This window comes from Mesorhizobium sp. WSM4845, from assembly GCF_055811455.1.
Map to the genome: position 1 here is coordinate 203028 of NZ_JBVVQA010000001.1, position 57671 is coordinate 260698.

The window sequence follows — 57671 nt, forward strand, 5'->3', positions numbered from 1 at the left end:
CGCCTGTTCGGGCTCGGCCTGCTCCTGCTCGGCGGCGGGCTGCTCCTTGGCCTTCGGCTTCTCAGGCTTGGCCGCCTTTTCCGGTTCGGCCTGCTCCTGCTCGGCGGCCGGTTGCTCCTCGGTCGTCGGCTTCTCAGGCTTGCCCGTCTCTTCCGGCTCGGCCTGCTCCTGCTCGGCGGCCGGTTGTTCCTCGGTCGGCTTCTCAGGCTTGGCGGTCTCTTCCGGCTTGACCTCGTCATCCGGCGCCTGTTCGGTCGTTGCTGCGCCTTCGGTCGGCTTCGATTTCCGGCCTGCCTGAACCTGCTTCACCTCCTCGATGTCTTTGAGCTCAGCTGGTTTGGCCTCGGGATCGGCTTTCACTTCACCTTCAAAGACCGTGACCGTATTGTTTTCCACTTTGCCGGCCTGCTCGGGCGTCTCGGTCTCGCTGACCTCGACGACTGTCACCTGCTCGTCCGTCTCCTTCTCGATCACATCAACATCAATGACTTTGTTGATCACCACGTTATTCTGGATGGTCACGTCGCCGGCCGGCTCGGCCGCCTCGACAATGCGCACAAACTCCGGCTCATCACGGATAACGACGACAGAAATGTCGTCAGCAAGGAATTCGCGGGTGGGGACCACGACCCAGTAAAAATCCGGCGTGGTGTCGATGGTCACCTCGATTGAAATCAAATCGGGATCACGGCGCGGCGGCAGCGGAGCCCAGATGACGTGCTCCCTTTCGCGCCGCCAGCTCACCCATGCCGGCGCCCAACGAGTGCCGGGAACCCAGTACCAGCCGATGTCATCGGCATAGCCCCAACGGCCGTAATGGTAGGTCGCCCAGCCGAACGGCTCGTCGGACACCCAGAGCCAGCCATGCTGCTCGGTATAGACCCAATGCCCAATGGTATACGGGCGCCAGTCGTCAGCTACATCAACCGGGACGAAAACGGTCGCTCCCCGGTACGAAACCCAATCACCATGGGAAGACAGTTTATCGTAGAATGTGCTGATCGAAACGGAAACGTCGGTGGCAGCCCTCGCCTCGGACACAAGCGACAATGGCGCCACCGGATTGGGAATCTCGACGATCGGGAGCAGGCCGGCGGCTACGCCGCCCAGCATCAGCCGTACAGCGTTTTGGGCAAGGACGCGTTTCATCGCAGTTTCCTCCGAAACAGATCGCCCTTCATCCTGGAAACTCACCGGCCGTCGAATTGTTCCCGCTTGGCATCACCGCGCCTTGCTACAGGGTCGTCTTGACTTCCCCGATCTCGGCACCAACTACGGTTATATGAACGCAACAAAAAAGATCCGTCGCGATTTTCTTTTCCGGGTTTGCCCCATCGCGGGATCGTAACCCCCGGCTCGGCTGCCATGTGCCCCGGGCCGCGGGGCAAGCACATAAAATCGACATCGAACGTACGCAGGCCAGCACCGGCTCTGGGGCATCGGCTTTGAGCAAGATCTGCCTCGAATTGGCCCGTTAAACCATGCTTGAGGCAGCCCGCTCAACTGAGAATACGAGTATTCGAAAATGCAAGATAACATCAAGGCGCGGCGCAAGCCGACCATCCGCATCTCGAAATCGGACCATGCGCGTTTATCGGCGCTTGCGAGCACCGTGGCCGCACGAAATCCGCAGGCTTCCGATGAACTGCTCGCCGAACTCGAGCGAGCGCGCATCGTTTCCGATGGTTTGATCTCGGCGGGCGCCGTCCAGATGGGTTCGACGGTGACGTTCAAGCCCGATACCGGTGATGCGAAAACGGTGACGCTGGTTTTTCCTGGCGATGCGGACATCTCCGAAGGCAAGGTTTCAATCCTTACGCCGATCGGCACGGCACTGATCGGCCTCTCGGCCGGACAGTCGATCATGTGGACTGCGCGAGATGGGCGCCGGCATGAATTGTCGGTGCTTGCCGTGACCCGGCCTGCTCGGGAAAGCGATGCAGCCGATCAGCGTGCGCCAGCACCTTCGACGACGGCGGGCGACTAAAGCGCGTCGCGTTTGACCGGCCTCATGCGGCGCGCCTTAGGTTGTTGTTTGTTTCCGCGAAAACTGCGGGCATCAACGAGGACCTCAAGCGCCTTCTCCACGAACGCCTCGTGATATGGACAACCGGTGCTGAAGCAAACGGCCCGGCCCTACGCCGACCCGCTCTTACCAGCCGGCGGTTGGATGGATCGACTCGGGTTAGGTGGTCTTGCCGCGTGGCAAAAAAATAACAGGTTGGCTGTCGGGAGGCGCACCACTTGTTCGTCCTTTGGACACGAAGCAACGAAACCAGGTGAAAGACCCGTGAGCGAGTTTAGATCATCGAACACATCTGCGGTCGATGTAATCCAGGCCGACCTTATGATGGCGTTCATCGGTCCCGTTCAGGCCGGCGAGCCGCCCAAGGGCTGGTTCGACTGAGGTCTGACAGTCGCGGCACGAACAAATACCACCCAAGAACCGAGGAGATTAAAAATGACGAAACTCGTGACCTGCCTGTGGTTCGACCACGGCGAAGCACGCAAGGCGGCAGAGTTCTATGCCGCCACCTTTCCCGACAGCCATGTGGATCGGCTGAATGCGGCCGCGTCGGACTATCCCGGCGGCAAGGAAGGCAATGAACTGACGGTCGAGTTCACAGTGCTCGGCCAGTCTTTTCTAGGCCTGAACGGCGGCCCGAATTTCAAGGCGAACGAATCCGTCAGCCTGATGGTGCTGACCGAAGATCAGGAAGAGACCGACCGCTACTGGAAGGCGATCGTTGGAAACGGCGGCAGCGAGAGCGCCTGCGGATGGTGCAAGGACCGGTGGGGCTTCTCCTGGCAGATCACGCCGAAGCGGCTGATGGAACTGACGACCAGTCCCGACCGCGCAAAGGCCAGGCGCGCGATGGAGGCGATGATGACGATGAAGAAAATCGATATCGCGGCGCTGGAAGCCGCAGCAGCAGGCTAACCAGATCCACGGCAACGACGCCCTGGTGAACTCAACGAATGGAGATGATCATGCCCAATACCGTTAAACTGCACCGGGTCCTCGCCACCAAGCCCGAAAAGGTCTACCGCGCATTTCTGGAACCTGACGCGGTCGCGAGTTGGCTCCCGCCCTTCGGTTTTACCTGTACTGTGCATGAGCTTGAGGCGAAGGAAGGCGGCAAGCACAGAATGTCGTTTCGAAACTTCACGACCGGGCAAAGCCATTCCTTCGGCGGCACCTATCTGAAACTCGTCCCCGGCGAGACGCTCGTCTACAGCGACGTGTTCGATGATCCGAACCTTCCGGGCGAGATGAAAGTGACCGTCACGCTGACGGCCGTTTCAGTCGGAACGGAGATGACGGTGGTTCAGGAGAACGTGCCCGATCTGATCCCGGTCGAGGCATGTTATCTCGGTTGGCAAGAGTCGCTGCGCAAGCTTGCTCACCTCGTCGAGCCCGAAATCACGCAGTAACCGTCTGCGTGATCTCATTCGACTGCGACGACAAGGGAACCAGAAATGACCAACCAGAAGATCACCATTGCCACCACGATCGCCGCGCCGATCGAACGCGTCTGGGAGGCCTACACGACGCCCGGCGATATCACACAGTGGAACTTCGCTTCCGACGACTGGTGCTGCCCAAGCGCGGAAGCCGACCTAAAGGTGGGCGGCGGCTACAAGGCGCGCATGGAAGCCAAGGACGGCAGCTTCGGCTTCGATTTCGAGGGGGTGTACGAAGAGGTCGAGCCGTACAAGGCGATCGCATTCGCCGTGAGCGACGGGCGCAAGGCGCGTACGACCTTCGAAGCTGTAGGCAACGGTACGAAGGTGACGACCATATTCGATGCCGAGACGCAGAACTCCATCGACATGCAGCGTGACGGCTGGCAGGCGATCCTGGACAACTTCGGGCGTTATGTTGAATCCAGCGCAGGACATGAGCAAGTTCAAGGAGGTCGCTGAACTCTGCCGGAAGCAGTTTTTTCAAGCCCTGTCGGCGGAGACGATCGTCGAGATGATAGCGCTCTAAACGCCCGAGGCGATGATCGAGATCGAAGCCATAGCAGCCCTGGCTGCAGACGACGGTCTATTCGCCTCGGGACCTTTCAATCACTATCCGCTGCAGTCCTGACCGGCCGCGCTATGCGCTCAAGCGAAACCGTGTGACGTCGATGGCCGCGGCCATCAGTGTCTGCGTGTAGGATGCCTGCGGATTGCTGAAGATCGCCTCGGTCGGCCCTTCCTCGACGATCTTGCCCTGCTTCATGACGATGATGTAGTCGGCCATGGCACGCACGACGGCGAGATCGTGGCTGATGAACAGGTAGGACAGTTCATGGTCGGCCTGCAGCTTGCGCAGCAATTCGACGATCTGCTTCTGGACGGACCGATCGAGCGCCGACGTCGGCTCGTCGAGGACGACCACCTTGGGCTTGAGGATCATCGCCCGCGCGATGGCGATGCGTTGGCGCTGGCCGCCGGAAAATTCGTGCGGGTAGCGATTGCGCGCATTCGGGTCGAGCCCGACCTCACGCAAGGCCTCGATGGCGCGGAGGTCGCGTTGCCTACCCGACAGAGTCGGCTCATGCACCAGAAGCCCTTCGGTGATGACCTGGCCGACGGTCATGCGCGGCGACAGCGAACCGAACGGGTCCTGAAAGACCAGCTGCAATTCGCGCCGCAGCGGCCGCATGGCCTGGCGGTCGGCGGCAGAAATATCGCGATCGCCAAAGCGGATGAGCCCATCGCTTGGCAGGAGCCGCAGCAGGGCTCGGCCGAGCGTCGATTTTCCTGAACCGGATTCGCCGACGATGCCGATGGTCTGGTTGCGTTTGAGCCGGATCGAAATGTGATCGACTGCGCGCAGGATCAGCGGCTCTCCGGCAAGAAACCCGCCGCCGATCTTGAAGGTCACCTCGACATTCCTGCCTTCGAGCAGGACGGGCGCATTTGGCGGTGGCGGCGCCTTGGTTCCGGTCGGCTCGGCGGCCAACAGCATCTTGGTATAGGCATGCTGCGGATTGACGAAGATCGCTTCCGCCTCGCCCTCCTCGACGACTTCGCCGGAGCGCATGACATAAACGCGGTCGGCAAGGCGCCGGACAATGCCGAGATCGTGGGTGATGAAGACAATCGCCATGCCGAGCTTGCGCTGCAGCTCGGCAAGCAGCATGAGAATCTGCGCCTGGATGGTCACGTCGAGCGCGGTCGTCGGTTCGTCTGCAATCAGTATGTCGGGGTCGTTGGCCAGCGCCATGGCGATCATGACCCGCTGTCGCTGGCCACCCGACAATTCGTGCGGATAGGATTTCATCCGCCGCTCGGGATCGGGAATATGGACCAGCCGCAAGAGCTTGAGCGCCTCTTCGCGTGCCTGCGCCGCGCCAAGGCCACGATGCCGGCGGATCGGTTCGATCAGCTGGTTGCCGATCGAATAGAGCGGATCGAGCGAGGTCATCGGCTCCTGGAAGATCATGCTGATCTTGCGTCCGCGGACTTGGTTGAGCTCGGACTTGCTCAGGGTCAAAAGGTTGCGGCCGCGATAGTCGACGACGCCTGTCGCCTCGCCGTTCGAGGCCAGCAGGCTCATCGCCGCCATCATCGTCTGGCTTTTGCCGGAACCGGATTCGCCGACAACGGCAACGGTTTCGCCTGCATTGACGTGGATGTTGATGCCCTTGACCGCCTCGACCACACCGTCAAGCGTGCGGAAGCGGACGCGAAGGTCCTTGACGCTGAGGATCGTTTCGGAGGTGTCCATCTCAACGATCCCTGGGGTCGAGCGCGTCGCGCAGGCCGTCGCCGACGAAATTCAGCGCGAACAGCGTCGAGACAAGGAAAAATGCTGGGAACAAAAGCAGCCAGTTGGCGGTGCCGATGTTCTTGGCGCCGGTCGAGATCAGCACGCCCCAGCTGGTCATCGGTTCCTGCACGCCGAGCCCGAGGAACGACAGGAAACTCTCCAGGATGATGACCTGCGGCACCAGCAGCGTCATATAGATGACCACTGGGCCAAGCAGGTTGGGAATGACGTGGCGGATCAGAATGCCGCGCTGGCCTATGCCCATCGCCTCCGCCGCCTGGACATATTCCTGCCGCCGGATCGAGAGCGCCTGTCCGCGCACGATGCGCGCCATGTCGAGCCACAGCACGGCGCCAACCGCCAGGAACATCAGCACGAAGTTCCGGCCGAAGAACACCACCAGCATAATGACGAAGAAAATGAACGGCAGCGAATAGAGCACATCGACAATGCGCATCATCACCTCGTCTATCCTGCCGCCGGCAAGGCCGGCCGCAGCGCCGTAGAGCACGCCAATGACGCCCGCAACGACCCCGGCGAGTAGGCCGATGGCCAGCGAGATGCGCCCGGCCATCAGCGTCCGCGACAGGAGATCGCGGCCAGTATTGTCGGTGCCGAACAGGAAATACTGCTGCCTGATTGAAGCGCTCATCACCGCTTCAAGGCCGTCAGCCGATTTGCTCTCTATCTTGGTGTTGTCGAAGGCATCGGAACGATCGAGGTAGCGGACATTGCGGTCGTCGATCGGCTTGCGCGATGTGACGGTGACGAAGATGCGATTGTCTTCCTGCCGCCACTGCTTGATGTCGACACGCATGCGCTTGATCGCCTCGTTGAGCGCGGTTTCTATCTTGTCGGGCTTCGGATAGGCCGACAAGCTCGGCGGCATGCGCACATAGTCGGCGTAGATGGTGGTGTATCGATGCGGCACCAAAGAGGGTCCGAACACGCTGAGGATCGCGATGAAGGCAAGATAATACAGGCTGAACATGGCGGCGCGGTTGGCCTTGAGGCGCGCCCAGGCATCGCCCCACAGGGAACGGCCGACGATGGCCGGAGCGGTGGCTGCGATGTCAGTCATAGCGCACCCTCGGATCGACGAAGGCATACATGACGTCGACGATCAGGTTGAAGACGATGGTGAACAGCGCGATGACCACCACGGTGCCCATGACCAGCGTGTAGTCACGGTTGAGCGCGGCCTCGACGAAATAGCGGCCGATGCCGGGAATGGAAAAGATCGTCTCGACGATGATCGAGCCGGTGAGCAGTGCCGCCGCCGCCGGGCCGGTGAAGGAGACAATCGGCAATATGGCACCGCGCAGCGCATGCTTGACGACCACCGACCAGTCCGACAGGCCGAGCGCACGTGCGGTGCGAATGTGGTGCGAGCGCAAAGATTCGATCATCGAGCCGCGCATCAGGCGGGCGACGATGGCGATCTGCGGCAAGGCGAGGGTCAGCACAGGGCCGATCTTGTTGAGCAGGGCGCCATCGCCCCAGCCGCCGATCGGCAGGAGTTTCCAGGTCAGACCGAACAGAAGCTGGATAACCGGCGCGATGACGAAGGTCGGAATGGTGCTGCCGGCGGTCGCCAGAGCGATCACCGAATAGTCGGCAAGCTTGTTCTGGTTGAGCGCGGCAATGGTGCCGAGGAGGCCGCCGAGCAGCAGCGCCAGGATCAGGGCCGAGGCGCCGATCTGGATCGAAACGGGCAGGCCCCTGGCAAACAATTCGCCGACAGTGAAATCCGGCATGTTGTAGCTCGGACCGAAATTGCCGCGCAGCAGATTGCCGAGATAGTGGACATATTGCAGCCAGAGCGGGTCGTTGAGACCGAACTGCGCTTCGAGATTGGCCTTGATCTCGGGGCTCAGGCCCCGCTCCTGATTGAACGGGCCGCCAGGCGCGACGCGTATCAGGAAGAACGCCATGGTCACGATGACCAACAGCGTCGGAATGGCGGTCAGAAGCCGCCGGAATACGTAACGCAGCATCGGTTCCCCGCTTTGCTAGCAAACCGGGACCGCCGCCCCTAACGCATGACCCGAGCCGAAGGTCCGGAGAGGATCACGTGCAAATTCAAGGCGTTACAGCGCCCTGTGCGCGCCCCAAAGGACGCGCGACGCTGTAAAGGAGCGGCAGTCCGGCCAAGGAGATCAGTCCTTGAAGATGAAGCGGGACGGATGCACATCCATGACGTTGTCCTCGAAGCCATGAAGCTTCGGAGAAACGATATCCTTGTAGCTATAGTAGAGAAGCGGGATGTTGCCGACGTCATCGACGAGGATGCGCTCAGCCTCGGCGAGTTCTTTCATGCGCTCTTCGGGCTTGCCGCCGGCGGCGGCCGCCTCGTCCATGGCCTTCTCGAATTCCGGGCTGTTGTAGCCCGAATAGTTGTTGCCGCTTGCCTTGCGGGAGATGCCGAGGAAGGTTTCCGGATCCTTGTAATCCGCAATCCAGCCGGCACGCGCCACGTCGTAGTCGCCCTTCTGCTCAAGGAAGGAGTAGTGGGTCTTGGTGTCGGTGTTGAGCAGCGTGATTTCGACGCCGAGCGGCTTCAACTGCTCCTGGATGGCGACTGCAGTGTTCTTGTGGTTTTCCGACGTGTTGTAACGGATTTCCATCTTCAGCGGTTTCTCGGGCGTATAGCCAAGCTTCTCGAGTACCTTCTTGGCCTCATCCTCGCGGTCGATCTGCGACATGTTCGCGTATTTGGCCATTGCCGGCGTATAGCCCTCAATGCCCGGAGGCACCATCGAATAGCCGGGCAGCATTGAGTTCTGCCAGACCTTTTCGGCAAGGAAATCGCGGTCGACTGCCATGGAGATGGCATTGCGCAGTTCGACGTTGTCCCACGGAGCCTTGTCGGTCTTGATCGAAAAATAGTAGGTGCCGAGGTAAGGTCCAACGCGAATCTGATCGCCAAACTTGGCCTTGAGATCGGCGAGCTGCTCGGTCGGGAGGTCGTCGTAGCTGTCGAGTTCGCCGGCCTCGAAGCGCTTTATCGCCGACGAACGATCTTCGGTCGGGATGTAGTTGACGACGTCGAGCTTGACGCTCGCAGCATCCCAGAATTTCGGATTCTTGACCAGTTTGATGTGGTCGTTGGGAACCCACTCCGCCAGGGTAAAGGGGCCGTTGGAGACCAGATTGCCCGGCTTGATCCAATCGGCGCCGAGCTTGTCAATGGACGCCTTGCTGACCGGATAAGTCGCCTGGTGGGTCAGCATTTCAAGGAAATAGGGCGTGGGCGCCTTCAGCGTCACTTCCAGAGTATTTGCGTCGATTGCCTTGACGCCCATCTCCTCCGGCTTCGCCTTCTTGGTGTTCACCTCCTCGGCGTTCTTCACGGGATAGAGCATCGAAGCATATTCGGCGCCGGTGGCCGGATCTTCCAGCCGATGAAACGCGTAGACGAAGTCATCTGCCGTGACCGGGCTACCATCCGACCAGACACCGTCCTTGCGCAGCTTGAAGGTGTAGACAGTGCCGTCGTCCGATACAGTCCAGCTTTCGGCGGCGCCCGGAATGACGTTCGCCTTCTGGTCTTGCATGACCAGCCCCTGGAACAGGTCACGCAATACAGCGGCTTCGTATATTGTCGAGGTCTTGTGCGGGTCGAGCGACTCCGATTCGGCGGCGGTGCCGCGGTTGTAGACGACCTCGGCGAAGGCTGGCGTGTAGAACGTGCCGGCGGCCAAAGCCATGGTTGTGGCGAACACCGTCGCCTTCAGCATGTTTTTCAGCATGAAGTTCTCCCTGTCGAGGCGGCCGTTCAGCTGCGCCTCTTGAGTGTTGACGCCCCGAAGCCGATTAGCTGGCCCCTTTGAGCGCGCCGCCGGTTCCCTTTCCGGCGGCTGGTGGGCAAACAGTAACGTGGTGATTTTTTATTTCAACAGACTCGTGAGGTCACCCTAAGTAAGGCGCAGCAACAGCCACTGCGCGGCCGGCAGAACAGCGGTCAAAACCATGGACCGAGCCTTCCAGCTACGCAAAAGCAGCTCGGCCACGCCTCGGCCGAGCGATGACTCGCAGATACCAGCGCCGACGTCCGGTGAATCTCACCAAGGCCTCTTGAGAAAGCCCCTCCCCGTTACGCGCCAAACAGCCGCCGGTCCCAGTAGACCGGCTGGTGCAGGCCTGTGTGGATCTTTGAAAACTCCGGATGCGCAGGATTGATCAGCACATTGCAATCGAGACGCGCCACGACACTCGGCACCAGCAGGATGGCGCTCCGCCGTTCTAAACACCAGGTTTCGCCGAATCCCTGGCTCACCATCGCCGGCATCGTGTCCCAGCCGGGCAGTGACGGCTGGGAAAAGACCTCGTAGCTCAGTCCGCGCGGGATTGTGACTTCGATGTAGTGCTGGTTGGGCGGCAGTCGGCCGCTGCCATGCACCAGCTTTTCCAACAGGGTCGTCGAATAGTGCTCGCTGGTGTAGATGATAGGACTTCCGGGCGTGTTCCACCGCCCAGGCGCGATTGTCGAGCCGGTCGCATCGAAGATCGGGTAGGTGCCGGCCGGATCGCCGATACGAAAGGACAATAGTGTGCGATCGAGTATCTGCGCCGTCACGCAGCACTGCCGTACTTCAGACCTGCGAGAATATCGACCACCATTTCGGCACCGAACTCGCTCATGATAACGACGTCGATCGGTCGCTTGTCCTCAATCATCGGGTGCGGCCGAAACAAGAAATCACGCGCTTCCTCTTCGTTCTGCCAGACATCGACAGCAAGGCCCCAGACGCGCGCGACGCGGGCCAATCGTGTGCCCTCGTCCGACGAGAGACGATGTACCGCCTTGCGCCGCTCATAGGTCGCCTTGGGGATCAGCCGATATTTGAACTGAGCATCGCCAGGCGCTAGAAGATGCGCAACGCGCTCGAGCGCCCCGATGGGAAGTCCATGCTCGATCCGGGAGATCAGCCCGAAAGGCGACCGCGCCGCCACCTCTTTAACGGGCAGCCCCAACACGTCGGCGACATTTCCGAGCGCTAGCATATCACTCTCCATTCCATGTGAGGCAATAGTTAGCCTCACATGATGCGTCATGCAAGCCACGCGTTCAATCTGCGGCCTGCCGCGAATACGAGAGCGTAACCGCAGGCGCAGAGAACGTCGATGTGTTCATCCTCTCTCTAATTCCGATCCGGGTTTGGATAGGTGGAGCAATCGTGCCAGTCACGATCATGCGAATACCGGTCCGAACCCGGTGGTTGCGACGATGCAGTCGCGCCCCCTGTTCTTTGCGACATAAAGATTCTGATCAGCGCAGGAAGATGTCATCCAAGGTTTGGCCGCGGCAGCAATTTGACACGACCCGCACGTCAGATCCTACTCATTGCGCGAGAACCCTTGCACCTCGTGGGAAGTTTGGACTGGGGACTGGGCAGACAGCCTTCAGCGGATCGCATGATATTGATGCAAGTCAATGGGGTCCCTTACTAACTAAATCCTAGGTTGTGGTCGATGGGATCGACGGCGCTTTCTCTGCAACGAGCAGGTTGCGCCGCTTTTGTTGAAGAAGTCGGGCGTCGAAGCGGGGGCGCCGCGTCGGCTGATGAATTCCACGACTTGGCGGAAGAACCGCTTCAAGCATTCGCCTCCGGCAGGAAATCTGTCGTCGATGCCACTTTGCCACAATGTCTTAAGCAACCACGGGTTACATCTTTTGCGGGCTTCGGTATGTCTTGATGGGCGACGGATATGAACAGCACGGAAACTGGGACAATAGCTAAAAAGCGGCGCAATACGCGTCAGCTAAAACGCAAATTACACCAGTTTCGAGAACCGTCCGGAACGTCCGCGATCGAATTCGCACTGCTTGCGCCCATTTTCATCTTGCTTCTGCTCGGCATGGTTGCATATGGCATCTATTTTGGCGCCAGTCACTCCGTGCAGCAGATCGCAGCGGACGCCGCACGCACGGCGATTGCCGGGCTGAACGAAGATGAGCGCCAAGCGCTGGTGACCAGTTTCGTCACCACCAATGCCGCGGGATATCCATTCGTCGATTCCGACAAGCTGACTTACCAGGCCAAGGACAGCACGGCCGACGGAGACCAGTTCGTCGTGTCAATCCAATATGATGCCCGCAACCTGCCGGTCTGGAATCTGTTCCCGGCACTGCCAATGCCTGGCACCACGATCTCACGCCAGTCGACAATCCGGGTTGGAGGCATTTGAATGTCGCAAACTTTGGCGGGCAGGATCGGCCGGGTCGCCCGCTCGATGCTTGGCGACCTGACGGCGAACTTCGCCGTCATGACGGCGCTGTGCGCACCGTTCGCGCTGGCGCTGGCCGCCTTCGCCATCGATGAAGGCTCGATCTATGTGGAGCGCCGGGAGGCTCAGTCGCTGGTCGATCTGGCGGCAATCACCGCCGCCTCCAACATCAACAACATTGACGCCGCGGTGGTGACCACGCTCGGCGACAACGGAATGCCGGGTATCGTTGTTCAGAAGGCAGAGCAGACGATCACCCCTGCCCTCGGAAAGACTGTCGTGTCGGTCACCCCCGGCCGATATTCAGCAGAGTCGTCGCTCGGCGTCGACAAGCGCTTCGAGGCCGGCAAAACGCCCTACAACGCCGTCCATGTCACGCTAAAAAAGGTTCCTGCGCGCTATTTCGCGAGTTCGCTTATCCCTACGCCGGTGATCGGCACCCAAGCCGTGGCCAGCATAGCGCCGCAGGCGATGTTCTCGGTCGGGTCAAGGCTTCTCAGCGTCAATGGCGGCATCCTCAACGCTCTTCTCAGCAAGTTCCTGGGCGGCAACATCGCGCTCAGCGTCATGGACTACAACGCTCTGATCGCTGCCGACGTGAACATGCTTTCGTTCATCGATGCCCTTGCCGTTGAGATGCAGCTGACAGGTGTCAGCTATTCGGAGGTGCTGGCTTCGAAAGCGACGGTGGGCCAGATTGCGACCGCCATGGCCAATGTTTCACCCGTTGGCAGCACCAGCAAGCTTGCTTTGCAGACAATCGCGTCAAGGACCACCAGCACGGTCAAGATACCGCTCAATCATCTTGTCGATCTTGGATCAATGGGCCAGTTGGGCCTCGGGCAAAAATCGCCCGGTTTTTCGGTCGACGCCAGCGCCATGGGCATGCTGACCACCGCTGCTGCACTGGCCAACGGCTCGAAGCAGGTCGAGCTCAATCTCGGAGCCACCATTCCGGGGCTTGCCTCCACCACGCTTGCCATTGCGATCGGCGAACCTGCACAATTCTCGCCATGGCTGACAATCGGCGAGAAGGGTGCTGTGGTGCGTACGGCGCAGACGCGGATCAAGCTGGTGGCGTCCGTCGGCGGCAGCAATGCGACTCTCGGTGGCGGCATCAGCCTGCTTGCCGTCAAACTGCCGCTGCATGTCGAGGTGGCCTCTGCCGAAGCCAAGCTGACCGACATCAGCTGCCCGACGGGGCACGTCCGGGCCTTGCCTCGCACCTTGGCGCCAGCGATGCCGATAACAGCCCCTCCGCCTTCGCCGATTTCAGCAACCCACAGTCGTTTCAAAATGCCGAAATCGCGCAGGTCAGCGTGAAGCTTCTGTTTCTCACCCTCAATCTGATCGGCGTGAATGGTTCTGCAGCCGTTGAGATCGCCAACAACCATCCGACGATCTTGACCTTCAACAGCACCGACATCGCAAGCAAGACGATAAAGAACGCCTCGACGAAGAACCTGACGCAATCTCTCACCACGTCGCTGGTCAACAATTTGTCGCTTTCGGTCAGTGCGCTGGGCCTCGGGCTTGATGTAACCGCCTTGCTCGGAACCGTGAATCCGGCAGTGGTGGCGCTGCTGAACGGCGTGACGGCGCCGGTCGACGAATTGGTTTACAACGTGCTTGGGGCGCTGGGCGTGCGCGTCGGCGAGGCCGATGTCCGGGTCATGGGCGCGACTTGCGGGCGCTCTGTGCTTGTTCAGTGAGTTGGAGAGATCAGCCGGCTCGTCCGAGAAAGCAGCCCAACGGCGGCAGCGACAGAATCTTTTCCTGCAAGGCGGCACCAGCGCCAAGGTCGATCGTCTCTGCGACATCGATACCCTGCGGCAACGGCCAGTTGGCCGGCTCCTCGGCGAAGTTGAAAACGCACAGCAGCTTCTCGCCGCCGCCTTCGCGAATGAAGGCAAGCACTTCGCCCTCGGCATCGAGAAAACGGATCGAACCTTGTACCAGCGCCGCATGCCGCTTGCGCAACGCCAGCATCGCCCGATAGCTGGCCAGAACTGACTTTTCCTCGCCGTTCTGGATATCGACCGCGCGGGCGCGATGGCTTTCCGGGATTGGAAGCCACGGCCTGCCGATTGAAAAGCCGGCATTGTTGGCGCCCTTCTCCCACACCATCGGCGTGCGGCAGCCATCCCTGCCCTTGAACCCCGGCCAGAAGCGGATGCCGTAAGGATCGCGCAGATCCTCGAACGCCAATTCCGCCTCCTCCAGCCCGAGTTCCTCACCCTGATAGAGGCAGATCGATCCTCGCAGGCATGACAGCAACGCGATGGAGAACTTCACCGTCCTTTCCGGATCGCCGCCGGGCCTTGTCCATCGCGTCACATGGCGAACGACATCGTGGTTGGAAAACGCCCAGCAGACCCAGCCGTCGGAGACAGCACTCTCGAACGCTTCGACGCAGCCACGCACATGCGCCGCCGAGAATTGCGGACCGAGCAGGTCGAATGTGTAGCACATGTCGAGCTTGTCGCCGCCGCTGGTGTAGGCGGCGAGCGTCTGCAACGAACGGGCTTCGTCCCCGACCTCGCCGACAGCGACGCGGCCCTCATATTCGTCGAGCAGCGCCCGAAACCGCTTGAGGAAAGCCAGGTTTTCGGGCTGCGTCTTGTCAAACAAATGCTCCTGATAGAAGTACGGATTGGTTTCGGTGTTGGTGCCTGCGACGCTTGACGCCAGGGGCGGGTTGCTGCGCAGCCAGCGGTCATGGACATAGTAGTTGACGGTATCGAGGCGAAACCCGTCGACGCCGCGCTCCAGCCAAAACCGCACCGTTTCCAGCAAGGCGTCCTGAACCTCCGGATTGTGGAAATTGAGGTCCGGCTGCGAGGCGAGGAAATTGTGCATGTAATATTGCCTGCGGGTCGCGTCCCACTCCCATGCTGGGCCGCCGAAGACCGACAGCCAGTTGTTGGGCGCGGTGCCGTCGGGCTTCGGATCGGCCCAGACATACCAGTCCGCCCTGGGATTATCGCGGCTCGTACGGCTTTCGATGAACCATTCGTGCCGGTCGGACGAATGCGACAGGACCTGGTCGATAATGACTTTCAGGCCGAGACGGTGCGCCTCGGCGACCACCGCATCGAAATCCGCTGATGTGCCGAACATCGGATCGACGGCTGTATAGTCGGATACGTCGTAGCCCATATCGGCCATCGGCGACTTGAAGAACGGTGACAGCCAGACGGCGTCGACGCCAAGCGATGCGACATGAGCCAGCCTTGAGGCAACGCCGCGCAGATCACCGCTGCCGTCCCCCGTCGTGTCCTGGAAGGAGCGCGGGTAGATCTGGTAGATGACGCAGCCGCGCCACCACTCGGCGTGGTCACTTGCCACTCGGGTCCTCCTTTATCTGAGCCTGCGCGGCTTCGTGTTCGATCATGAAGATCACCGTTCGCCCCGGCACCGGCCGTGAAATTACGGCTGCGCCGTCCGGTGTTTCGATGGCTGGCTGCCAGCGAAATCCGTCGCGCTCCGGCAGCGTGAACATACACGCCCGGCGATCGCCGTTGATGACAACGGCAAGGCGGAGATCATCGCTGCCGAGCATCATGACCAGGCGGTGCCGCCGCGGATCGTGCCAGCCTGCCTCGTCGAGCGGCGTGCCGGTTTCGGTGAGCCAGACGACGTCCGTTATTTCTGACCCGTCGGGCGGTTCTCCAGTCAGGATGCGCGTGTCGGAAAGCGCCGGCACGCAACGACGCGTCGCGGCGAGCAAAACGGCGTATTGTCCCAGCGCCCGATCGCGCCCGGACCAGTCGAGCCAGGTGATCTCGTTGTCCTGCGCATAGGCGTTGTTGTTGCCCTTCTGGGTGCGGCCGAATTCGTCTCCGGCGGTCAGCATGATCGTGCCGCGTGAGGCAAACAGCGTGGCCAGCAACGCACATCGGTCATCGAAACGTGCCGTAACGATCGCCCTGTCGCCGGTCTCACCCTCTACGCCATTGTTCCAGGACAGATTGTCATCGTGGCCATCGCGGTTCTGCTCGCCATTGGCCTCATTGTGCTTGTGCTCGTAGGCAACAATGTCGGCCAGCGTCATGCCGTCATGCGCGGCGATGAAATTGACGCTGCGGCTCGTCTGCTGGCCTGGCTTGGCAAACACGTCGGACGAGCCAGCAAGCCGGGTCGCGAGCGCGCCGACCATGCCGCTGTCGCCGCGCCAGAACCGGCGGATGTCGTCGCGATATCTGTCGTTCCATTCGAGGAAGGGCGGCGGAAAATTGCCAAGCTGATAGCCGTCCGTGCTGATGTCCCATGGCTCGGCGATGAGCACCCGGTCGCCAAGGAGCGGATCATCCCGAATAGCCATGAGCAGTGGCGCAGCGGCGTCGAACGCGCCATCGACCCGCCCCAGAATGGGCGCCAGATCGAAGCGGAAACCATCGACGCCGGCATGGCGGACAAAGTGACGAAGCGTGTCGAGGACCATTTCCCTGACAACCGGATGACCGCAAGCGACGGTGTTGCCGGTGCCGGTGTCGTTGATCAAGCTGCCGTCCGGCCGATGCCGGTAGTAGGCGCGGCTGTCGAGACCGCGCAGCGACAGCGTCGGCCCAAGCCTGTCGCTTTCGCCGGTGTGGTTGAAGACAAGATCGAGGATGACGCCGATACCGGCCTCACGCAGCGTGGCGATCGTCTGCCGCAATTCGGCGAGACCGCCGGGCGCCAGGCGCGGATCGAGCGCCATGAAGGTCACGGGGTTGTAGCCCCAGGCATTACGCAGCCCGAGCGCCGGCAGATGCCGCTCATCGATCGATGCCGTCACGGGCATCAGTTCGATCGCCCCGACCCCGAGCTTTTTCAGGTGCTCGACGATAGCCGGATGGGCAAGGGCTGCAATCGTCCCGCGCTGGTGCTTCGGGATGGCCGGATGCAGCATGGTGAAGGCACGCACCGGCACTTCATAGATCAGGCCGCCGGGCTGGAACAGCGGCGGCAAGGCAGGCACCGGCTGTGGCAGGGTGGCGGCAATCGCCTTCGGCAGCAGCGGCGCGGTATCGGTGCCCTCGCCCCGGCGCGCGGCGAGCCTGATGTCATAGACATAAGGCCTGTCGATTTCGACGGCATAGGGGTCGACCAGCAGCTTGTCGGGATCGAACCAAAGCCCATTCTCGGGCGTATAATCGCCATCGGCGCGAAATCCGTATCGAGTGCCGGCGGCGAGGCCGGCAACGAAAAGCGCGTGAACGCCCTCGCCTTCCGGCTGGAGTTCGAGCCGGTCGATCTCCCTCTCTCCCTGCTCATCGAAGATCGAGACCCAGAGCCGGCTGGCCGCGGACGACCATGCGGCAATGCGGATGCCGCCGCGGGTGACGGTGGCACCGAGTGAGTTCATACGGCGACCCCTTCTCCCCTTGTGGGAGAAGGTGGATTGGCGCGCAGCGCCGAGACGGATGAGGGGTGTTGGAAGAAACGAGGCATGGGCGATTTTGAGCAAAGGTGTGCGCCAAGCTGGAACACCCCTCATCCGACCGAGCTTCGCTCGGCCACCTTCTCCCACAAGGGGAGAAGGGGGAGCCTCGCAACGCAGGCCGAACTCAGACGGCCGGCTGTCAACCAAACTCACGTAATCACGCTCGGCTTGGCGCGGCCGGTATGGCTGCGAATCCCGGCGATATCTTCGGCTGCCGCAATCAGGTCGGCAAGTGCCTCCTGCGTGTCGAGATCGTGCCTGGACTTGTCCGGCTCGTAGCGCTCGATATAGACGCGCAACGTCGCCCCCGAGGTACCGGTGCCGGACAGACGGAAGACGACGCGCGATCCGCCTTCGAACAGCACCCTGATGCCCTGGTTCCTGGCTATCGAGCCGTCGACCGGGTCGTGATAGGCGAAATCGTCGGCGCCGGCGATCTTCAAGCCGCGCACGCTGGTGCCGGGCAAGGAAGCGAGCTTGGCCCGCAATTCGTCGACCAGCGCATTGGCGCGGTCGGTCTCGACCTCCTCGTAGTCATGGCGTGAGTAGTAATTGCGGCCGTAGGCGGCCCAGTGCTCGGTGACGATCTGCTTGGCGCTTTCGCCCCGGGCAGCGAGGATATTGAGCCACAAAAGCACGGCCCACAGCCCGTCCTTTTCGCGCACATGATTGGAGCCGGTTCCCGCACTTTCCTCGCCGCAGATCGTCGCCATGTCGGCATCGAGCAGATTGCCAAAGAATTTCCAGCCGGTCGGCGTTTCATAGATGCCGATGCCGAGCTTTTCGGCGACGCGGTCGGCTGCACCGCTGGTCGGCATCGAGCGGGCGATGCCTTTCAGCCCGGCCTTGTAGCCCGGCGCCAGATGAGCATTGGCGGCGAGCATAGCCACCGAATCCGACGGGGTGACGAAAATGCCCTTGCCGATGATCAGGTTGCGGTCGCCGTCGCCGTCGGAAGCGGCGCCGAAATCCGGCGCATCCGGTCCCATCATCTCGTCATAGAGGTGCTTTGCGTGGACCAGGTTCGGGTCTGGGTGGTGGCCGCCGAAATCCGGCAGGGGAACGAAGTTGCGGGCGGTGCCTTTCGGCGCGCCGAGCCGGTTCTCCAGGATCTCCTTGGCATAGGGACCGGTCACGGCATGCATGGCGTCGAAGCGCATGCGGAAGCCTGACTTGAACAGCCCACGCAACGCATCGAAATCGAACAGATTTTCCATCAGCTCGGCATAGTCGGCGACCGGGTCGATCACCTCGACGGTCATGCCGCCCGCCTCGACGGTACCGATCGTGTCGAGGTCGACCGTGCCTATATCGGCGGTCTTGAAGCTCGAAATCATCTTGGTCTTGGCGAAGATCGCGTCGGTTAGCTTTTCCGGTGCCGGGCCGCCATTGCCGGCATTGTATTTGATGCCGAAATCCTCGTGCGGGCCGCCCGGATTGTGGCTGGCCGACAGGATGATGCCGCCGAAGGTGTTGTATTTGCGAATGATGTTGGAAGCGGCCGGCGTCGACAGGATGCCGCCCTGCCCGACCATCACCTTGCCGAAACCGTTTGCCGCGGCCATGGCGATGGCCTTCTGGATGACCTCGCGGTTGTAAAAGCGGCCGTCGCCGCCGATCACCAGCGTCTTGCCCTCGAACCCGTCCAGCGCATCGAAAATCGACTGGATGAAGTTCTCGGCATAGTGCTCCTGCTGGAACACCGGCACTTTCTTGCGCAGCCCGGACGTGCCGGGCTTCTGGTCGAGATAAGGTTTGGTGGCGACGGTGCGTATCATGCGTCAAGCCCTTTTCGAAAGCAGCAAGCGATAGAGTTCGAGGTATTTTTCTGCGCTTTTATCCCACGACACATCCGCCTTCATGCCTTGCCGCTGCATCGACGTCCAGATTGCAGGGTTGGCGTGCGCCGCGACCAGCCGACGGATGGCGTGCAGCAAGGCGCCGGCATCGGCGGGTGCGAACTGGAAGCCGGTCGCCACACCTGCCGAAATCGCCGCTTCATTGGCGTCGATGACGGTGTCGGCAAGACCGCCGGTGCGGGCGACGACCGGCACGCAGCCATAGCGCAGGCCGTAAAGCTGCGTCAGTCCGCAAGGCTCGAAGCGCGACGGGATGATGATTGCGTCACAGCCGCCCTGCATGGTGTGGGAAAGCGCCTCGTCATAACCGACGACGACGCCGATGCGACCGCGATGGCGGGCGGCGGCGGCCAGCAGCGCGCCTTCGAGGCCGGCGTCGCCCGACCCCAGGATCGCCAGGCGGGCACCCCTCGCAACAATCCCGTCGACGACCGTTGCCAGTATGTCAATTCCCTTCTGCCAGGTGAGCCGGCTGATCACGCAGACGATCGGACTGTCGTCGCGGTCAAGGTTGAAACGATCCTCGACGGCGGTCCGGTTGGGGTGCCGCGCCTTCAACGTCTTGGCCGTGTAGTTGGAGACCAGATGCTTGTCGGTTTCAGGGTTCCATATCGCGGTGTCGATGCCGTTGACGATGCCATAGAGATCAACGGACCGCATGTTGATGAGGCCATCGAGCCCCATGCCGAATTCCGGCGAGCGGATCTCCTGCGCATAGGTCGGGCTGACTGTGGTGATGGCCCAGGCGGCCTGCAGGCCAGCCTTGAGGAAACCGACGCCGCCATAATATTCGACGCCGTCGAGTGCCATGGCCGCCGCCGGCAAGCCGAGTTCGCCAAAGATGCCGGCGCCGAACTGGCCCTGGAAAGCCAGATTGTGGACGGTGATCATCGACGGCGTGCCAACCGCCTTGCCGTAGCGCATATAGGCCAGCGTCATCGCCGATTGCCAGTCATGGGCATGGACGATGTCCGGCTGGTAGCCCGAGACGGCGCCGCCGGCGATGTCGCCGCCAACCTGGCTCAGGGCCGCGAAACGCCGCCAATTGTCCGGCCAGTCGGCGCCGGTGGCATTGCCATAGGGGCCGCCGGGGCGATCGAACAGATGCGGCGCGTCGAGCACGAACAGGTCGAGCCCGGCGATCTGGACGGCATGGACCGAAGACTTGCCGCCTTGCAGCAGCGGATAGTGGTGAACGGGTTTTTTCTTCTTGAAGGCATCCATGATCTGGGGATAGCCGGGAACAAGCGTGCGCATTGCCACGCCCTTGCCGGCGAGCGCGATGGGCAACGCGCCGGTCACGTCGGCAAGCCCGCCAGTCTTGATCAGAGGGAATATTTCGGGCGTGACCGACAGGACCTGCATTCACGACAGTCCCAGTTTGTCGATCATGGCCTGCGTGACGAGGCAGATGCCCTTTTCGGAAACGCGGAAGCGCTTGGCGTCGAGGACGGGATCCTCGCCGACCACGAGCCCTTCGGGAATCCTGACGCCATGATCGATCACCACGCGCTTCAATCTCGCGCTGCGGCCGACCTGGCAGTCGGGCAGCATGACGACGTCCTCGAGCGTCGAATAGGAGTTAATGCGCGCGCCGGTGAAGATCAGGCTTCGCTTCAGCGACGCGCCTGAGACGATGCAATCGCCCGAGACCAGCGAGGATACCGCCGAGCCACGGCGGCCATCCTCGTCATGCACGAACTTCGCCGGAGGCTTCAGCTCGGCATAGGTCCAGATCGGCCAGTCGCGGTCATAGAGGTCGAGCTCGGGCGTGATGTCGGTGAGGTCGATATTGGCTTCCCAATAGGCGTCGACGGTCCCGACATCGCGCCAGTAGGCTTCGTTCTCGGCGGTCGAGCGCACGCAGGATTTGGCGAAGCGATGGGCGATCGCCTTGCCGTGCTCGACGACATAGGGGATGATGTCCTTGCCGAAGTCACGGCTTGAGCCCGGTTCGGCCGCGTCGCGGCGCAGCTGCTCCATCAGGAACTTGGTCTTGAACACGTAGATGCCCATCGAGGCCAGGGCAAAATCCGGCTTGTCGGGAATGCCGGGCGGATCGGCGGGCTTCTCGATGAAGGAGATGATGGTGTCCTTCTTGTCGACATGCATGACGCCGAAGCCTGTTGCCTCCATGCGCGGCACTTCGAGGCAGCCGACGGTGACGTCGGCGCCGGCGTCGACATGCTGGCGAAGCATCAGCTCATAGTCCATCTTGTAGATGTGATCGCCGGCCAGGATGACCATGTATTCGGGCCCGTAGGCCTCGATGATGTCGATGTTCTGGTAGACGGCATCGGCCGTGCCCTCATACCATTGCGTTTCCGATACGCGCTGACTGGCCGGCAGGATATCGAAGCTCTCGTTGCGCTCGGGCCGCAGGAAGTTCCAGCCGCGCTGCAGGTGGCGGATCAGCGAGTGCGCCTTGTACTGGGTGGCCACGCCGAGGCGGCGAATACCGGAATTGAGCGCATTGGAGAGCGCAAAATCGATGATGCGCGTCTTGCCGCCGAAATAGACCGCCGGCTTGGCGCGCCGGTCGGTCAATTCCTTGAGGCGGCTGCCACGGCCGCCGGCCAGAACATAGGCCATGGCATCGCGCGCCAGCGGCTGGGTCCGTTTTATCTCTGCCATTCTTATCCTCCCAAGTTACGCGCTGCGAGACATGGCCTAGTCCGGAGCAAATTCGAGCATGATCGTCGACAGCGGCGGCAACAGCACCGTCGCCGAGATGCCTCCTGCTTCCTTCCGAGCCTCGACGGCACCGTCATTGCCCTTGCCGGAACCGCCATAGTCGGAGGCGTCCGTGTTGATGATCTCGCGCCATCTTCCAGCCATTGGCAACGGCACGCGGTAATTGTCGCGCGGCACCGGCGTAAAATTGGAGATGACGGCGACCGGGGCTCCGCCCGGTGCGCTGCGCAGCCACGCAAAGACCGAGTTGGCGCTGTCGTCGACGATCAGCCAGGAAAAGCCCTCCGGCTCGCAATCGCGCGCATGCAACGCCGGGCGTGAGCGGTAGAGATAGTTGAGATCGCGTACCGTCTGCCAGACGCCGCGGTGGGCCTGGAAATCGAGCAGGTTCCAGTCGAGTGCGCGCGCCTCGCTCCACTCGCGGCGCTGGGCGAATTCCTGCCCCATGAACAACAGCTTCTTGCCGGGGTAGCCCCACATAAAGGCGTAGTAGGCGCGCAGCGTCGCGAATTTCTGCCAGTCGTCGCCGGCCATCTTGCCAAGCAGCGTCCCCTTGCCGTGCACGACCTCGTCATGGGAGAGCGGCAGCACGAAATTCTCTGAGAAGGCGTAGACCAGACCGAAGGTGATGTCGCCGTGGTGATGCTTGCGAAAAATCGGCTCCTTGGAGAAATACTCCAGCGTGTCGTGCATGAACCCCATGTTCCACTTGAAGCCGAAACCCAGCCCGCCCTCATGCACCGGCTGCGAGACTTTTGGCCATGAGGTCGATTCCTCGGCGATCGTCATCACACCCGGATGCTGGCCGTAGACTTCCTTGTTCATCCTCTGGAGGAAACTGACCGCCTCGAGGTTTTCGCGCCCGCCTTTTTCGTTGGGAATCCATTCGCCGGCCTTGCGCGAATAGTCGAGGTAGAGCATCGAGGCGACGGCATCGACGCGCAAACCGTCGACATGGTATTTCTCGGCCCAAAACAGTGCGTTGTTGACCAGGAACGAGACCACCTCGCGCCGGCCGAAATTGTAGATCGCGGTGTTCCAGTCGGGATGGAAGCCCTTGCGCGGGTCGGCATGCTCATAGAGAGCGGTGCCGTCGAAATTGGCCAGGCCATGCGCGTCCACCGGAAAATGCGCCGGCACCCAGTCCAGGATGACGCCGATGCCGGCGCGGTGGGCGCCGTCGACGAACCGGGCAAAACCCTCCGGATCGCCGAAGCGGGCCGACGGCGCGTAGAGGCCCGTCGTCTGGTAGCCCCAGGACGGGTCATAGGGATGTTCGGAGATCGGCATGAATTCGATATGGGTGAAACCCGTGTCGACGACATACGGGATCAGCCGGTTGGCAAGCTCGTCCCATGACAGGAAGCTGCCGTCGTCGTGAAGCTGCCACGAGCCGGCGTGGACCTCGTAGATCGACACCGCCTCGCGCCTGGGATCGGCGTTGCGCCAGAAATTGCGGTGCGCTTCGTCACCCCATTGATGCGCCGGCGGAAGCGCCGTCACCGAAGCGGTGGCCGGGCGCAGTTCGGACTTGAAAGCGAACGGATCGGCCTTCAGCGGCAGCCTCACGCCATCGGGCCCGATGATCTCGTATTTGTATGGCCGTCCGGCGCCGATGTCGGGGATGAACAACTCCCAGATACCGGTGTCGCGGCGGACGCGCATCGTATGCCTGCGGCCGTCCCATTCGTTGAAGTCGCCGACCACCGAAACGCGCCTTGCATTGGGCGCCCAGACGGCGAAATGCACGCCGGATGCACCCTCGTGATCGATGAGATGCGCCCCGAGCTTGTCGAACAGCCTGAGGTGCGAACCTTCGGCGATGTAATAGTCGTCCAGCGGACCCAGTACCGGACCGAACGAATAGGGATCGGTCAGCCACCAGTCACCGCCGGCATTGCGCGCGTGATAGCGCAGCGGCTGACGCTTTCTGAGCGACAGGTTGCCCTCGAAGAAGCCGCCTTCGTCGCGCCTGGAGAGTTCGCCGGCGTTCTTGCCGGTCAGCGTATAGGCAGTGACGAACTCGGCATGAGGGACGAAGCAGCGGGCGACAAAGCCCTTGTCGACCTCATGCACACCGAGGACAGCGAAAGGATCACCATGCGTGCCGGCGACAATTGCCGCGACATCGCCGGCTGACGCCAGTCCATCCGGCCCGCTTGTCGCAGCGGTCGCGCGCGGCTTCCTCATCAGGCAGTGACCCTCCCCGGACCACGTTGTTCGTGGCCTCATGCAATCATATCAGACGGGCACGTTCCAGATTTCTTTCGCATATTGGCGGATCGTGCGATCGGACGAGAACCAGCCGACGCGGGCGACATTGCGGATTGCCTTGGCGTACCAATCCGGGCTGTCGCGCCAGACGGCGTCGACATCGCGCTGGGTTGACGCGTAGGCATCGAAATCCGCAGCGACCATGAACCAGTCGCTCTGATAGAGGCCGTTCATCAGGTCGCGATAGCGTTCCGGATCGTCAGGCGAAAAGACGCCCGTCGAAACGGCGGCCACGGCCTGCGCCAGTTCGGGAGAGGCTTCGATCACCGTTCGCGGATCGTAGCCGTTGCTGCGCCGCTCGGCGACCTCTTCGGTGGTCAGGCCGAAAATGAAGATGTTGTCGTCGCCGACGCATTCCTTGATCTCGACATTGGCGCCGTCGAGCGTGCCGATGGTCAGCGCACCGTTCAGCGCGAACTTCATGTTGCCGGTGCCGGAGGCTTCCATCCCGGCGGTCGATATCTGCTCCGAAAGATCGGCGGCCGGCATCATGATCTCGGCCAGGCTGACATTGTAGTTCGGCACGAACACCACTTTGAGCAAGCCGCGAACGGCCGGGTCGCGGTTGATGACTTTGGCGACGTCGTTGGCGAGCTTGATGATCAGCTTGGCATTGTGATAGCTGGGCGCCGCCTTGCCGCCGAAGAACTTGACGCGCGGCATCCAGTTGCGCTCGGGATGGGAGCGGATCTGGTCGTAGAGCGCGACTGTTTCGAGGATGTTCAGGAGCTGGCGCTTGTATTCGTGGATGCGCTTGATCTGGATGTCGAACAACGCCGAGGGATCAATCCTGATGCCGAGGCGGTCGGCGACGAGATTGGCAAGCTTGGCCTTGTTCGCCCGCTTGACTGCGGCGAACTTGTCGCGGAAGGCGGCGTCGTCAGCAAAGGCATCGAGCTCCTTGATCGCGTCTATATCGTCGAGGAAGCGGTCGCCGATCGCTTCGCGGGTAAGCGCGGTGAGACCGGGATTGCACTGGATCAGCCAGCGCCGCGGCGTGATGCCGTTGGTCTTGTTGTTGATGCGGTCGGGGTAGAGCCGGTGGAGCTCGGCAAACACCGTTTCCTTCATCAGCTCGGTGTGAAGGGCAGAGACGCCGTTGATCGAGTGCGAGCCGACAAAGGCCAGATTGCCCATGCGCACCCGGCGCTCGCCGTTTTCCTGTATCAGCGAGATCTGGCTGATCTGCTCGTCAGAAAACTGCTCGGAGGCGCGCGCCTCCAGCAGCACTTCGGCGTTGATGGCGTAGACGATCTGCATGTGGCGCGGCAACAGCCGCTCGAACAGCGGCACCGGCCAGCTTTCGAGCGCTTCGGGGAGCAGCGTATGATTGGTATAGCCGAAGGTCCGCTTGGTGATGCTCCAGGCCTGGTCGAAATCCATGCCGTGGACATCCATCAACAGGCGCAGCAGCTCGGCCACCGCAATGGCCGGATGGGTATCGTTCAGATGGATCGCCGCTTTGTCGGGCAGCGACTGCAGGTCGCCATACTGGCTGAGATGACGCTGAATGATGTCCTGCAACGATGCGGTAGAAAAGAAATACTCTTGCCTGAGCCGCAGCTCCTGACCGGCCTTGTGGGAATCAGCAGGGTAAAGGACGCGCGACAAGGCATCGGCCTTGTTGCTTTCGGCGAGCGCACCGATGTGATCGCCGGCGTTGAACTTGTCGAGCAGTATCGGATCGATCGGCATGCCGGACCAGAGCCGCAGCGTGTTGACGCGGTTGGCCCGCCAGCCAACCACCGGCGTATCGTAGGCAACCGCCAGAACGTGTTCGATCGGTTTCCAGACGTGGCGCTCAAGCCTGCCGTCCTTCGAGGTGATCGAATCCACCGAGCCGCCGAAGCCGACCTCGAAGGCGCGTTCGCGCCGCTCGAACTCCCAGGGGTTGCCGTGATCGAGCCAGGTCTCGGGCAGCTCAACCTGCCAGCCGTCATGGATTTCCTGACGAAACATGCCGTTGGCGTAGCGAATGCCATAGCCATGCGCGGGGATGCCGACGGTTGCCATGCTTTCCATGAAGCAGGCGGCGAGCCGGCCGAGACCACCATTGCCAAGCGCTGCATCTGGTTCAAGGGCGGCGATGAGGTCAAGGTCGACGCCGAGAGACCGCAGCGCTTCGCGCATATTGTCCATCAGCCCGAGATTGGAGAAGGCGTCGCGCATCAGGCGACCGATGAGGAATTCCAGGGAGAGGTAATAGACGCGCTTTTCCTGATGGGCGTAGGCCTCTTGCGTCGCCTGCATCCAATGATCGACGATATGGTCGCGCACGACCTTGATCGAGGCGGTGAGCCAGTCATATTGCGTCGCGACGCTGGTCCCCTTGCCGAGCCTGTATTTGAGGGCCTTCAAGACTTCCTCGGCAAGCGCCTTGGGATCGGAGTTTTCGAGAATGGGAGCTTCGGTCGTTATCGCGTGCGTCATGCTGCCTCTTGTGCGGTTGCCAAGATCATACCGGCTTTCACCATTCCTCCCAGCCCATGCTAGCTCATATTGTTAAGCGTTCAATCGAGTTAGATTGCCGCGGGGAAGCTTACCCTGCGGCAGTTTAGCAGCTTGAAGTGCGTCGCGTTTGGGCCTCGCGAGGCACCTTGCTTTGGGCGACATGCATCAGGCCGCCAGTGCCGCCTCCGGCGGAAGCTTCGCTCCGGTCATGAAGGCGACGGCGTCAGACATCGTATATTGCTTGGGATCGATGACACAGAGGCGACGGCCCAGCCGATGGATGTGAATGCGGTCGGCCACCTCGAAGACATGCGGCATGTTGTGGGAGATCAGCACGATCGGCAGGCCGCGCTTCTTCACGTCGAGGATCAGTTCGAGCACGCGGCGGCTCTCCTTGACGCCTAACGCCGCCGTCGGCTCATCCATGATGACCATCTTCGAGCCGAAGGCGGCGGCGCGCGCCACCGCCACGCCCTGGCGTTGGCCGCCCGAGAGCGTTTCCACGGCCTGGCTGATGTTCTGGATGGTCATCAGGCCAAGTTCGGTGAGCTTGTCGCGGGCGCGCTTTTCCATTGCCGGGCGGTCGAGCATGCGCAGCCAGTCGCCCAGAAAACCCGGTTTGCGGATCTCGCGACCGAGGAACATGTTGTCGGCGATCGACAGCGCCGGCGACAGCGCCAGGTTCTGGTAGACGGTTTCGATGCCGGCTTCGCGGGCTTCGATGGGCGACTTGAAGAGCACCTGCTTGCCGTCCAACTCGATGATCCCCTCGTCCGGGACAACGGCGCCCGAGATCGCCTTGATCAGCGTCGACTTGCCGGCTCCATTGTCGCCGATCACGGCCAGGATCTCTCCCGGATAGAGATCGAAGTCGCAGCTGTTCAGTGCGGTGACGCGGCCGTAGCGCTTGACGAGGCCGCGCGCGGTGAGGATGGGCTCCTGGGTCATGGTTACACCGAAACCTTTCTGATCCACTGGTCGATCGCCACGGCGCCGATGATCAGCACACCGGTGAGCAGCACTTTCCATTGCGGATCGGCGCCCAGCATGTTGAGGCCCATCGAAACGACGCCGACGATCATCGCGCCGAACAGCGTGCCCAGAATAGAGCCGCGCCCGCCGAAGAGGGAAATGCCGCCGATCACCGTCGCGGTGATCGCCTGCAAATTGTAGTCGGTGACGGCAGCGGACGGCGAGATCGAGCCGTTGCGGCCGATGGAGACCCAGGCAGCGAAAGCGGCGATCAGCCCGGCAAGCGTGTAGACCGAGATCAGCACCTTCTTGGTCTGGATGCCCGACAGCTTCGCCGCCTCCGGATCGTCGCCGACGGCGTAGACATGACGGCCCCATGCCGTGTGATTGAGCACGTACCACAAGAACAGCACCAGCACGACCATGGCAATGACGCCGAACGTCAGCACCGCCGTGCCGACCTTGAAGTTCAGGCCAAACAGATGCAACAGCGGCGCTTGGACGTCGACGTCGGCGTCACGGATCGTCTCATTGGCCGAATAGATGAAGTTCGTGGCCATGACGATGTTCCAGGTGCCGAGCGTGACGATGAAGGGCGGCAGCTTCATGTAGGCGACCAGCACCCCGTTGAGCAGCCCGCAGGCCGCGCCGGCGGCAAGCCCGATCACCACGGCAAGCAAGGTCGGCAGGCCGTAGGTGACCGCGCAATTGCCCATGATCACGGCCGAAATCACCATGATCACGCCGATTGACAGGTCGATGCCGGCTGTCAGGATGACCAGCGTCTGCGCGGCTCCGAGAATACCGACGATGGCGATCTGCTGCAGGATCAGCGTCAGCGTATAGGACGAAAAGAACCGCCCTCCGATCGTGGCGCCGAAGACAGCGATCGACAAGACCAGCACGATCAGCGGCACCGCAGCCGGAGTGGAATGCAGGAAATGCTGGATGCGCTTGACGAGCGACGTGCCGTGCTCGTCAAAAGCAGCAACGCTTGTCTCGCTGTTCGCGAGAGCCTTTTCGAATTCCTGAACCTGAGACATGTTTCCTCCCATGAGGTTTCAGCCACGCGCCGAAGCCCTTCCAACCGTTCCCGATCTGCCGCCGGAATTGTTCGCGCTTGCGATTTCCGCATCGTCCACCCGAAGCGGCCGGGGATCAAGCCCCTGGCCGCTTCGGTCTGTCGCCTGTCAGACCGGCATCAGCCCCAGCACTTGGCGAGGCCTTCCTTGGTGTCGATGGACTTCACGCCCTCCGCGGGCTTGTCGGTCACGAGGTTGACGCCGGTGTCGAAGAAATCCTTGCCTTCCGTCGGCTTGGGCTTGGTCCCGTCCTTGGCGTAAGCGGCGATCGCTTCGATGCCGAGTGCCGCCATCTGCAGCGGATATTGCTGTGAGGTCGCACCGATCACGCCCTCGGCGACCGACTTCACGCCGGGGCAGCCGCCATCGACCGACACGATCAGCACATTGCCTTCGAGGCCCACGGCCTTGAGCGCCTGGTAGGCGCCGACGGCTGCCGGCTCGTTGATGGTGTGGATGACGTTGATGCCGGGGTCCTTCTGGAGGAGGTTCTCCATCGCCTTGCGGCCGCCTTCCTCGTTGCCGTTGGTGACGTCGTGGCCGACGATACGCGGATCATCCTCATCGCCGATCTTGTTGGGGTCCTTCACGTCGATACCGTAGCCCATCATGAAGCCCTGATCGCGCAAAACGTCGACCGTCGGCTGCGAGGGCGTCAGGTCGAGGAAGCCGATCCTGGCATCCTTCGCCTTGTCGCCGAGCGTCGCTGCGGCCCAGGCACCGATCAGCTTGCCGGCCTCCAGATTGTCGGTCGCAAAGGTCGCGTCGGCGGCGTCGAGCGGATCAAGCGGCGTGTCGAGCGCGATCACGAGCAGACCGGCGTCACGTGCCTTCTTCACCGCCGGGACGATGCCCTTGGTGTCCGACGCGGTGATCAGGATGCCCTTGGCGCCGTCGGCGATGCAGCTTTCGATCGCCGCCACCTGGCTTTCGCTGTCGCCGTCGATCTTGCCGGCATAGGCTTTGAGTTCGACGCCGAGTTCCTTGGCCTTGGCGCTCGCGCCTTCCTTCATCTTGACGAAGAACGGGTTGGTGTCGGTCTTGGTGATCAGGCAGGCGCCGACATCGGCGGCGGACGCAGCCGAGGTGAACGCCATCAGGCCCAGTCCGGCCGCGGCAAAAACGGTGGATCTTAGCAGTGCTGTCTTGGTCACGATATTCCTCCCAGTGGAACCAGTTCGGATGCCGGCCAACCGGCATCGCATGAGCATCCAGCAACTTCTCCCGGCGTGGACGCTTGCCCCAAGAGAATACCAGACTAAGGTTCCTGTCAATAATTAAATCACTCTTATTTATTATTGACAGCGTGGCGTCGGTCACTCATTCTGGCCAAAAGCATTAGGGAAACGACGGGAGGAGAAGGGGTGGAGACCGGCATACCAAGGCACGGTTCGCCCGAGGCAGCCAAAAGCCGCATTCACCGCGGCACCAACCAGAGCGGCATGCGGGACCACAATGAGCGGCTGGTGCTGTCGCTGGTGCGTCAGCACGGCAGCCTGGCGAAGTCCGACATTGCGCGCATGACCGGACTTTCGGCCCAAACCGTTTCGGTCATCATGCGCGAGCTCGAGGAGGACAACCTTCTTGTCCGCCAGGCGCCGCTGCGCGGCAAGATCGGCCAACCTTCCATTCCGATGGCGCTCAATCCCGATGGCGCCTATTTCATCGGCCTGAAGATCGGCCGCCGCAGCGCCGAACTCGTGCTGATCGATTTTCTCGGCAATGTGCGCTCGATGCTGCAGCATTCCTACCGCTATCCGGCACCGCGCGAGACGGTCGGGTTCGTCACCTCCGGCATGAAGACGATGCGCGGCGAACTCACCCCGGCGCAGGACAAGCGCATTGCCGGACTTGGCATCGCCATGCCGTTCGAATTGTGGAGCTGGGCCGATACGGCAGGTGCGCCGCGCGACGTCATGGACGAATGGCGCCACCGAGACATCCGCGCCGACATCCAGGCACAGTGCGAATTCCCGGTCTACCTGCAAAATGACGCCACCTCTGCCTGCGGCGCCGAACTGGTGTTCGGCAAAGCGGGCACGGCACGCGACTTCGTCTATTTCTATATCGGTGCCTTCGCCGGCGGCGGCATCGTGCTGAACGGTCACCTTTTCGGCGGACCGACCGGCAATGCCGGCGCGCTGGGTTCGATGCCGGTGCCTGGACCGGATGGCAAGCCGACCCAATTGATCGGCGTGGCGTCGATCGCCATGCTGGAAAAGGCACTCAACGCGCGCGGCGTCGAAGCCTCACATCTGTGGACGTCACCGGAGGATTGGGGCGAAATCGGTGTCGAGCTCGACGATTGGATCGCCTGCGCCTCGCAGGCGCTCGCCTATGCCATCGTGGCGGCGTCATCGGTTATCGATTTCGAGGCGGCGGTGATCGACGGATGGATGCCGAAGGCCGTGCGGCGCCGGCTCGTCGATGCCGTTATCGATGCTATCGGCAAGATCGACGGTGAAGGGCTGAAGCTTCCGGCCGTGCGCGAGGGGACTGTCGGCATTCATGCACGTGCCCTGGGCGGTGCCAGCCTGCCGCTTTCCGAGCGCTTCCTCATCGGTTCGACCACGATTTCCAGGAGCACCTGAATGCTGATCGGAATCCCGGCCCTGCTCGGCCCGGAGCTTCTGGCGATGATGCGTGCCATGGGCCATGGCGACGAGATCGCCCTTGTCGACGGAAACTACCCGGCGAAGGAACAGGCACACCGGCTCATCCGCGCCGACGGTCATCATCTTGCTCCGATGCTCGACGCCATCCTCAGCGTATTGCCTGTCGATGACGCAGTGCCAGAGGCGCTGTTTCGCGCCTCGGTCAAAGGTGATCCCCTGCTTGCCGATCCCGTTCATCACGAGATGGAGGCGATCTGCGCCAGGCGTGCTCCGGGCCGCAAGGTGGTTGCGCTTGCCGGCGCCGACTTCTATCAACGGGTCAGATCCGCACACGCGATCGTCGCGACAAGCGAGCCGCGGCTCTACGCCAACATCATCATCCGCAAGGGTGTGATCTATCCGCCGGAGACCAGGAAATCATGATCCTCTGTTGCGGCGAAGCCCTGATCGACATGCTGCCACGCACCACGACTGAGGGCGAGCCGGCCTTTGCCCCTTATGTCGGCGGCGCGGTCTTCAACACGGCAATAGCGCTTGGCCGGCTGGGAGCGCCCGCCGGTTTCTTTTCAGGCCTGTCGACGGATCTGTTCGGCAGCCAGTTCAAGGACGCGCTGAGGGCAAGCCAAGTCAGTTTCACCTATGCGCACACATCGCCCCGGCCGACCACGCTCGCCTTCGTGCGGCTGGACAACGGCCAGGCGACCTACACGTTCTACGACGAAAACACAGCCGGGCGGATGCTGACCATCGACGATCTGCCGAAACTCGGCAGCGAGATTGAAGCCATGCTGTTCGGCGCAATCAGCCTGATCTCGGAGCCGGCCGGATCCGCCTATGAGGAATTCATGCGGCGCGAGCACAGCCATCGCGTCATGATGCTCGACCCCAACATCCGGCCGAATTTCATAGCGGACAAGGCCAGGCATCTCAGACGCATCCGCTCGATGATGGCCATGGCCGACATTGTGAAACTGTCGGACGAGGACCTCAACTGGTTCGGCGAAGCCGGCTCGCACGAGGACGTCGTCCGCAACTGGCTGGAGCGCGGTCCGACGCTGATCGTCGTCACCCATGGCAGCGAAGGCGCCATCGGCTACACCAGGGATCACAAGGTCACGGTCGTGCCGGACAAGGTCGAGGTGGTCGATACGGTCGGCGCCGGCGACACGTTCAACGCCGGCATCCTGGCCTCGCTGCACGAGCAAGGCCTGCTGTCGAAGGAGGCGATCGCCAATCTGTCGGACGACGCCATCCACAAGGCGCTGGCGCTTGGCGCCAAGGCTGCGGCGGTAACCGTGTCGCGGGCCGGCGCCAATCCGCCCTGGCGGCATGAAATCGCCTGATTGGACGGCGATGCGCTGAGGATGCGCTAACATCGATCACTTTATGTTTCGCCCAGCCGAGCGCGTGCGACACGAAGGCCGTGTCGTGCGCAACAAAGCCCCGGATTTTCCGGCGTCTGATAGGGACCTGTCGGACTGAGAGGTAACAGGCTGCGACATTTGAGCAATTCGTCGATTGGTCCGTGCAGCTTTCTCGGCCGCGCCAAGTCTGATACCAGCGGCCGGTTATCTGGCTAGTCCCCGTTCTGAGGCCGACATGCAGTTCATCGATCTAGGCGCGCAGCGCGAACGAATCCGCGACAGGCTGAAAGCCGCCATCGACCGCGTCGTCGACGAGGGTCGCTACATTCTCGGACCTGAGGTCACCGAATTCGAAAACAAGCTCGCTGCCTATGTCGGCACCAAGCATGTCGTAGCCTGCGCCAACGGGACCGACGCACTGCTGCTGCCGCTGTTTGCGGCCGGCATCGGTCCAGGTGACGCGGTGTTCGTGCCGAGCTTCACCTTCGCCGCCACGGCGGAAGTGGTGGCGCTGGCCAAGGCCGAGCCGGTTTTCGTCGATGTCGATCCGCAGACCTACAATATCGACATCGCCAGCCTCGAAGCCGCCATCGCCATGATCAAGGCGGAAGGCCGGCTGAAGCCAAGAGCGATCATCCCCGTCGACCTGTTCGGGCTCGCCGCCGATTACGAGGCGATCATGGCCATCGCCAACCGCGAAGGGCTGATGGTGATCGAAGATGCCGCCCAGGCGATCGGCGGCTCGAGCGACGGCAAGATGCTGGGTTCGTTCGGCGCGGTCGGCTCGACCAGCTTCTACCCGGCAAAACCGCTCGGCTGCTATGGCGACGGCGGCGCGATGTTCACCAATGACGATGCGCTGGCCGAGCAACTTCGCTCGTTCGCCTTCCACGGCAAGGGCGAAACCCAATATGACAATGTCCGCGTCGGCATCAATTCGCGGCTCGACACTCTGCAGGCGGCGATCCTGATCGAGAAGCTGGCCATTCTTGAAGACGAGATGGTTGCCCGGCAAGCGGTCGCCAAACGGTATGCCAAAGGCCTCGGCGATATCGTCAAGGCGGCGCGCAACCTGGACGGCGGCCGTTCGGCCTGGGCGCAATATGCCATCGAGACGCCGAAGCGCGACGGGCTGAAGGCGCATCTCGGCGAAAAAGGCATCCCGTCGGTGATCTATTATGTGAAGCCGCTGCACAGCCAGATCGCCTACCGCGACCATCCGCGCACGCCGACAGGTCTTGCCGTTTCTGAGGAGCTGCCGAAGCGTATCCTGTGCCTGCCCATGCATCCCTATCTGAGCGAGGCCGACCAGGACCGGATCATCGAGACCATTCGGAACTATATCGGCTCGAATTCGGCGCAAATCGCCGCCGCGTAGGCGCGCGATCTCCCCCTTGAGGGGGAGATTACTGGCCCGCGCTCTTCCCGCTGGCGATGAAATGCGGATTGGCAAAATCCACGTCATCGCTCTGGTTGCGCTTGCCGTAGGCCAGCGGCTGACCATCGAGCGAGCGCGTCATCCCGCCTGCGGCGCGCAGCACCGCGTCACCCGCCGCGGTGTCCCATTCCATGGTGCGGCCGAAGCGCGGATAGACGTCGGCCTCGGCGCTGGCGACAAGACAGAATTTCAGCGACGAGCCGACCGAGACGATCTCGGCAGCGCCCACCGTGCGGATATAGGCTTCGGTCTCGGGCGTGTTGTGGGACCGGCTGGCGACGACGGTCAGTGGCGCCACGCCCGTTCTGGCCGAAATCGGCCGACGGCCAATGATCTGGTAATCGCCATTGATATCGATTGCTTCCGCCCTGCCCGGCCGGCCGGAAAAGAAGCGTCCGGTGCATGGCGCAAAGACCACACCGATCTCCGGCACGCCGTGGCGAACGAGCGCGATGTTGACGGTGAAGTCGGTCCTGCGGTTGACGAATTCCTTGGTGCCGTCGAGTGGGTCCACCAGGAAGAAGGCGTCGTCGAGGTCCGGCGGCACGATGCCGGCCGATGCCTCTTCCTCAGCCACGCAAGGGATATCGGCGAAGGCGGCGCGCAGCCCGGCGAGAATGATCTTTTCGCTCTCGCGATCGGCTTCGGTCACTGGCGAGTTGTCTGATTTCTGGTCGACCGCGCAGCCGGCATCAAAAACACGCATCACCTCTCGCCCCGCCGCCAGGGCAAGGCGCTCGAACACCCCGAGCATCGCTTTGTCGTCAGATACCGCCGCCGCTATCGTATTGGTTTTCGGCAATGTCGCGCTCGTTCAGCCAGAGTTCCAGGGCCTCTACCATCTCCTCGGCAGACTTGCCGAGTGTCTTGAGATGGATTTCGGGATTTTCCGGGGCTTCATACGGTGAATCGACGCCGGTGAAATTCTTGATTTCGCCATTCAATGCCCGCGCATAGAGACCCTTCGGATCGCGTCTGGCGCATTCCTCAAAAGGTGTGTCGACAAACACCTCGACGAATTCACCGTTGGCCATCAACTCCCTGGCCATGCGCCTTTCGGCGCTGAATGGCGAAATGAAGGAAACAATGACGATCAGCCCGGCATCGGCCATCAGGCGCGCCACTTCGGCCACGCGGCGAATGTTTTCGACGCGATCGGCGTCGGTGAAGCCAAGATCGCGATTGAGCCCGTGGCGGACATTATCGCCGTCCAGGATGTAGGTGTGGCGGCCGGTGGCGAACAGCTTCTTCTCGAAAAGGTTGGCGATGGTCGACTTGCCCGACCCCGAGAGCCCGGTGAACCAGAACACGGCAGGCCGCTGGTTCTTCAGATCGGCGCGGCCGTGCTTGCCGACATCGAGCGATTGCCAGTGGATGTTTTCGGCGCGGCGCAGCGAATGCAGGATCATGCCGGCGCCGACCGTGGCGTTGGTGATGCGGTCGATCAGGATGAAGGCGCCGGTCGTGCGGTTCTCGGCGAACGTATCGAAGGCAATCGGCGCCCGCGTCGAGATGTTGCAAATGCCGACCTCGTTCATTTCTAGCGACTTGGCCGCCTCATGGGCAAAATCGTTGACGTTGACGCGGTATTTCAGGTCGGTGACGGTAGCGCTGGTCTGATCGGTCTCGGTCCGCAGGATATAGGAGCGGCCCGGCAGCAGCGCGTGCTCGTCGAACCAGACGATGTTGGCGGCGAACTGGTCGGCGACCTGCGGCCGCGCCGCCGGCGACACCAGCATGTTGCCGCGCGAGACCTCGACCTCGTCGTCGAGAACAAGGGTGATGGCCTGGCCGGCGACCGCCTGGCTCAGATCGCCGCCATGCGAGACGATGCGCCTGACATGAGCGGACTTGCCGGATTTGGCGACAACGACCTCGTCGCCTGGTGAGACGGAGCCGGACGCAATCGTGCCGGCAAAACCGCGAAAATCGAGATTGGGGCGGTTCACATACTGCACCGGAAAACGGAACGGCAGTTCGACAACGGCTTCATCGACTGACACGGCTTCCAGATGTTCGATCAGCGTCGGGCCGGAATACCACGTCGTCTTATCCGAGCGGCTGGTGACGTTGTCGCCGTAACGGGCAGACATCGGGATGGGCACGATCGTCTCGAAGCCAAGCTTGTGCGAAAATTGCCGATAGTCCTCGATGATTCGTTCGAACACCGTCTTGTCGAAGCCGACGAGGTCGATCTTGTTGACGGCGAGCACAATGTGCCGGATGCCGAGCAGCGAGGCGATGATCGAGTGGCGCCTTGTCTGGCGCAGCACGCCTTGCCGGGCGTCGATCAGAACGATGGCCAGATCGGCGGTCGACGCGCCCGTCGCCATGTTGCGCGTGTATTGTTCGTGGCCAGGCGTATCGGCAACGATGAATTTACGTTTTGGCGTGGCGAAAAAGCGATAGGCGACATCGATGGTGATGCCCTGCTCGCGCTCGGCCTCGAGGCCATCGACCAGCAGAGCGAAATCGACGTCGTCGCCCGTGGTCCCATGCTTGCGCGAATCACGCTCGAGCGCAGCAAGCTGGTCTTCGAAAATCTGCTTGGTGTCCGAAAGCAGGCGCCCGATCAGCGTCGACTTGCCGTCGTCCACCGAACCGCAGGTCAGGAAGCGCAGCAGCGATTTTTGTTCCTGCACCGCCAGATAATCGCGAATGCCGTCGGTGGGGGCGAGGCTCTCGGCCGTCATGTGGCGCATGCTCAGAAATACCCCTCGCGCTTCTTTTTTTCCATCGAGCCGGCTTCATCACGGTCGATCAGGCGGCCCTGCCGTTCGGAGGTGCGCGCCGTGAGCATTTCGCCGACAATGGCCTCCAGCGTGTCGGCGTCCGATTCGATCGCGCCGGTCAGCGGATAGCAGCCGAGCGTGCGGAACCGCACCAGCCGGTTCTCAACCGTCTCGCCGGGACGCAGTTCCATACGGTCGTCATCCTTCAGAATGAGCATGCCGTCGCGTTCGACGACCGGTCGCTCCTTGGCGAAGTAGAGCGGCACGATCGGGATGTCTTCCTGGAGAATATACTGCCAGATATCGAGTTCGGTCCAGTTCGACAACGGAAACACCCGGATCGATTCACCGGTCGCGATGCGGGTGTTGAATATCTTCCACATCTCCGGCCGCTGGTTCTTCGGATCCCAGACGTGTTGGGCATTGCGAAAAGAGAAGATCCGCTCCTTGGCGCGCGATTTCTCCTCGTCGCGTCGCGCCCCGCCGAAGGCTGCATCGAAGCCGTATTTGTCGAGCGCCTGGCGTAGCGCCACGGTCTTCATCACATGCGTATGGGTGTTGGAGCCATGATCGAAGGGATTGATATTGTCGCGCACACCATCGCCGTTGACATGCACCAGGAGATCGAAGCCGAGCTTTTGCGCCATCTGATCGCGAAAGGCGATCATCTCGCGGAATTTCCAGGTTGTGTCGACGTGGAGAAAGGGAAAGGGCGGCTTGGCCGGATAAAACGCCTTCATCGCAAGATGCATCAGCACGGAGGAATCCTTGCCGACCGAATAGAGCATCACCGGCTTGGCGAAGGTCGCCGCAACCTCGCGAAAGATATGGATGGATTCGGCTTCAAGCCGCTGCAGATGCGTAAGCGCGATGTTCATGGACTTTAAGCGTTCTCTCGTGCCGGCCGGATCTTGCATCGATGCATCAGGCGCAATTTTTCAGCGGCCCGGATCAAGCTTCACTTCTGGTTTTCGTGCAGGCGTTCTAGCAGATCGCCATTATCTATAACAATGCAAGACAGACCTGCGCTGGAGTGGTTCGAGAATGAATTTTCCACGCAGGGACCAGAACCCGGAAATTCCTGCCCAGATCGCAGGGCCGTCGCCAAGAGGCGCTAGGACGGCGTTCCGATGGGAACAAGTAATTTTTCACCGTTGTGGTCGATCTCGATCAATTCACTCTTCTGGCGGGCTGCAAATCCTTTGTGGAAGATAATAGCGTTCATAAAGGCAAACGTCATTGCAAGCGCCTCGGTCCGCAACGGATAATCGACGAGTGAATGAATGAGAAGAAAAAACACGGAGAGAAACGCCGCCTTTTGAAGGGGATCGCGACGAACTCTAGCAAGCGCCATGAAAAGAATCACGAAATAAAGCGCCATCAATAGAACAGCAAGAACTCCGCCTTCGAAAGCGATTTCAAGATACTCGTTGTGAGCATGATTTACATATTGCCTGAAAATCATCCCTTCCTTTTCATATATCTGGTAGGCCTTTTGAAAATTTCCAAACCCAACGCCGGTTGCCCAATTCTCTTTGATCCCCTCAATGGTGGTGCGAGCAATCTCTCCTCGCCCGAAATCCGGGTCAATCGCTTCGGCCTCGATCTTCGTCCATGCGCCTATCGTAAACACTGAAAGTGCTATGAAAACGGCAACGATGCTGAGTCCACTCACCCTGGAACGCGTTGAAAGAAAGACTATGGACAGCACGGTGATCGCTAATCCGATCAGAACGCCGGCACGCGAACCGACAGCCAAAAGGAGCAGCAAAAGCGTGGCCAGCCCGAGCGATCCCGACAAAAGATGTCCTCGGAACAGACCATAATAAACGACGATGGGGATAGACACGAAAAGCAATGCTGCAAAATGATTCTCGTTGGCAAAAAGCCCGGCATTTATCGTGAACGGCAACAATCCCTTTATGGCAATGTCGTCCGAGAGCGAATATTGAATCGCGCCCGCTAAGCCGTTGCAGATAACACCCATAAAAAAGAACGGCAGAAGCGCAGGGACTTGCTCGGCACGCAAACGCAAAACGCTCAAAAAAAACGCCGCCAACGCTACCAGAAACAACAGACATTCGATCGTCCGTCCAACGCCGACACTGACGAAACGAAATTGGGATTCCCCTACAAGCTCGGAGTCTGCGAGCAGCAGTTCCGGTCGCAATCCGCTGAATATCGCCGCAGGCAACGGAATGATCTGCAGAACTGCCAGCGCCACAGCGAAGACAAGCAGCCACAGAACAGAATGGGGGGTCCTTTGGCCAGAGGCCTGTGAAAAGACCGCCGCTGCCGAGACAATTGCCGCAACCTCGATCAGCGTGTCCGTGTAAAGCCCGCTTGCAGTGCCGCCGCCGATCAGCAGCGCTATAAACAGAACCGATCCGAGGAGATATTTATCCCATTCCGATGGCCGGTCGCTCAAGATGAAAGTCTCTCGATGCTCAATTTGTGCATTACCAATGTGCCGACATAGCGAAAGCGCCAGCTCTCGGCAATGGCGGCAGTTTCCAGCTTCAATAATTGCATGGGGCACCCAGTCGGCCCAACCGAAAACTCCTGACTGAGCGCCTGGCGATTGTATGTACCGTCCGGTATATGGAACCGCGCTATTTCGCCAGCAGGCCCCACACACCTGATCGACCAGAACAACTCCTTTGGAAGCTTCAGGTTTCTTGCAGACGCAGCCAGAGAAACCTTGTAGGAGCCAGGAGGCAGTTGGATATACTGCTGAAGCGCTGCGTTCTTGACCGGCGTATTCAGGAAGCGGACCGTCGCCCCCCCCTCACCTTCAACCGCATTTTGAGCCGTTGCAAGCGTAACTTCGAGACCCGACTGATCGCCGACCTGCCAATCAAAAGGTTTGCCGCTGGATAGAGGCTCAAATGCGCTGTTGAAAATGTATCCGCCCAATTTCCGTTCTTGATCGGACAGACTGAAAAGAAACAACCGATACGCTTGTTCATATTTTTTCTGACCAAAATAGCTGTGGATCAGATAGGACACCTCGCTCGAGTTTGGTGGCGCACTTGACCCAGTCAAATCGAGCAGCAACCGATTTGCGAAATCGAGCCCGTCGGGGGTTTTCCCCAGCGTGACCAACAGATTGGACCTCCAGGGCGCCGCGGCCCTGATGGCTGCCAGCACAGCCTGATATCCATCGGGATTCGAGAGGATTGTCGGCAGCCCCTCGGCGATATCAGGAAATTGATCTGGCCATCGCCGCAGCAAAATATCGATCTCGCGGACGGCCCCGGACAGATCGCCTATTTCGATGGAGCGGCCTATTGACCTCTGGAGCGCGAGGATTTCGGTCTTGGATAAATTTCGAGCTTGATCGAAAAACTCATAGGCCTGATCTTTTTCACCCTTCCGGTACTTGATCTCGCCGATCAGGCTGTACAGACGTGCGTCCGCAAGGTCAAAGCGAAGCGCGCTTTCGAGCTTGGCAAGCATGGCCTCGAGATCGGAAGCATTGCTTGTATCGTTCAGGTCGTGAGTAATCTCGCCTATCAAGGCATTGACGTTCAACGGATCCAGCGCGAGGGAAACGGTTGGCGTTTCGGTTTCAAGAAACCGACTTAGCCCGATCGACGAAGCCGCCAACACCAGAACGGATGCGGCGAACCAAACGCCTGAACGCCGGAGATTTTGCATAAGCGGGCTGGTCTGCTCCATCATCGACTTTGCCCTCAAGCTTCGGGGTGCCATAGTCGTAATACTGGTAGTTCATGTATTTGTAGGCGTAGTTGTAATCGAACTTGTTCACTGCAAACTTCGACATCGCGGCTCCGACCACATTCGCGCCGGCGGCCCGCAAGCGCTTCAACGCTGTCTTCGCCGACTTGCGCGTGACCTGGTTGGTAGAAATGACCATCAATGTGCCCTCGGCAAGCCGGCTGAGGATGGGCGCATCTGAAAGGCCGACGACCGGCGGGGCATCGATTATGACAAGGTCGAAGCGCTTGCCGAGATTGGTGATGATCAGCGCCATCTTTGGTGAAGAGAGCAGGTCCGCGGGGTTCGGCGGGATCGTTCCGGAAGTCAGGACGGTCACATTGGGATATTTCGTCGCCCTGAAAATGCTTGCCAGATCCTCCTTGCGGACGGTGTTCGTCAAGAGATTGCTCAGGCCAATCGTGTTGTCGAGCCCAAACAGCCGGTGAAGGTTGGGTTTTCGAAGATCGCCGTCGACAATGAGAACCCTGGCACCGAGCGCGGCAAAATCCTGTCCGAGCTTGAACGAGGTGGTCGACTTGCCCTCGGAGGGTTCCGAACTCGTGACCAGCAACGATCGCGGCGCGCCTTCGGCCCCGGAAAACTGAAGCGATGTTCGAAGCGAACGGTAGGCCTCGGACAGTCCTGATTTTGGGTCGGCGATGCTGGCTATGAGTTCCCGGTCATCGACAAGCGGCAGGATGCCGAGCATCGCCAATCCCAGTTCCTTTTCGATCTGCTCAGGATTGGTGAAGGTGTTGTTCAACAACTCGATGATGTAAATAATTGACGCGCTGAGCGCCAGGAAAAGAGCCAGAGCGACCGCAAGATTGATGGTCAATCGTGGAGAATAAGGGCGATTGGGCAGCGTCGCGAAATCGACGATTGCAGCGCTTTGTGTCTTGAGCTCCGAGCTCACGCCAACCTCGTTCAACTTGGCAATCAAATTGTCATATTGCGAGCGGTTCGAATCAACTTCTCGCTTCAAGATTGTGTATTTAATGTTTTTATCGTTGAAGATGACTTGCTGCATCTCCATCTCGGCAAGTTTTGACTTAAGGTCGGCTTCCTTGTTCTGAGCCTCCTGGTATTTCTGCCGCAGTGAATCGGTTATCGTCAAAACGCCGTTGTTATAAAGCCGCTGCAGTTCCTTGATCTGCGCCTGAAGCTGCTGCATCTCTGGAAAACCGGGCTTCAATATACCCAACTTCTGCTGGTACTGGCTGGTCAAATCCGACAGCTTCTCGGTGATTTTCTGCAGACCTTCGCTCTCCAGAACTGGGCCGAGACTCGATCCGCGGCCCTTGTCTATCTGGTCCACCATCCGTCCGGCATCGAGACGTTCCTGGATTGCTGTCGCGAGCGCGGTGTTGAGAGTCTCGATGTTCGACCCTATCAGCGATTTTTCTTCGCCGGTTATCGTGATGCCCGCATCCTTTGCATAGGCGACGAGTTCCTCTTCGGACTTCTGAAGCTTTTGCTTTACCTGCAAGACCTGTTCCTGGATGAATTGCCGCGCCAGGTCGGACGTTTCGCTGGTTTGATCGAGGCGCTGGTCGATAAAACTTTGCGCAACTTGATTGGCTATATCACTTGCATATTTCGGGCTCTGGTCGACAAACGCAATCGACAGCAGGCTTGTGTTCGTGACCAGAGTGACCGTGAGGTCATTCATAACCCGACCTATCGCAATTTCCTCACGTTCCTCCGGGGTTTTCTCCTCTATGGAAGGCGATTTGGAAATTCCGAACGCACGATAGAAGACGTTGCTAGGCGAGAAATTCGGGGTCGGGAACAGGAAGTCCGGCTTTTCGCTAAGCCCCAGTTGGAACACCACGCGCTGCGCCAAAGCCCGGCTCTTCAGCTTTTCCCGAGCGGTTTGAAAGGCGCGCATGTCGCTGGTTTCAGAAACCACCTCAATGTCCTGAAACACCTTGGCGGAAGGAACCAGCACTTCCAATTGCGTTGTCGCCCGATATTTTGGCGTCTGCATCATGGTTACGACGACGCCAGCAACAAGTCCGCCCGCTACCATCATCAGTATCAGCCACCGATACTGGACAGCGTAAAACAACAGTTTGAGTGGATTGAAGCGCTCGTCCTGCTCGGCGTGATCGCGACCATAGGGGTTATAGTTTTGCGCACCGTCATAATACAGGTCGGCAGACAAGGCTTGGCCATGTCCGGGGCCTGCAATTTGATGCTGTCGATTGCGATCGAGCATTGCGTGACAACCTTGGGTTTGTCTCTGGGCTTAATTTTAACCGGCCGTGATTTACAATCCCGGGACGACCGCAATTCTGGCTGCACTCGAGGCGACGCCGAGGGCGTCCTTGAGGTTGTTCATGGCAATTTTCGATTTCGAGGCGAAGACGACAATCTTGTCGCCACCATAGATGCGTGGGTTGCGGCTCTTGCCGGCGCGAATCTGCTCCACATTGTAATTTGCGACCAGAGTATTTTGGCCGACATTGCGATAGACAAAGACCTTTTTCGCATCGCCAACGGCATTGAACCCTCCGGCAAGGGCGATCGCATCGATGAGAGACGAATTGCTCGATACCGGAAAAATACCAGCCTTGGTGACTTCGCCATCGACGGTAATGCGCTGTCCGATCGATTCCTTGACGAAGACCGACACATCGGGCGACTGCAGATAGTTGGCGCCGTAAGCCGTTTCGATTTCCTGCTCCAGCTGACGGACGGTCTTCCCGGCCGCGGTGACGGTTCCGATAAGTGGAAGCGAAATTTGTCCTCCAGCGTCGACTTGAACGGTTCTGTTCAGATTGTCGACCTGGAACACATTCACCTCCAGCACATCATTGGGCGACAAGGGCTGCTCGTTGCCGTTCTGGCTGTTTTGCGCAGGCAGTTCCTTTACGACCTGCAAGGCGCCGCCGCCGGAGAGCGGCGCCGACGATGACGTCAGTTGCAGCGCATCAACCGATGTCGGCGAAGACGATGATGTCGTCGACGAGGCGCTCGTGCAGGCAGACATCGACAGCGAAGCGAGCAAGGCACATATCGCGCCCGTATGATTTTTTGCGAAATGAAACCCGCCCATTACGCTGCCCCCCCCTTCAACAGGCGACCCAATCCTGCAAAGCGACCGACGTTGCCGGGGCCTGGCTTTTTCGAGCGTGCTCTTCCGACCGGCTCGAGGGGCCGGTTCGCCAATATTTCGCCTGGGCGTTTCAACACCATATTGCGGGCCTCATCTTCCCCACATCGCTTCGCGGCAAGGGCAACCGCCTGCGAAAGCCCAGGGCGCCGGCGGGTGGCGCCGTGGGTGTCCGAAGCGATAATATCTACCCTACCCTCGTCAATCAGCTTTTCCGAATAGTAAAGCGCCGTGCGTCCAAAAACACCAACGATCGAGTCTCCGGTAAGTTGAATCAGGCAACCCACTGCATTCAATTTCTCAACAACGTCGTAGTTTGCCTTGATCCATGTCAGCCGCTCAGGATGGGTAAGAATCGGAACGAACCCGGCGTTTATGAGGCGCAGAGCGAAATCTTCCAGCCTTGGCGGCAAGACGTGATGCGGCGGCTCGAATAGAAAATAACGCGATCTGTTCAAGGTCGGCACGCTACCCAGCGCCAATTGCTCCGGCAGATCCGGCGCTATATGCACGTCGGCGCCAACGTAAAGAGCAAGCGGTATTTCCGCGTGGCGCAGCGCCTGTTCCAACTCTTGAACCGCGCGGGCAATATTTGCCGATCCGTTTTCGTACATGCCTGGCACGATATGCGGCGTACACGCCATATGGGTCGTTCCGTCGGCCACCGCCAGCCGCGCCATTTCAAGCGATTCAGCAAGACTGGGCGAGCCGTCGTCAAGACCAGGCAAGATGTGGGAATGCAGGTCGATCATTGACGTTTGTGGCCACACTGAAGCAACGTGACGATTTCTCCCGAATAAAAGGTAAATGCGCCACCCGCACGATAGCGAATGACGCATTCGTCAAGTCCATACAATGCGGCAGATGCCAGATTCAAGCTATTCGCTGACAGCGAGCGGTATGGTGAATGAATTCCATCAACACCTCCAGCTCCAGCCAGTGCGCGAAGGCACTGCGGCACCGGCAATACAGCAGAGGGAGTCACACGCCCCTGCTATATTGTCTACTGGGCGGCTTAAGGGCTGACGCCGCCGCCGCCTTTGCCGTCATCCTGCGTTGCAGCAAGGATACCAGCCGCACCTGCCATGCCGCCAAAAATAAAGAGCGGAGTGTTGGACCGGTTGTTGTCGCCCGGGGGAATCTGACCCGTATGCTCGGAACTAACGGCGCCAGCCGTCTGCTCGGAGCCCACAACTTTCAGGCAGATATTATTCTCGACACGAGAAATGTCGAGGCTTGAATTCGCAGGCACATCCAGGTTGCAGCCACCGACATTAACAGAGGCCGCCCCCTTGGCACCGACCACTATGCGGCTGCCGAAATCCAGCGCATTTCCTGCTTTTGCCGGGCCATAGCCGGCGGCTTGCGAAACCATTACGTCGCCATTGGCCTGCCCGATGGAACCAATCGAACTCGCCGCTCCCTGATAGGGTGTCATGCAGGTGCAAGACGCATCCTGAGCGAAAGACGAAACCGGGCTGAAACCGATCGAGGCGACAATTCCGGCCAAAGCAACTTTTACAGTGAGGTTCATTCGTTTCGATCCTTTTTGTCCCGCCGTACCTCGGCCCCGGGCACCAAGGTATTGATCATGCGCGTAACAGCTTTTTGCGTTGATTCCAACATGCTACGCAGGTGCGAGATGATTTTTTGGTTTCTCATGTGTTTCATTGGACACACTCGCTTGCCGGATTTGATTCTACCATTTTCGCGCCGGCCCCCTATGGAACTTGTCGGAAAGGCAAGTTTATTTGGTGGCGTTTGAGGGCCATCGCGCCGATGCTTTGGTATAGGGATTGTGGACGACTCTGTTTAACGTGGGGCGTTATCGCACATTCTGTCTTTCGTTTTATAACAGGCAGTCGGCGTGAACTATGAGCCTGACAGGCAAGATTTGTAGGTCGAACCTGCCTGCGCCGGCTGTCCGCACAAGATGCCGTTCTCGGCAAGTTTGGCGGCCAAATCCGCGCCATCGGACGTGAGGCACAACGATGGCATCACCGAACTTCGAGGCGACATTGCCGTCGCAAGGCGTCCCCATGCCGACCGGCTTGCAAGTCAGGGCGAGCCCCTGGTAGTCCCGGCGCGCCGCGTCCGTTACGATGGCACGCAGAGATTGAGGCTTGGTAAACGCCACGCCGCATAGCACAATTTTGCGGTTGCCGACGCGAAGATCATCGACCGCCTGGATGAAAAGCTTGCCATCAAACGGCTCTATCGCGGCTTGTGGCTTTGGCGGTGGGGGGCGACGGGGCGTCCCTTTTTCCACGATGATGGCAAAGAAGCCAACCGCAAACGCCAGGGCAAGGAGTGCCAAAAAGCTTAGTTTGTTGAACGACAAAATCCTCACTCCCGCCGCTGCCAAGCATGTCTCTATCACCTCTGGCGGAGACGTCCGGACGACTTATCGTCGCCTGGCATCCATTTTAATCGAAGAAATTTCGTCAACTGCCCTATCGTGCTTCGCCGGCGGTGCTGTCAAGATATTGGGTCAGCGCGCAAACCAGATGATAAAAGATGCTTGCCGGCACATCGGTCGCCAGCGAGCGGCCTCGCTCGTCGATCCGGTCTATCCACAGGCCGAGCGGCGCCGGATTGATGTGCCAGCGGAACAGGCGGCCGACACGCGCTTCGATCTCGGGCTTGAGGTCGGGGCCGCCCGAACCGTCCAGTGCAATCGCCGCCTTGATTGCTTCCGCCTGCGGCCAACTGCGCGAGACAAGGTCGAGCGGCAAGCCTTGCCGCGAGACGGCGCCATAGGCGAGGCCGGTGGCGCGATTGAGGCCGTTGGCGATGGCCGACGCATAGAGCTTTCTGGCAAAGCCGGCCAGGTCACTCTGGCCGCTGCGCCCGGTGAAGTCGACCAGCAGCGAGGCCCATTCGAAATGGTGGCCGGGTTCCGTCCAGGCACCTTTCTCGCCCTCCGCCGGCCTCCACTCGGCATCGAAATACTCGCCTAGCGTCCAGCTTTCCGGATCGAAGAAATGGCTGCGAAACAGATCGACGATGCGCGCGGCGCGACGAAGATAGGCGAGCTCGCCGGTCGCCTGATGCCAGGCCAGAAAAGCCTCGAGCAGATGCATGTGCGGGTTGGAACGGCGTTCGCCCACGCCGCTCGACGTTTCGAGAAAGCCGGTCATGCGGTGGTCCTCGAGATGCGCGTCGAGGAACGAAAACGTTTCTGCGGCAAGCCGCAATGCATCAGGATTGCCGACCATATGGGCATGCGCCAGCGCCAGCAGCACGCAGGAATGATCATAGGCATCCTCGGCTGCGTCGGCGACCGTGCCGTCGACATTGAGCGTGCGCACCCAGCCGCCATTGTCGGTGCGGCCGTTCCTGGCCATGAATTCGAGGCCGTGGCCGATCAACCGGTCGGCGGGCCCGTCCCAGCCGCGCGCCCTGGCGACAGCGAAGGCGTAGACTTGCCTGGCCATGGTGCGCATGCGCTTGGGCTTCTTCAGCGGTGTGGCGTCAAAGCCGAGCGCCTCGTGAAAACCGCCATGGCGCTCATCGACCCCGACCGTCGACCATAGCGGCACCGTCTCTTCAAACAGCCAGTGGTGCACACGACGGCGCCAGGCGCCGCTTTCGATGACGCGGTCGTCGGCGGGCGTGAACCTGGTTTCCAGCCGGCCGCTCTTTTCGAGCTGCTCGACGATCTTCTTGACGTTCTGGCTGCGGCTGACCGGGGCGACGAAGGTGGCATCGGCGGTCGAGACGATGGCAACGTCCTTCAAGCCAATGGCCGAGAGCAGGCGACTGTCGCTGCGGATGTAGGAGTTCTCGCAGTCGATGGCGACGACATCGCCGACGATGACATTGCCGTCATTGTCGGAGGGGCCGACATCGAGCAGCGATTGCCAGGAACCGAGATCGTTCCAGCGGAAGCCGGCCGGCACCATGGCGATATGGCTGGCGCGCTCCATGATCGCATAGTCGATCGACGTCGACGGAATGGCGGCGTAGAGTTCCAGAGGCATATAGAGACCGGAAAGATCTGACGTCGCCGCCTGATAGGCATTTTCGGTGGCCTTCCAGATTTCGGGCTCGAAAGCCGTGAAGGCGTCGCGCATGGCGCTGGCGCGAAACAGGAAGATGCCGGTGTTCCAGTAGAAGTTGCCGGCCGCCAGATAGCTCCGCGCGGTCGCGAGGTCCGGTTTCTCGACGAAACGCGAGACATCGCAGATGCCATCCTTCTCGCCGGCGATCTCGATATAGCCGTAACCGGTTTCGGGGTGGCCGGGCTTGATGCCGAATACCACCAGCCGGCCGGCACGCGTCGCCGCGGTGCCGTTTTCCACGCTCTGCCAGAATTGTCGCGCGGTCGTGATCTCATGATCGGACGGCACCACCAGCACCAGGCTGTCGCCAAATTCGGAGAGGGTTCGCAGGGTCGCCAAGGCGACGGCGGCGGCGGTGTTGCGTCCGGTCGGCTCGAACAAGGGGCCGCCGCCGGAAAGGTCGATGCCGGCGAGATCGGCGTGGACGCGGTCGGCGTGCCGCTCCGAGGCGATCAGGAAGACCGGCGTTTCGCCGTCCGGCCGCGCCGTCAGCCGCCGCAGCGTCTTGACCAGCATCGAGCCATCGCCGGAAAAATCATGGAACTGCTTGGGATTGTCCTCGCGCGACAGCGGCCACAGCCGTGAGCCAATACCGCCGCTCATGACAAAACTGACGATCCGCTCGGTCATGGGGTAACACCTCTGGCATTTTCGAACAAAGCAAGGAGCGCTGCGGCATAGTCTCGGCGGCGCATTTGTTGCCGACTTTGCAGCGCGGCGACACTGTCGCGGGCCAAGCGGGGGCGCCGCCCAGCTTCGAGGAGACGCTGTGCCAGCGCTTTCGCACTATCGGGTGCGAAGAAGAGCGATTCCGGCGCCTGCTCGCGATGCAGTGGAATGTCGGACAGCAGCATCGGCGTGCCCAGCGACTTCGCTTCCTCGACCGTGGTCGACCACCCCTCGAAGTGCGAAGGATTCAGAAGGTAGTCAGCAGCGCCGGTCAGGGCGACGACATCGTCATAGGGAATCAAGCCGAGGTGTCGAAAATGGCTTCCAAGTCCATCTGTTTCAGCAAGGCCCATCAGACGCCTGAAAAATGTCGGATCGCGGGGATCCGTGGTGCGGCCGGAGAGGATTACCGGCGGCAAGGAGGCCAGCGCTCCGATCTGGTTTATATGCTTCAATGCCTCTATGACCAGCCTGTGGTTCTTGTGGACCCAGAACTGATTGGGGAGATAGAAGAAACGCCCGGGCAGCCCATGCGCCTGGCGCGCCTCATCGGCACGCGCCAGGATGGCGCCTGGATCGAGATCGATAGCGAAGCGTACGACGGCGGTCTTGTTGCGCGAGGCTGGATAGAATGTTTCGCAGTCCGCCAGCGCATCCCCACTCGAGAGCATTATGGTGCGATTCCCGGACGTCTGCAGGCGGTAGCCGAGATCCCTGCGCCACCAGGCGCTGCGCGGAAAGAGGTGCGGCAGGCGACGGTGCTGGAAATCCGGAATCCAGGAAACAACCGGTATTGGAAACCGGTTGCCGAACCACTGGGCGACTTCAAACACAACATCGATACCTTGCGCAGCGACAAGGTCCGCGAAGGCACGGTCACTTCCGCCAGCGAGTGCGATCAGCCCTCGCCTGCCGAGGCCGGCGCCCGTGACCCGGTTATCAACGATAGCGGGTGCGGCCAACATATGATCGAAGGACGCGCCAATGCTTGAATGCTGCTCGGGTGTGAGAAACAGTTTCGCCTGCACCTTGCCACGCAGCTCGGAGGCGACGACGCTCAGCATGTTGCGTAGATAGGACTCGCCGCCTGACCAAGTTCCGCGGCCGATGAGAGTGAAGCCGACGGTAATCAAGGCGCGGAGCGTCGCAAATGGCCGACCGGCTCGGCGAGAATTTCAGCGCGATACCAATCGACATAGCCAGCAATGCCCCTGCTGAGCGGCACCCGCAACTGAAGCCCATCCGGGACGCCGGATTGATCCGAGATCAGATTGACAGGGTCGCCCCGACGAGATTTTCCAGAAAACGAGAGGCGATGGTTCCCTCCCCAGGCCTCCAGAACCATGCTGGAAATCGTGCTGACGGGTGCAGCAGCGCCCGCACCGCCATTATAGATGGCGAAGCGCGGTTCGCCGGCAGGCAAAATTTGATGGATCAACCGCACAACGTCCGAGATATGGTGCCAATCCCTCATTTCCGTACCCGTGCCGCCAAGCACAATGTCGGTTTCGCCTGCCGCGAGCCTGCCGCAGAGATCCCAGAGCAGTTGCTTGCGCAATCCTTCTCCATAGACCGAAAAGAGGCGAGCCACCGAGACCGGCTGGCCGTATGCGGCACAATACGACCGGCCAAGCTCCTCAACCATTCGCTTGTGATGACCATAAGGTGAGTACGGCTCGAGTGCGGCATCGACGCTGATGGGGCCGAAGTGGCCGCCGCCATAGACGGCGGCGGAGGACGCCAGAACGACTGAGGCATCGGGTGCGTGGCGACGCAGGAAATCGAGGACACAAGCCGCGGAAACGACGCTTTGTTCAAAATCCTTCAGCGGATCGGCAATCGACTGCCCGACGGTAGCGCCGCCTGCCAGATGGTAAACGGCTGCCGGTCGGCCGTGTACGGCCAGAGCCGCGTCCATCGTTTGCGCGGTCACTCCGCCGGAAAAGAATGCGCCGCCGGTCGCCGCCGCGAACCCAGGGGCTTCGCTTCGGCCGAAGCCGAGGACATGATGGCCTTCTCCGGCAAGAAATCGCGATAAATGCAGGCCAATGAAGCCGCCGGCTCCAGTCACCCAAACAGGCCTCGCCTCTTTCAGCTGCGCCACCAGATCAGCCCTTCCCTTGCTTGTAGCAAAGGAAAGAGACCAGGCGCCCAGGCCGGCGGTCCAGCAATGCCGCTGCTCGGGCAACGGCACCGAAAGGCAGTGGAGACAGGGCCGTGCGGACCAGCCCTGACACTGGGCCGAAGACTGCCGCGAGCCTTTCGCGAATTTCGGAAGCCGTCATCGGGTCATAGTTCACAACCGATTGGAAAGAGTTCATTTCGCGATCGATCGTAAGCCCCGCCCCCTGCAACGCAGCGCGGTAGGCCGCCAGCGTGAAAGCGTTCTCCCCGCCGTAGAGGTGATGCAGCGGATGAGAGCGCAGAAACGGTTCCAGCTGTTGCGGCCCGGATATCACATGGTCGCGCAATGACAGGAACGTCGCGCCCTCGCGAGAGAGGCGCGCAACCTCACCGCAGAACGCCGGAAGGTCATGCGCGTGATGCAGCACTTGCCTGGCGACGACCAGGTCATAGCCGGCGGCGGTCAACGGGATAGCCTCGCCGAACGCTTCGATCACATCGATGCGCGTGCCTGTTTTGTCGGCAAGCGTCCGGATTGCGGCGGCACCGACAAGGGCGCTGGGATCGGGCTCGACGGCGGTTACCGACCAGCCCTCGCGCGCCAGGGCATAGGAGAGGATGCCATTGCCGGCGCCAAGGTCGAGAGCACGGCCGACCTTGCGCGGGATCATGCTGCGAACCGCATCGAACTCTGCGCTTTCATGATAGCGCTGCGCGGCCACGACCGGATCGTCGAAATAGGCGGCGCGGGCGAGCTCGTTCATCGAAGGCTCGCTCATGCACCAGCGGACGGCGTCTTCCCAAGTCATGGCCGCTTCAGGCATCGAGAGAAACCATATGCTGGATCAATCCCCGTGGTTTTCCGGCAACAACTGCGTGAGGCGGCACGTTCTTGGTCACAACGATCTCGCTCTCCCGTCGATATCTCGGATACGCCCACAACAGCCGCCATCAATGCTCAGCTCGACGAGCGCGACAACGCTTTCGCGTCACAGGCTTGCATGCTTTCCCGTCCGTCATTCAAGGCAGGTTGTTTCCGGCGCTCGTGAGACGTAATACGCTGCCCATCGCCTCAAAGCGGCACATCGTCGATCACACTTCGGCCAGGACGTTATTCCAGCGAACAGCTACGCTACCGTCTGTTGCCTCGTCAAGTTCAGATCACGAGAATTCGAATCGCGCGAATTTCGTCCGCGCAAAACGCCCTTGCACCCCTTATCTGCATTGAGTCTCCGCCGAGCGCCTGTCTTGAGGATTGCCTCGGGCCGGCGTATAAACCAGCCCTGCGAACATCGGGAGCAGCGCTTTCTGTTCCAGTCGGCGCCGGGTTCGATCGAGGGACGGCCGATGCCGCTGTGGACGGCGAGTGTTCGACGCTCGGTTGCTATCCGTGCTATCAAAAACCGGTCGGGACCCGGCCAGCTCGAAATTGACAGCTTGCAAATCGGTCGCGGCTGTCTTTTGCTCGCGCGACAGTTGTCCCGTTGAATGGTTGGCGAACGGATGAACAAAATCGATCGGCGACGGCCGGAGTCCGACGCGGACGCCACCGTAAATGCCGCGCGGCTTGGAACGCGGTTGCGCCTCGCCCGCCAGACGCGGGGCATGACGCTGAAGACGCTGGCGACAGCTGCGCACTGCTCTGAGAGCCTTTTGTCCAAGATCGAGAACGGCAAGGCTTCGCCATCGCTGCCGATGCTTCACCGCCTGGTCGAGGCTCTGGAGACCAATATCGGCTGGATGTTCGAACAGGTCGACGACGACGAGGCGATCGTGTTCCGCGCCGGCGCGCGGCCATTGATCTCGCTCGACGCACTGAGGCGCGGCGAGGGCATCTCGCTCGAACGCATCATTCCATATTCGCCCGGACACCTGCTGCAGTGCAACATCCATCATATCGAGGCAGACGGCGAGAGCGAAGGTCCCATCCAGCATGTCGGCGAGGAAGTCGGCTACGTGCTTGCCGGCCGAATCAAGCTGATCGTCGATGGCAAGAGCCATGATCTCGCCACCGGCGATGCGTTCGTATTCAGGTCGGAGCTACCTCACCATTACCGCAACATCGGCAAGGAGAGAGCCAGCATTTTTTGGGTCAACACACCGGCGACCTTCTGACGGGCGCTGAAAGATCAAATCCGTTGACAAATATTCAAGTCTCTTGAATGTTTGCCTTGTGCCTGTAGCACCAACGGCCAGCCTGACAGGTTTGGCCCGCAAGCAAGGGGAACCGTAAATGCGTCCGTTCAAACTTCTCTTCCGTTGCGCCGCCGTCCTGGCCTTCTGCTCGACAGCGATGGGATCGGCGTTCGCCGATACGTTCGCTCTCGTCAACATCAACCAGCAGGCCCTGTTCTTCAACCAGATCAACGAGGGCGCGCAGAAGGCGGCCGACGCCGCCGGCGCCAAGCTGGTCATCTTCAATGCCAACAACGTGCCGAGCGCGCAAAACGACGCGATCGAGAACTACATCACACAAAAGGTCGACGGCATCATTCTGGTCGCCATCGACGTCAATGGCGTCAAGCCTGCAATCACCGCCGCGAAGGCGGCCGGCATCCCGGTGATCGCCATCGACGCGCAGATTCCCGACGGCGACAACGTTGCGTTCATCGGCGTCGACAACACCAAGGCCGGCGAGGATATCGGCAAATTCTACGCCGACTATGTGAAGTCGGAGATGGGCGGCACTGCCAAGATCGGCATTGTCGGCGCGCTCAATTCGTTCATCCAGAACCAGCGGCTCGACGGTTTCAAGAAGGCGGTCACCGACAGCGGCCTGGCGATCACCTTCCTCGACACGGTCGACGGCCAGAATGTCCAGGAGACCGCAATGAGCGCTTCGGAAAATTTGATGACCGCCAATCCGGACATGACGACGCTCTATGCGACCGGCGAGCCGGCGTTGCTCGGTGCTGTTTCGGCCGTGACCAGCCAAGGCCGCACCGGCGACGTCAAGGTGTTCGGCTGGGACCTGACCAAGCAGGTCGTTCAGGGCATCGACGATGGTTGGGTGGTGGCAGTCGTCCAGCAGGACCCGGCCGGCGAAGGCAAGGCCGCTGTCGAAGCATTGGTCAAGCTCAAGAAGGGCGAAACGGTCGAGCCGATCATCAATATTCCGGTGACGATCGTGACCAAGGACAACGTCGAACAGTACCGCGCGATGTTTCAGTAGACTGCATCGATGACCCGTCCGCGGCGCCGCGAAGGGCTACGCCGCGGACGCTTGCAATCCCGTGGGATCCAAGATGAGCAGTGGCGAGACCTATCGGGTGCGGATGAGCGGCGTCTCAAAGCGCTACAATGCCATTCAGACGCTCGATAACGTGTCGCTGGTGCTGAGGCCGGGCGAGGTCCTGGGGCTGGTTGGCGACAATGGCGCCGGGAAGTCGACGTTGAGCAAGGTGCTGTCGGGAGCGGTGGTTCCCGATGCCGGCACGATCGAGATCGATGGAACGCCGGTGACCTTCACTTCGCCGGCGGACGCGCGTGCGGCGCGCGTCGAGATGGTCTATCAGGATCTGTCGCTCTGCGACACGGTCGACGTCGCCGGCAATCTCTTTCTCGGCCGCGAGCCGCGCCGCCGCATCGCCGGCATTTCCTTTCTCGACAAGAAGCGCATGCATGAGCAAACGCGCCAGATGCTCGACCGTCTCGGCATCGTTATATCAGACACGCGGCTCAAGGTCGAAAACCTGTCCGGCGGACAGCGACAGTCGATCGCGATCGGCCGCGCCGCCTCGTTCGAGCCGTCCGTGCTGATCATGGATGAGCCGACGGCGGCGCTCGCCGTCGCCGAGGTCGAGGCTGTGCTGGACCTGATCCGCACCGTCAGCGCCCGCGGCGTCAGTGTCATCCTGATCACCCACCGGCTTCAGGATCTGTTCCTCGTATGCGACCGCATTCAGGTCATGTACGAAGGACGCAACGTCGCCGAGCGACTGATCGGCGAAACCAATATCGAGGATGTCGTCAACCTGATCGTGGGCCGCAAGTTCAACGCTCGTTCGGCCACCAACGCCTATCGCGATGGAGCGCCAGCATGAGCGAAGCGACTTCGACCCGCTCCGCGCAGTCTCGAAGGGTCCGCGAATCCACGTGGCGAGATGCGGTGCTCGCCAACGGCAGTGTCGTGTCGATCGCGCTGTTCTTTCTTATCGTTAGCGTCATCTTCTCGGTGGCGACGGACGCCTTTCTGACGTCGCCCAACCTGCTGAACATCCTGCGCCAGTCGGCACCGCTGCTGATCGTCGCCGCGGCGATGACCTTCGTCATCACCACCGGCGGCATCGACCTTTCGGTCGGCTCCGTGCTGGCACTGGTGGCAACGCTGTCGGCGACGCTGCTGCAACTGGGTTTGCCATGGCCGCTGGTCATCCTCGCCATGCTTGCGCTGGGCGCCTTGCTTGGTGCGGTGCAGGGCTATTTCGTCGCTTATGAGGGCATCCCGGCCTTCATCGTCACGCTTGCCGGCCTTTCGGTGATCCGCGGCGTGGCGCTGCTGATCACCGGCGGCTACTCGATCCCCATCGAGCCGGGCAGCCCTTTCACGGTGCTGGGCCGCGCCTGGTTGCTTGGCGTGCCGGCGCCGGCGCTGATCGCGCTGGCGATGCTGGCGATCGCCTATATCGCCTTCAACGAGACGCCGTTCGGCCGCTACGTGACCGGCATCGGCGCCAACGCCGAAGCGGTCAGGCGCGCCGGCGTGAACACGCGGCTGACGACGCTTTTCGTTTACGTGATTTCCGCCGCCGCGGCAGCTCTTGCGGGGATCATCATTGCTGCCCGGCTCGGATCCGGATCGTCGAATGCCGGACAAGGATTTGAACTCGAAGTGATCGCTGCCGTCGTGCTTGGCGGCACCAGCCTGTTCGGCGGCCGCGGAACGATCGTCGGCACCGTTCTCGGCGCGCTTACCGTGGCCGTCATCGGCAATGGCCTGATCCTGGCGCATCTGTCGCCTTTCCTGACGCCGATCGTCACCGGAACGATCATCCTGATCGCCATCTGGCTGAACTTCCGCCTGTTCCGCGGCGCCGTGCGGAGCCGTTGAGCCCATGAGTGATCTTTTCGATGACGCGGCTCCCAGGCAGAGGCTGGCGATCGGAGTCGAAACCGGTCATGTGATGACCGTGCTCGGCCCCGTTCCGGTCGAAGAAATGGGCGTCACGCTGATGCACGAGCACATCTTGCTCGACGGTGCGCGCAGCTGGAAATGTCCCTGTCATCCCGACGACATGGCGCTCGCCGAGCAGCCGGTGAACATTGAGATCATCGGCGAATTGCGCATGAACCCTTACGTCAATCGCGACAATGTTTCGCTCGATGACAGTGACCTGGCGCTGTCTGAGCTGCAACGCTATCGCGCGCTCGGCGGCCACACCGTCGTCGACGCGACCAATATCGGCATCGGCCGCGAGCCGGAAAAGCTCGCCCGCATCAGTCGCATGTCCGGCCTGAAGATCGTCATGGGCACCGGCTTCTATCTGGAGCACACCCATCCCGAATGGCTGAAGGCGATGGATGTCGACGCGGTGACCGAGTTCATCGTCAACGACGTCGGCGGCGGCGAGACGCAGCCGCCGATCCTGGCCGGCCTGATCGGCGAGATCGGCGTCAGCAAGGATTTTACTTCGGAGGAACGAAAGTCGTTGCGAGCTTCGGCGCGGGCCTCGCGCATCACCGGCCTGCCGCTGTCGATCCATCTGCCCGGCTGGGAGCGGCTGGCGCACGAGGTGCTCGATGTCGTGGAGGCCGAGGGCGCCGATCTTCGCCACACTGTGCTCTGTCACATGAACCCGAGCCACAATGATCTCGACTACCAGACAAGCCTCGCCCGGCGCGGCGCGTTCCTGGAATACGACATGATCGGCATGGACTATTATTATGCCGATCAGGACGCGCAATCGCCCTCCGACGAAGAGAACGCGCGGGCAATCGCCACACTTGTCGAGGCCGGCTTCGGCGATCGCCTGCTCTTGTCGCAGGATGTGTTCCTCAAGATCATGCTGACCCGCTTCGGCGGTTTCGGCTACGGCTACATCCTCAAGCATTTCATACCGCGCCTGAAACGGCATAGCGTCGAGCAGCCAGCCATCGACCGCATGCTTATCGCCAATCCGAAAGCCGTGTTCTCGCGGCAGAATTAGGCCCAGACTTACGGCTGAGACTTACGACGGAGTTCAAATGTCCAAGAAAAAGATCCTGCTTGCCGGTGAATCCTGGGTGTCGACCGCCACCCATATCAAAGGCTTCGACCAGTTTCCGACGGTCACCTACCACACCGGGGCGGACGAATTGCTGACGGCGCTGAAAGCGACCGACTTCGACGTGACCTTCATGCCGGCGCATGAAGCACAGCGCAGCTTTCCGCAAACAATGGAGGCGCTTTCGGCCTATGACGCGGTGGTGCTCTCCGACATCGGCGCCAACACGCTGCTTCTGCATCCCGACACCTGGGTTCACTCCAAGCCGACGCCGAACCGCCTGCGGCTGCTGCGCGATTATGTGCGCGATGGCGGCGGGCTTTTGATGTTCGGCGGCTACTACAGTTTCCAGGGCATCAATGGCGGCGCGCGCTACCGCAAGACGCCGGTCGAGGAGGCGCTGCCGGTGAACTGCCTCGCCTTCGACGACCGCGTCGAGGTGCCGGAAGGGTTTTCGCCTGTCCTGAAAGCCTCCTCGGACCATCCGATCCTCAGGGGTCTCGGTTCGGACTGGCCAGTCCTGCTCGGCTTCAACGAGGTGACGCTGAAAGACGGGGCGGAAGTCCTGGCAACCGTGTCGTCGGATTATGACTCGCTGCCGCTGCTCGTCACCGGCCACTATGGCAAGGGCCGCACTGTGGCCTGGACGTCCGATGTCGGGCCACATTGGCTGCCACCGGAGTTCATCGCCTGGAAAGGCTACAAAACCCTGTTCGAGCAGATGCTGAGCTGGGCGATCGGTGAGAGCTGAGCGATGCATGTCCATGTCGTCGGCAATGCCTGCGTCGACACGATTTTTCGCGTCGGCCGCTTCCCTGCTGCCGGCGAGACTTTGAACGCCAGCAGCTACGCCGACGGCCTCG

At 61.0% G+C, this 57671-nt stretch carries 50 protein-coding genes (1 of these 50 only partly in view); 19 read left to right on the forward strand and 31 right to left on the reverse strand.

Annotated elements, in window-relative coordinates:
• Window positions 1-1149, reverse strand: a 1149-nt coding sequence (locus AC0L2C_RS00925; protein ID WP_353843667.1) for a DUF6600 domain-containing protein, incomplete at its 3' end; no start/stop codon positions are given.
• 376 nt (window positions 1150-1525) lie between these two features.
• Between AC0L2C_RS00925 and rnk the strand changes: the two genes are divergently transcribed.
• From rnk to AC0L2C_RS00945, 4 genes are all read left to right on the forward strand, one after another.
• Window positions 1526-1987, forward strand: a complete 462-nt coding sequence (gene rnk / locus AC0L2C_RS00930; RefSeq protein ID WP_287341618.1) for a nucleoside diphosphate kinase regulator — start codon at window positions 1526-1528, stop codon at window positions 1985-1987.
• A gap of 474 nt (window positions 1988-2461) precedes the next feature.
• A complete protein-coding gene (locus AC0L2C_RS00935) occupies window positions 2462-2941 on the forward strand; it encodes a VOC family protein (RefSeq protein ID WP_287172713.1) in 480 nt (159 codons plus the stop codon).
• Between the two features lie 50 nt (window positions 2942-2991).
• Window positions 2992-3435 (forward strand): SRPBCC family protein, encoded by a 444-nt coding sequence (locus AC0L2C_RS00940; protein WP_287191723.1) that lies wholly within the window; start codon window positions 2992-2994, stop codon window positions 3433-3435.
• 45 nt (window positions 3436-3480) lie between these two features.
• Window positions 3481-3927 (forward strand): SRPBCC family protein, encoded by a 447-nt coding sequence (locus AC0L2C_RS00945; protein ID WP_473522484.1) that lies wholly within the window; start codon window positions 3481-3483, stop codon window positions 3925-3927.
• Between the two features lie 178 nt (window positions 3928-4105).
• Here the strand turns inward: AC0L2C_RS00945 and AC0L2C_RS00950 are convergent, their stop codons facing one another.
• The 6 genes from AC0L2C_RS00950 to AC0L2C_RS00975 all read right to left on the reverse strand — a co-directional run bounded on the left by AC0L2C_RS00950 (window position 4106) and on the right by AC0L2C_RS00975 (window position 10774).
• Window positions 4106-5725 carry an ABC transporter ATP-binding protein gene (locus AC0L2C_RS00950; protein ID WP_287363175.1) on the reverse strand — a complete coding sequence of 540 codons (1620 nt, stop codon included), beginning with the start codon at window positions 5723-5725 and terminating at the stop codon, window positions 4106-4108.
• A gap of 1 nt (window position 5726) precedes the next feature.
• Window positions 5727-6848, reverse strand: a complete 1122-nt coding sequence (locus tag AC0L2C_RS00955) for an ABC transporter permease (protein ID WP_027156356.1) — start codon at window positions 6846-6848, stop codon at window positions 5727-5729.
• Complete coding sequence (locus AC0L2C_RS00960) at window positions 6841-7764, reverse strand: ABC transporter permease subunit (RefSeq protein ID WP_023799733.1); 924 nt, start codon at window positions 7762-7764, stop codon at window positions 6841-6843. The genes AC0L2C_RS00955 and AC0L2C_RS00960 overlap by 8 nt, the downstream gene beginning before the upstream one ends.
• A 162-nt stretch (window positions 7765-7926) precedes the next feature.
• Window positions 7927-9519, reverse strand: a complete 1593-nt coding sequence (locus AC0L2C_RS00965) for a peptide ABC transporter substrate-binding protein (RefSeq protein WP_473522485.1) — start codon at window positions 9517-9519, stop codon at window positions 7927-7929.
• A 344-nt stretch (window positions 9520-9863) separates the two neighbouring features.
• Window positions 9864-10346: an RES family NAD+ phosphorylase gene (locus AC0L2C_RS00970; protein ID WP_128167615.1), complete on the reverse strand. Its 483-nt coding sequence runs from the start codon at window positions 10344-10346 to the stop codon at window positions 9864-9866.
• On the reverse strand, window positions 10343-10774 hold the full coding sequence (locus tag AC0L2C_RS00975) for an antitoxin Xre-like helix-turn-helix domain-containing protein (RefSeq protein ID WP_023802807.1): 432 nt from the start codon (window positions 10772-10774) through the stop codon (window positions 10343-10345). Before AC0L2C_RS00975 ends, AC0L2C_RS00970 begins: the two co-directional genes overlap by 4 nt.
• 705 nt (window positions 10775-11479) lie before the next feature.
• Here AC0L2C_RS00975 and AC0L2C_RS00980 point away from each other — a divergent pair.
• Genes AC0L2C_RS00980 through AC0L2C_RS00990 form a run of 3 tightly spaced genes read left to right on the forward strand, consistent with a single transcriptional unit; the run spans window position 11480 to window position 13710 of the window.
• Complete coding sequence (locus AC0L2C_RS00980) at window positions 11480-11959, forward strand: TadE family protein (protein WP_473522486.1); 480 nt, start codon at window positions 11480-11482, stop codon at window positions 11957-11959.
• Window positions 11960-13321, forward strand: coding sequence for a pilus assembly protein TadG-related protein (locus AC0L2C_RS00985; protein WP_473522487.1), 1362 nt, complete (start codon window positions 11960-11962; stop codon window positions 13319-13321).
• Window positions 13318-13710, forward strand: coding sequence for a hypothetical protein (locus tag AC0L2C_RS00990; RefSeq protein WP_473522488.1), 393 nt, complete (start codon window positions 13318-13320; stop codon window positions 13708-13710). Before AC0L2C_RS00985 ends, AC0L2C_RS00990 begins: the two co-directional genes overlap by 4 nt.
• Before the next feature lie 10 nt (window positions 13711-13720).
• On the opposite strand, the gene bglA is transcribed toward AC0L2C_RS00990, so the two are convergent.
• The 10 genes from bglA to AC0L2C_RS01040 form a co-directional block, all read right to left on the reverse strand.
• Window positions 13721-15346 carry a beta-galactosidase BglA gene (gene bglA / locus AC0L2C_RS00995; RefSeq protein ID WP_473522489.1) on the reverse strand — a complete coding sequence of 542 codons (1626 nt, stop codon included), beginning with the start codon at window positions 15344-15346 and terminating at the stop codon, window positions 13721-13723.
• Window positions 15336-17348, reverse strand: coding sequence for a glycogen debranching protein GlgX (gene glgX / locus AC0L2C_RS01000; RefSeq protein WP_473522490.1), 2013 nt, complete (start codon window positions 17346-17348; stop codon window positions 15336-15338). The genes bglA and glgX overlap by 11 nt, the downstream gene beginning before the upstream one ends.
• Before the next feature lie 227 nt (window positions 17349-17575).
• A complete protein-coding gene (locus AC0L2C_RS01005; RefSeq protein ID WP_287237023.1) occupies window positions 17576-19204 on the reverse strand; it encodes an alpha-D-glucose phosphate-specific phosphoglucomutase in 1629 nt (542 codons plus the stop codon).
• A 3-nt stretch (window positions 19205-19207) separates the two neighbouring features.
• Complete coding sequence (glgA, locus tag AC0L2C_RS01010) at window positions 19208-20650, reverse strand: glycogen synthase GlgA (RefSeq protein WP_473522491.1); 1443 nt, start codon at window positions 20648-20650, stop codon at window positions 19208-19210.
• Window positions 20651-21919 (reverse strand): glucose-1-phosphate adenylyltransferase, encoded by a 1269-nt coding sequence (gene glgC / locus AC0L2C_RS01015; RefSeq protein WP_287237021.1) that lies wholly within the window; start codon window positions 21917-21919, stop codon window positions 20651-20653.
• Window positions 21920-21955: 36 nt separating this feature from the next.
• A complete protein-coding gene (gene glgB / locus AC0L2C_RS01020; protein WP_473522492.1) occupies window positions 21956-24169 on the reverse strand; it encodes a 1,4-alpha-glucan branching protein GlgB in 2214 nt (737 codons plus the stop codon).
• Window positions 24170-24220: 51 nt separating this feature from the next.
• On the reverse strand, window positions 24221-26683 hold the full coding sequence (locus AC0L2C_RS01025; RefSeq protein WP_128167622.1) for a glycogen/starch/alpha-glucan phosphorylase: 2463 nt from the start codon (window positions 26681-26683) through the stop codon (window positions 24221-24223).
• A 186-nt stretch (window positions 26684-26869) separates the two neighbouring features.
• On the reverse strand, window positions 26870-27652 hold the full coding sequence (locus tag AC0L2C_RS01030) for an ATP-binding cassette domain-containing protein (RefSeq protein ID WP_023802796.1): 783 nt from the start codon (window positions 27650-27652) through the stop codon (window positions 26870-26872).
• 2 nt (window positions 27653-27654) lie between these two features.
• Window positions 27655-28719, reverse strand: a complete 1065-nt coding sequence (locus AC0L2C_RS01035; RefSeq protein WP_287071173.1) for an ABC transporter permease — start codon at window positions 28717-28719, stop codon at window positions 27655-27657.
• A 158-nt stretch (window positions 28720-28877) separates the two neighbouring features.
• Window positions 28878-29855, reverse strand: a complete 978-nt coding sequence (locus tag AC0L2C_RS01040; RefSeq protein ID WP_236388945.1) for a sugar ABC transporter substrate-binding protein — start codon at window positions 29853-29855, stop codon at window positions 28878-28880.
• A gap of 267 nt (window positions 29856-30122) precedes the next feature.
• On the opposite strand from AC0L2C_RS01040, the gene AC0L2C_RS01045 reads away from it, so the two are divergent.
• The 4 genes from AC0L2C_RS01045 (at window position 30123) to AC0L2C_RS01060 (ending at window position 34115) form a co-directional block, all read left to right on the forward strand.
• The gene (locus AC0L2C_RS01045; protein WP_287244942.1) at window positions 30123-31349 is read left to right on the forward strand and encodes an ROK family transcriptional regulator; all 1227 of its coding nucleotides are present in this window, start codon (window positions 30123-30125) and stop codon (window positions 31347-31349) included.
• Window positions 31350-31796 carry an RbsD/FucU family protein gene (locus AC0L2C_RS01050; protein ID WP_473522493.1) on the forward strand — a complete coding sequence of 149 codons (447 nt, stop codon included), beginning with the start codon at window positions 31350-31352 and terminating at the stop codon, window positions 31794-31796.
• A complete protein-coding gene (locus AC0L2C_RS01055) occupies window positions 31793-32716 on the forward strand; it encodes a carbohydrate kinase family protein (RefSeq protein WP_473522494.1) in 924 nt (307 codons plus the stop codon). The genes AC0L2C_RS01050 and AC0L2C_RS01055 overlap by 4 nt, the downstream gene beginning before the upstream one ends.
• 256 nt (window positions 32717-32972) lie before the next feature.
• Window positions 32973-34115, forward strand: a complete 1143-nt coding sequence (locus AC0L2C_RS01060; protein ID WP_473522495.1) for a DegT/DnrJ/EryC1/StrS family aminotransferase — start codon at window positions 32973-32975, stop codon at window positions 34113-34115.
• 28 nt (window positions 34116-34143) lie between these two features.
• Here AC0L2C_RS01060 and cysQ read toward each other — a convergent pair whose 3' ends face one another.
• The 7 genes from cysQ to AC0L2C_RS01095 all read right to left on the reverse strand — a co-directional run bounded on the left by cysQ (window position 34144) and on the right by AC0L2C_RS01095 (window position 43460).
• On the reverse strand, window positions 34144-34929 hold the full coding sequence (cysQ, locus tag AC0L2C_RS01065) for a 3'(2'),5'-bisphosphate nucleotidase CysQ (RefSeq protein WP_473522604.1): 786 nt from the start codon (window positions 34927-34929) through the stop codon (window positions 34144-34146).
• A gap of 10 nt (window positions 34930-34939) precedes the next feature.
• Window positions 34940-36877: a sulfate adenylyltransferase subunit CysN gene (gene cysN, locus AC0L2C_RS01070; protein WP_473522496.1), complete on the reverse strand. Its 1938-nt coding sequence runs from the start codon at window positions 36875-36877 to the stop codon at window positions 34940-34942.
• 2 nt (window positions 36878-36879) lie between these two features.
• Window positions 36880-37785: a sulfate adenylyltransferase subunit CysD gene (cysD, locus tag AC0L2C_RS01075; RefSeq protein WP_287061411.1), complete on the reverse strand. Its 906-nt coding sequence runs from the start codon at window positions 37783-37785 to the stop codon at window positions 36880-36882.
• 236 nt (window positions 37786-38021) lie between these two features.
• Window positions 38022-39335, reverse strand: coding sequence for an O-antigen ligase family protein (locus tag AC0L2C_RS01080; protein ID WP_473522497.1), 1314 nt, complete (start codon window positions 39333-39335; stop codon window positions 38022-38024).
• Window positions 39332-40591 carry a tetratricopeptide repeat protein gene (locus AC0L2C_RS01085; RefSeq protein ID WP_473522498.1) on the reverse strand — a complete coding sequence of 420 codons (1260 nt, stop codon included), beginning with the start codon at window positions 40589-40591 and terminating at the stop codon, window positions 39332-39334. The genes AC0L2C_RS01080 and AC0L2C_RS01085 overlap by 4 nt, the downstream gene beginning before the upstream one ends.
• Window positions 40479-42851 carry a GumC family protein gene (locus AC0L2C_RS01090; protein ID WP_473522499.1) on the reverse strand — a complete coding sequence of 791 codons (2373 nt, stop codon included), beginning with the start codon at window positions 42849-42851 and terminating at the stop codon, window positions 40479-40481. The genes AC0L2C_RS01085 and AC0L2C_RS01090 overlap by 113 nt, the downstream gene beginning before the upstream one ends.
• 51 nt (window positions 42852-42902) lie before the next feature.
• Window positions 42903-43460 carry a polysaccharide biosynthesis/export family protein gene (locus AC0L2C_RS01095; protein ID WP_287179705.1) on the reverse strand — a complete coding sequence of 186 codons (558 nt, stop codon included), beginning with the start codon at window positions 43458-43460 and terminating at the stop codon, window positions 42903-42905.
• 10 nt (window positions 43461-43470) lie between these two features.
• Between AC0L2C_RS01095 and AC0L2C_RS01100 the strand changes: the two genes are divergently transcribed.
• Window positions 43471-43665 (forward strand): hypothetical protein, encoded by a 195-nt coding sequence (locus AC0L2C_RS01100; protein WP_287172774.1) that lies wholly within the window; start codon window positions 43471-43473, stop codon window positions 43663-43665.
• Between the two features lie 25 nt (window positions 43666-43690).
• Here AC0L2C_RS01100 and AC0L2C_RS01105 read toward each other — a convergent pair whose 3' ends face one another.
• The 7 genes from AC0L2C_RS01105 to AC0L2C_RS01135 form a co-directional block, all read right to left on the reverse strand.
• Window positions 43691-44500, reverse strand: a complete 810-nt coding sequence (locus tag AC0L2C_RS01105) for a tyrosine-protein phosphatase (protein ID WP_473522500.1) — start codon at window positions 44498-44500, stop codon at window positions 43691-43693.
• A gap of 263 nt (window positions 44501-44763) precedes the next feature.
• Window positions 44764-45282: a hypothetical protein gene (locus AC0L2C_RS01110; protein ID WP_473522501.1), complete on the reverse strand. Its 519-nt coding sequence runs from the start codon at window positions 45280-45282 to the stop codon at window positions 44764-44766.
• 315 nt (window positions 45283-45597) lie between these two features.
• Window positions 45598-46089 (reverse strand): hypothetical protein, encoded by a 492-nt coding sequence (locus AC0L2C_RS01115; RefSeq protein ID WP_473522502.1) that lies wholly within the window; start codon window positions 46087-46089, stop codon window positions 45598-45600.
• 112 nt (window positions 46090-46201) lie between these two features.
• Window positions 46202-48442, reverse strand: coding sequence for an AGE family epimerase/isomerase (locus AC0L2C_RS01120; RefSeq protein ID WP_473522503.1), 2241 nt, complete (start codon window positions 48440-48442; stop codon window positions 46202-46204).
• Window positions 48439-49614, reverse strand: coding sequence for a glycosyltransferase family 4 protein (locus AC0L2C_RS01125; RefSeq protein WP_473522504.1), 1176 nt, complete (start codon window positions 49612-49614; stop codon window positions 48439-48441). Before AC0L2C_RS01125 ends, AC0L2C_RS01120 begins: the two co-directional genes overlap by 4 nt.
• The gene (locus tag AC0L2C_RS01130; RefSeq protein ID WP_473522505.1) at window positions 49611-50675 is read right to left on the reverse strand and encodes an NAD-dependent epimerase/dehydratase family protein; all 1065 of its coding nucleotides are present in this window, start codon (window positions 50673-50675) and stop codon (window positions 49611-49613) included. Before AC0L2C_RS01130 ends, AC0L2C_RS01125 begins: the two co-directional genes overlap by 4 nt.
• A complete protein-coding gene (locus AC0L2C_RS01135) occupies window positions 50590-51414 on the reverse strand; it encodes a class I SAM-dependent methyltransferase (protein WP_287374728.1) in 825 nt (274 codons plus the stop codon). The genes AC0L2C_RS01130 and AC0L2C_RS01135 overlap by 86 nt, the downstream gene beginning before the upstream one ends.
• Before the next feature lie 694 nt (window positions 51415-52108).
• On the opposite strand from AC0L2C_RS01135, the gene AC0L2C_RS01140 reads away from it, so the two are divergent.
• The 7 genes from AC0L2C_RS01140 to AC0L2C_RS01170 form a co-directional block, all read left to right on the forward strand.
• Window positions 52109-52720, forward strand: a complete 612-nt coding sequence (locus tag AC0L2C_RS01140; protein ID WP_128167641.1) for a cupin domain-containing protein — start codon at window positions 52109-52111, stop codon at window positions 52718-52720.
• Between the two features lie 118 nt (window positions 52721-52838).
• Window positions 52839-53777, forward strand: a complete 939-nt coding sequence (locus AC0L2C_RS01145) for an ABC transporter substrate-binding protein (RefSeq protein WP_473522506.1) — start codon at window positions 52839-52841, stop codon at window positions 53775-53777.
• A 73-nt stretch (window positions 53778-53850) separates the two neighbouring features.
• Window positions 53851-54648: an ATP-binding cassette domain-containing protein gene (locus AC0L2C_RS01150; protein WP_473522507.1), complete on the forward strand. Its 798-nt coding sequence runs from the start codon at window positions 53851-53853 to the stop codon at window positions 54646-54648.
• Window positions 54645-55655, forward strand: a complete 1011-nt coding sequence (locus AC0L2C_RS01155) for an ABC transporter permease (protein ID WP_473522508.1) — start codon at window positions 54645-54647, stop codon at window positions 55653-55655. Before AC0L2C_RS01150 ends, AC0L2C_RS01155 begins: the two co-directional genes overlap by 4 nt.
• 4 nt (window positions 55656-55659) lie before the next feature.
• Window positions 55660-56751 carry a phosphotriesterase family protein gene (locus AC0L2C_RS01160; RefSeq protein ID WP_473522509.1) on the forward strand — a complete coding sequence of 364 codons (1092 nt, stop codon included), beginning with the start codon at window positions 55660-55662 and terminating at the stop codon, window positions 56749-56751.
• Window positions 56752-56788: 37 nt separating this feature from the next.
• Window positions 56789-57559 carry a glutamine amidotransferase gene (locus AC0L2C_RS01165; protein WP_236388019.1) on the forward strand — a complete coding sequence of 257 codons (771 nt, stop codon included), beginning with the start codon at window positions 56789-56791 and terminating at the stop codon, window positions 57557-57559.
• Window positions 57560-57562: 3 nt separating this feature from the next.
• Window positions 57563-57671: the 5' end (the start) of a PfkB family carbohydrate kinase gene (locus tag AC0L2C_RS01170; RefSeq protein ID WP_473522510.1), read on the forward strand. It continues 800 nt past the right edge of the window; only the first 109 of its 909 coding nucleotides appear in the window; it begins with the start codon at window positions 57563-57565; its stop codon lies beyond the right edge, outside the window.

Bases quoted from the DNA above. Each gene is read 5' to 3' on its own strand.
- rnk (WP_287341618.1), top strand. From the start codon at position 1,526: ATGCAAGATAACATCAAGGCGCGGCGCAAGCCGACCATCCGCATCTCG.
- AC0L2C_RS00935 (WP_287172713.1), top strand. From the start codon at position 2,462: ATGACGAAACTCGTGACCTGCCTGTGGTTCGACCACGGCGAAGCACGC.
- AC0L2C_RS00940 (WP_287191723.1), top strand. From the start codon at position 2,992: ATGCCCAATACCGTTAAACTGCACCGGGTCCTCGCCACCAAGCCCGAA.
- AC0L2C_RS00945 (WP_473522484.1), top strand. From the start codon at position 3,481: ATGACCAACCAGAAGATCACCATTGCCACCACGATCGCCGCGCCGATC.
- AC0L2C_RS00950 (WP_287363175.1), bottom strand. From the start codon at position 5,725: ATGGACACCTCCGAAACGATCCTCAGCGTCAAGGACCTTCGCGTCCGC.
- AC0L2C_RS00955 (WP_027156356.1), bottom strand. From the start codon at position 6,848: ATGACTGACATCGCAGCCACCGCTCCGGCCATCGTCGGCCGTTCCCTG.
- AC0L2C_RS00960 (WP_023799733.1), bottom strand. From the start codon at position 7,764: ATGCTGCGTTACGTATTCCGGCGGCTTCTGACCGCCATTCCGACGCTG.
- AC0L2C_RS00965 (WP_473522485.1), bottom strand. From the start codon at position 9,519: ATGCTGAAAAACATGCTGAAGGCGACGGTGTTCGCCACAACCATGGCT.
- AC0L2C_RS00975 (WP_023802807.1), bottom strand. From the start codon at position 10,774: ATGCTAGCGCTCGGAAATGTCGCCGACGTGTTGGGGCTGCCCGTTAAA.
- AC0L2C_RS00980 (WP_473522486.1), top strand. From the start codon at position 11,480: ATGAACAGCACGGAAACTGGGACAATAGCTAAAAAGCGGCGCAATACG.
- AC0L2C_RS00985 (WP_473522487.1), top strand. From the start codon at position 11,960: ATGTCGCAAACTTTGGCGGGCAGGATCGGCCGGGTCGCCCGCTCGATG.
- glgX (WP_473522490.1), bottom strand. From the start codon at position 17,348: ATGAACTCACTCGGTGCCACCGTCACCCGCGGCGGCATCCGCATTGCC.
- AC0L2C_RS01005 (WP_287237023.1), bottom strand. From the start codon at position 19,204: ATGATACGCACCGTCGCCACCAAACCTTATCTCGACCAGAAGCCCGGC.
- glgA (WP_473522491.1), bottom strand. From the start codon at position 20,650: ATGCAGGTCCTGTCGGTCACGCCCGAAATATTCCCTCTGATCAAGACT.
- glgC (WP_287237021.1), bottom strand. From the start codon at position 21,919: ATGGCAGAGATAAAACGGACCCAGCCGCTGGCGCGCGATGCCATGGCC.
- glgB (WP_473522492.1), bottom strand. From the start codon at position 24,169: ATGAGGAAGCCGCGCGCGACCGCTGCGACAAGCGGGCCGGATGGACTG.
- AC0L2C_RS01025 (WP_128167622.1), bottom strand. From the start codon at position 26,683: ATGACGCACGCGATAACGACCGAAGCTCCCATTCTCGAAAACTCCGAT.
- AC0L2C_RS01030 (WP_023802796.1), bottom strand. From the start codon at position 27,652: ATGACCCAGGAGCCCATCCTCACCGCGCGCGGCCTCGTCAAGCGCTAC.
- AC0L2C_RS01035 (WP_287071173.1), bottom strand. From the start codon at position 28,719: ATGTCTCAGGTTCAGGAATTCGAAAAGGCTCTCGCGAACAGCGAGACA.
- AC0L2C_RS01040 (WP_236388945.1), bottom strand. From the start codon at position 29,855: ATGGCGTTCACCTCGGCTGCGTCCGCCGCCGATGTCGGCGCCTGCCTG.
- AC0L2C_RS01050 (WP_473522493.1), top strand. From the start codon at position 31,350: ATGCTGATCGGAATCCCGGCCCTGCTCGGCCCGGAGCTTCTGGCGATG.
- AC0L2C_RS01055 (WP_473522494.1), top strand. From the start codon at position 31,793: ATGATCCTCTGTTGCGGCGAAGCCCTGATCGACATGCTGCCACGCACC.
- AC0L2C_RS01060 (WP_473522495.1), top strand. From the start codon at position 32,973: ATGCAGTTCATCGATCTAGGCGCGCAGCGCGAACGAATCCGCGACAGG.
- cysQ (WP_473522604.1), bottom strand. From the start codon at position 34,929: ATGCTCGGGGTGTTCGAGCGCCTTGCCCTGGCGGCGGGGCGAGAGGTG.
- cysN (WP_473522496.1), bottom strand. From the start codon at position 36,877: ATGCGCCACATGACGGCCGAGAGCCTCGCCCCCACCGACGGCATTCGC.
- cysD (WP_287061411.1), bottom strand. From the start codon at position 37,785: ATGAACATCGCGCTTACGCATCTGCAGCGGCTTGAAGCCGAATCCATC.
- AC0L2C_RS01085 (WP_473522498.1), bottom strand. From the start codon at position 40,591: ATGATGGAGCAGACCAGCCCGCTTATGCAAAATCTCCGGCGTTCAGGC.
- AC0L2C_RS01090 (WP_473522499.1), bottom strand. From the start codon at position 42,851: ATGCTCGATCGCAATCGACAGCATCAAATTGCAGGCCCCGGACATGGC.
- AC0L2C_RS01105 (WP_473522500.1), bottom strand. From the start codon at position 44,500: ATGATCGACCTGCATTCCCACATCTTGCCTGGTCTTGACGACGGCTCG.
- AC0L2C_RS01110 (WP_473522501.1), bottom strand. From the start codon at position 45,282: ATGAACCTCACTGTAAAAGTTGCTTTGGCCGGAATTGTCGCCTCGATC.
- AC0L2C_RS01120 (WP_473522503.1), bottom strand. From the start codon at position 48,442: ATGACCGAGCGGATCGTCAGTTTTGTCATGAGCGGCGGTATTGGCTCA.
- AC0L2C_RS01135 (WP_287374728.1), bottom strand. From the start codon at position 51,414: ATGACTTGGGAAGACGCCGTCCGCTGGTGCATGAGCGAGCCTTCGATG.
- AC0L2C_RS01140 (WP_128167641.1), top strand. From the start codon at position 52,109: ATGAACAAAATCGATCGGCGACGGCCGGAGTCCGACGCGGACGCCACC.
- AC0L2C_RS01145 (WP_473522506.1), top strand. From the start codon at position 52,839: ATGCGTCCGTTCAAACTTCTCTTCCGTTGCGCCGCCGTCCTGGCCTTC.
- AC0L2C_RS01150 (WP_473522507.1), top strand. From the start codon at position 53,851: ATGAGCAGTGGCGAGACCTATCGGGTGCGGATGAGCGGCGTCTCAAAG.
- AC0L2C_RS01155 (WP_473522508.1), top strand. From the start codon at position 54,645: ATGAGCGAAGCGACTTCGACCCGCTCCGCGCAGTCTCGAAGGGTCCGC.
- AC0L2C_RS01160 (WP_473522509.1), top strand. From the start codon at position 55,660: ATGAGTGATCTTTTCGATGACGCGGCTCCCAGGCAGAGGCTGGCGATC.
- AC0L2C_RS01165 (WP_236388019.1), top strand. From the start codon at position 56,789: ATGTCCAAGAAAAAGATCCTGCTTGCCGGTGAATCCTGGGTGTCGACC.